Genomic DNA, 53,297 nt, shown 5'->3' on the forward strand with positions numbered 1-53,297 from the left:
GCTCCACGTCGAGCTTGGCCTGCTGCTGCTGCAGTTCGTCCAGCCGGAAGGCGTTCTCGTTGATCTTCGTGTTGACCGCCAGGATGCCCAGCACTCCGCCGACCACCAGCACCACCACGAGCGCGGCGAAGGGTGCCCGGGGCACCCGAATCGGCGCCGGCGGGGCGACCCGCAGCCGCGGCGACGCCACCTGCTCGGCAGGGACCACCGCGGCCCGCTCCACCGGACGCAGCGCGGCGCTGCCCTGGGTGGGGAACTCGCGCGCCCCCGGGCGCGAGTTTCCGACGGCCGGTTCGCCCGACCCGTGGGCTGCTGCCCGTCCCCGGCCCCCGGGCCCGCTCCGCCGCGATCCGGCCCCCCGACCGCGGTGCGCGCTGCCCGACGCCGGCGATGTCCCGGCGCTTGTCAACGTTCATGTTCCCTCCCCCTCGTCGTCCGTGGTGTCCCCCGGCATCCGCCGCGGATCCGAGCCGGATCCCGCGGCCGATCCCGTCCCCGGTTGGTGCATCGCCTTGACCTGGCGGCGGTACCGTTCGCGGTCGGTACGCCCCCGCTGCCGTGCCTGCGGATCGATCCGCTCCGCGGCCCGCAGGCGCACCGAAGCGGCCCGCGGGTTCGCGGCGACCTCCACCTCCCCGGGCAGCTCCGCGCCCCGGCTGAGCAGCCGGAACGTCGGCTCCGACCCGGGCAGTTCGACCGGGAGGTCGATCGGGCCCGTGCTGCGGACCCGCTCGGCGAGCGCCTGTTTGGTGAGCCGGTCCTCCAGCGAGTGGTAGGACAGGACCACCAGGCGACCGCCGATGGAAAGCCGGTCGAGAGCGGCTGGCAGCGCTGTCTCCAGCGCTGCCAGCTCCCTGTTTACCTCGATCCGTAAAGCCTGAAACGTTCTCTTTGCCGGGTGTCCGCCGGTTCGCCGGGCCGGTGCCGGTATCGACTCCCGGACCAGCTCGGCCAGCCGTGCCGACGAGGTGATCCGGCCGCGCTCCCGCTCCCGGATGATCGCCGAGGCGATCCGCCCGGCGAACTTCTCCTCGCCGTAGACCCGCAGCACCCGGGCCAGGTCCGGATGCGGGTAGGTGTTGACCACCTCCTCGGCGGTCACCCCCCGGGTCTGGTCCATCCGCATGTCCAGCGGCGCGTCCTGCGCGTACGCGAACCCGCGGTCGGGCGCGTCGAGTTGCAACGAGGAGACGCCGAGGTCGAACAGGACCCCGTCCACGGACGGATGACCCAGCCGGTCGAGCACCTCGGGCAGTTCGTCGTAGACGGCGTGTTCCAGCTGGACGCGGTCGGCGAACCGGGCCAGCCGCACCCGGGCGTGGGCCAGGGCCTCGGTGTCCCGGTCCAGGCCCACCAGGATCGTCTCCGGATGGGCCTGCAGGACCGCCTCGGCGTGCCCGGCCAGACCCAGCGTCGCGTCGACGTGCACGGTGCGTCCATCGCCCCGGCCCAGCGCGGGGGCCAGCAGCTCGAGACACCGCTCGAGCAGCACCGGCACATGTGTGCCGCGTAGCTCCCCCATGTCGACCCCCACTGTTGACCCCGGTTTCGTACCGCGCCCTGCTGTCGGACGACGCCGTGCCGTCGTACCGCCAGATCCCCATCCGCTCTCCGCCCGCCTGCCGGGCCACGGCCCTGAAGGTCGGATCGCGCGCCTGGCACCGGGGAAGGGATGCCAGGAACTCGAAAGCGGCTGGAGATCTCGCAGTACGTCGGGCGTCGCCACGCCCTACAGACCGCCTGGCAGCACCCCTTCCTCGATGTCGGCGAAGTCGTCTTCGCTCTCGGCGAGGTAGGTCTCCCAGGCGACCCTGTCCCAGACCTCCACCCGGGTGCTCGCGCCGATGACCACCAGGTCCCGGTCGAGCCCTCCGTACGTGCGCAGATGGGCAGGGATGGTCACCCGGCCCTGCTTGTCCGGCACCTCGTCGTGCGCGCTGGCGAAGAAGACCCGGCTGTAGGCCCGGGCCGCCTTGTGCGTCATCGGCTGTGCGCGCAACTGCTCCGCGATCCGCTGGAACTCCGGCGTCGGAAATACGTAGAGGCAGCGCTCCTGCCCTTTGGTGATCACGACACCCCCCGCCAACTCGTCCCGGAACTTCGCCGGAAGGATCAGCCGGCCCTTGTCATCCAGGCGCGGAGTGTGGGTGCCGAGAAACATCGGCCCAACCCCCTCGCCCTCTAGCGGCGTTCGCGCGCCGCTGACCCCCCGGGCCGGTGGGCCCTCCCGGCCTCACCAATGCGCTCCACTCTACTCCACTTCCCTCCACCCGCAACCAGATTCGACCGCGTGGCGCACCGTGTCGAGCGGCAAAAGGGCACGTCAGCAAGGGTGGAGCGGAGTGGAGGGGCCGGGCGCCCGCCGGCCGGGGTCCACTATCCGACAAAGATCGACTGCGGCCGGCCGAGCGCCACCGTCCCGGCCGCGGTGGAGGCCGACCCGGACCGAACGTGGTCGGTGGCGATCTCCCACGTCGTCCGGTCCGGTAACCTCGCTCGCGTGACGGACGCGAAGATGCCCCTGCGGGCGAAGGTGGCCAGCTCCGTGTCACGGACCGCCGCGGCGTTGTCCCGAGCGGCAGGCCGTGGCGACGGCTCGGTGATCGGAGGATGGCTCGGCCTGAAGATCGACCCCGAACTCCTCGCCCATCTCTCTTCCGGCCGCGCCATCGCGCTGATCTCCGGCACCAACGGCAAGACCACCACCACCCGGCTGGCCGCCGCGGCCGTCGGGGTGCTCGGCCGGGTCGCCACCAACTCGTTCGGCGCCAACATGCCCACCGGGCACACCTCCGCCCTGGCCAAGGCGGGCAGCACCCCCTACGCGGTGCTGGAGGTCGACGAGCACTACCTCGCTCAGGTGATCGACGCCACCGACCCGCACGTGGTGGCGCTGCTCAACCTCTCCCGCGACCAGCTGGACCGGGCCAAGGAGGTGGCCATGATGGCGCAGCTCTGGCGCGCCGCCCTGGCCCGGCATCCGGACATCCGCGTCGTCGCCAACGCCGACGACCCGATGGTGGTCTGGGCGGCCACCCCACCAGCCGCTCACGACCAGCGGATCACGCCGCCGCACGTCACCTGGTTCTCCGCGGGGCAGCGGTGGCACGACGACTCCTGGGTCTGCCCCGAGTGCGGCTCGGCCATCCAGCGCTCCGGGGAGCAGTGGTGGTGCACGGGCTGCCCGCTGCGCCGCCCCGAGCCGCAGTGGACCGTGGACGACGAGGGCGCCGTCGACCCGACCGGCGCCTGGTACAAGGTGAAGCTCCAGCTGCCGGGCAAGGTCAACGTCGGGAACGCGGCCACCGCCCTCGCCGTCGCCGCCGAGTTCGGCGTACGCCCGTTCGACGCGGTCCCCCGCCTCGCCGACGTGACCTCGGTGGCCGGGCGCTACGCCCAGGTCGTGCGGGAGGGACGGACCGTCCGGCTGTTGCTGGCCAAGAACCCGGCCAGTTGGCTGGAGGCGTTCGACATGGCCGACGAGGCGCCGACCCTGCTCTCCATCAACTCCCGCGACCCCGACGGCCTGGACACCTCCTGGCTCTTCGACGTCGACTTCGCCCCGCTGCGCGGGCGCCAGGTGCTGATCACCGGCGACCGGGCGTACGACCTCGCCGTCCGGCTGGAGGTCAACGACGTGCCGTTCCAGTACGTACGCAGCTTCGACGACGCCGTCCGGGCGGTGCCACCGGGACGGCTGGAGGTCATCGCGAACTACACCGCGTTCCAGGACATCCGAGCGGAGTTGGACCGTGTCAACTGAGACCCTGCGCATCGTCTGGATCTATCCCGACCTGCTGTCCACCTACGGCGACCGGGGCAACGCCCTGATCCTGGCCCGCCGGGCCCAGCAGCGCGGCTACCCGGTCGAGGTGTTGGAGGTCCGCTCCGACCAGCCGCTGCCCACCACCGCCGACATCTACCTCATCGGTGGCGGCGAGGACGGGCCGCAGGCACTCGGCGCGCAGCGGCTGATCGCCGACGGCGGCCTGCACCGGGCGGTGGCCCAGGGCTCGGTGGTGTTCGGCGTCTGCGCCGGCTACCAACTGCTGGGCGGCTCGTTCTTTGCCAAGGGCAGCCAGTACCCGGGCCTGGAACTGCTCGACCTCTCCTCGGACCGGGGCCCCAGCCGGGCCGTCGGCGAGCTGGCCGGCGACATCGACGCCCGGCTCGGCCTGCCACCGCTGACCGGCTTCGAGAACCACGGCGGCCGGACCCGCCTCGGCCCCGAGGTCTCCCCACTTGCCCGGGTCACCGCCGGCGTCGGCAACGACGGCGCCACCGAGGGGCGTGGCGGGGCAAGCTGCTCGGCACCTACTCGCACGGCCCCGCGCTGGCCCGCAACCCGGCCCTGGCCGACCTGCTGCTGCGCTGGGCCACCGGCGCGCAACAGCTGCCGCCGCTCGACGACACCTGGGCCGACCGGCTGCGGGCCGAACGCCGGACCGCGGTGGCCACCACCCGGGCATGATCCCGGCCCGGTGGCGTCTGCCGCGCCGCCAGGGGCCGCCGGGCGGCCCGCCCTGGTGGCCGATCGCGTTCACGTCGCCGGTCGTCCGGTTCGCCCTGCTGCTGCTCCTGCTCGCCGCGTTCGGCGTGACGCTGCTGCTGGTGCCGCGGCCCGACCCGACGGCGCTGCCGCAGTTCGGCGACCGACTGGGTGGTCTCGCCCCGGTCGCCGGCGTCCTCGGCGGGGCACTGCTGCTGGTGGCGCTGGTCCCCCGCACGTTCATCACACTCGCCGCCGGAGCGGTCTTCGGCGCCCTGGAGGGGGCCGCGTACGCGCTCGGCGCAGCGCTGCTGGCCGCCGCGATCGGTTTCGCCGTGGGCCGGGTGCTGGGCCGGGAGTTCGTCGCCGAACGCATCCGGGGCCGGCTGGCCCGCCTCGACCGCTGGTTCACCCGGCAGAGCGTGCTCGGCGTGGTCACCGTACGGCTGCTGCCGATCTCCGGCTTCGGCCTGGTCAGCTACGGCTACGGCACCACCGGCGCGCGGGTGCTGCCGTTCCTCACCGGCAGCGTGATCGCCTCCGCGCCGACCGCGTTCGGCTACGCGGCGGTCGGCGCCGCCGTCACCTCCCCGGCGAGGTCAACTGGTTCGCCGCCGCCCCGGCGGCGCTGGGCTTCGTCGCCGGCGCCGTGCTGCTCGCCCGCTGGTGGCGCGCCGAACGCCGCCGCCCCCGCTGACCACACCCACCTCCGCTGAGCACCCCGCCGGCCGCGTGGAAGTCGGTCAGGGGGTGGGGCTTGCTGAACAGTCGGGCCACGTGGGCCTTCGCGGTGGCCACACTGATCACGAGCGCGCTGCTCCGGCACGCCATGCCGGTGCCGGCCTGGCAGCGGCTGATCGAGCCGGGCGCTCCCCCACCCCTCTCCCCTCCCGCCCTGTTGATCATGAGGTTGGCGGCAGTGGTTGATCTTCAAACCGCCGCCGACCTCATGATCACCGAGGATGGTTGGGCGGCTACAGGACCACGGAGACCATGCGGCCGGGGATGACGATGACCTTGCGGGGTTCCTTGCCGGCCAGTGGGGCGGCCACCGCCACCAGGGCCGCTGCCCGCACGTCGTCCTCGCCTGCGTCGGCGGGAACCTCGATGCGGCCGCGGACCTTGCCGTTGACCTGCACCGGGTAGGTCACCGTCTCGGCGACCAGCAGGGCCGGGTCGGCCACCGGAAAGTCCGCGTACGTCAGCGAGGTCGAGTGGCCCAGCCGCCGCCACAGTTCCTCCGCGATGTGCGGGGCGAACGGCGCCACCATCAGCACCAGCGGTTCGGCCACCTCGCGCGGGGTGCCGGCCAGCCGGGTCACCGCGTTGGTCAGCTCGATCAGCTTGGCGATCGCCGTGTTGAACCGGATCTGCTCCATGTCGCCCCGGACGCCGTCGATGACCCGGTGCAGCAGCCGCCGGGTCTGCTCGTCGGCCGGGTCGTCGGTGACCCGCGACTGCCCGGTCTGCTCGTCGACGACGGCCCGCCAGACCCGTTGCAGGAAGCGGTACGAGCCGACGACCGCCCGGGTCTCCCACGGGCGGGACACCTCCAGCGGGCCCATCGACATCTCGTACACCCGGAACGTGTCGGCGCCGTAGGCGGCACACATGTCGTCCGGGGTGACGACGTTCTTCAGGGACTTGCCCATCTTGCCGTACTCCCGGTTCACCTGGACGTCGCCCAGGAACCAGCCGCCGTCGCGCTCGGCGACCTCCTCGGCCGGCACGTACGCGCCCCGCGCGTCGGTGTACGCGTACGCCTGGATGTAGCCCTGGTTGAACAGCTTGCGGAACGGCTCGAACGACGACACGTGGCCCAGGTCGTACAGCACCTTGTGCCAGAACCGGGCGTACAGCAGGTGCAGCACGGCGTGCTCGGCACCACCGACGTACAGGTCCACGCCACCGCAGTCACCCTCGCCGCGCGGTCCCATCCAGTACCGCTCGGTGTCCGGGTCGACGAACCGCTCGCTGTTGGTCGGGTCCAGGTAGCGCAGCTCGTACCAGCAGGAGCCGGCCCACTGCGGCATCACGTTGGTCTCCCGGGTGTAGCGCTTGGGCCCGTCACCCAGGTCCAGCTCCACCTCGACCCAGTCCCGGCGGCGCGACAGCGGCGTCTCCGGGTCGCTGGCCGCGTCCTGCGGGTCGAAGGTGCGCGGGGAGAAGTCGTCCACCTCGGGCAGCTCGACCGGCAGCATCTCCTCCGGCAGCGCGATCGCCGTGCCGTCGGCGTCGTAGACGATCGGGAACGGCTCACCCCAGTAGCGCTGCCGGCTGAACAGCCAGTCGCGCAGCCGGTAGGTCACCGCGCCCTGGCCGTTGCCGGTCGCCTCCAGCCACTCGATGATCCGCGCCTTGGCGTCGGCGACCCCCAGGCCGTCCAGGTCCAGGCCGCGCCCGGGCGCGGCGCTGTTGACCGCCGGGCCGTCACCGGTGTACGCCCTGCCGTCGAAGCCGTCCGGCGGCTGCACGGTACGCACGATCGGCAGCTCGAAGACCTCGGCGAACTCCCAGTCCCGCTCGTCCTGGGCGGGCACCGCCATGATCGCGCCGGTGCCGTAGCCGGCCAGCACGTAGTCGGCGACGAAGATCGGAATCTGCCCGCCGGTGGCCGGGTTGGTGGCGTACGCACCGGTGAAGACGCCGGTCTTCTCCTTCGTCTCGGCCTGCCGCTCGACGTCGGTCTTGGCCGCCGCCGCCTTGCGGTACGCCTCCACGGCCTCCCGCGGGCTGGCGTGCCCGCCGGTCCACGCGTCCCGGCTGCCCTCCGGCCAGGCGGCCGGCACCAGCGCGTCCACCAGTTCGTGCTCCGGGGCCAGCACCATGTAGGTGGCACCGAAGATGGTGTCCGGTCGGGTCGTGAACACCCGGACCGGTTCGCTGGTGGTGGGGAAGTCGATGTGCGCGCCGGTGGACCGGCCGATCCAGTTGCGCTGCATCAGCTTGATCGGCTCCGGCCAGTCCAGCTTGTCCAGGTCGTCCAGCAGCCGGTCGCCGTACGCGGTGATCCGCATCATCCACTGCTTCAGGTTGCGCTTGAAGACCGGGAAGTTGCCCCGCTCGGAACGGCCGTCGGCGGTGACCTCCTCGTTGGCCAGCACCGTGCCCAGCCCGGGGCACCAGTTCACCGGCGCCTGCGAGACGTACGCCAGGCGGTGGTCGTCGACGATCCGGCGGCGCTCGTCGGCCGACAGCTGCGCCCACGGCCGGCCGTCCGGGGTGCGCCGGCCACCCCCGGCGAACTCGGCGATCAGCTCGCTGATCGGACGGGCCCGCCCCGCCTGCCGGTCGTACCAGGAGTTGAAGATCTGCAGGAAGATCCACTGGGTCCAGCGGTAGAAGTCGGTGTCGATGGTGGCCACCGAACGCCGCTGGTCGTGGGCCAGCCCCAGCCGGCGCAGCTGCTCCCGGTAGCGGCCGATGTTGGCCTCGGTGGTGGTCCGCGGGTGGGTACCGGTCTGCACCGCGTACTGCTCGGCGGGCAGGCCGAACGCGTCGAAGCCCATCGCGTGCAGCACGTTGCGCCCCGCCATCCGCTGGTAGCGGGCGAAGCAGTCGGTGCCGATGTAACCCAGCGGGTGCCCGACGTGCAGACCCGCGCCGGACGGGTACGGGAACATGTCCAGCACGTACAGCTTCTCGGCACCGGCGCGCGGATGGGCCGGGTCGGCCAGCGGACCGGCCGGATTCGGCGCGTGGAAGCTTCCCGCACGTTCCCAGAAGTCCTGCCAGCGGCGTTCGATCTCGTCGGCCATCGCCGCCGTGTACCGGAACGGTGGCGTATCGCTCGTCGGGGTGGCTGCCTCGGTCATGGCCTCTCCTCGCGTCGCTCGGCGGAGTCTGTGGGTGCTGGCTGGTCTCGTGTCCGGTCCTCGCCGGCCCGCCGCGGGCCGACGGCGGGCACGAAAAAGCCCCTCACGCAGGAGGGGCCGCCGTGCTGTCGCGCGTTCAGCGCATCAGCACGGCCCGGTAAGAAGCAGGAAGACTCCGGCCATGACCGGCAGTGTACCGCCACTCCCGCCGGTGCCGCCGCCCACCATCGGTCAGCCGGCGTCCGGACCCGGCTGGTCGTGGCCGTGGCCGGTCCGGCCGCCGAGTTCGGTCGTGGCCGTCGGGCCCCCTTACCCCGCAGAACCGGCGACATGCGCTGCGTGGATGACAAATAGCTGCGTAAGCACTCAAACACCTGCGGCGGTCGGCGTTGACGACAAACATGGTTAGCCTGAGAGGCCAGTGAGAGTGCTGCGGCAGACGAGGCTCGCGCGTCGCGAACCCAACGGCGGGTCCAGGTGCTCTATTCAGAGCTGCCGTGACGGCGACGAGGAGGAGGCCCGTGACACAACAGACCTGGGACGAAGTTGGCGGTCTGCTGCCGCACGACGAGTTCCGCGCCGCCAGTGACGCGATCGTGTCCAACATCGAACAGGTCATCGAGGGCAAGACCGCCACCGTGCGGCTGGCCCTGGCCGTCCTGCTCGCCGAAGGTCACCTACTCATCGAGGACGTGCCCGGCGTCGGCAAGACCAAGCTGGCCAAGGCCCTGGCACGGTCGATCGACTGTTCGGTCCGCCGCATCCAGTTCACCCCCGACCTGCTGCCCAGCGACGTCACCGGGGTCAGCGTCTACAACCAGGAGACGCACGACTTCGAGTTCCGCCCCGGCGCCGTGTTCGCCAACCTGGTCGTCGGCGACGAGATCAACCGTGCCTCGCCGAAGACCCAGTCCGCGCTGCTGGAGTGCATGGAGGAGCGGCAGGTCACCGTCGACGGGGTGACGTACCAGCTACAGACCCCGTTCATGGTGATAGCCACCCAGAACCCGATCGAGATGGAGGGCACGTACCCGCTGCCGGAGGCGCAGCGCGACCGGTTCACCGCCCGCATCGCGATGGGATACCCGGACCCGACCGCCGAGCTGGCCATGCTCGACGGTCACGGCGCGCACGACCCGCTGTCCGCGCTGCGGCCGGTCTCCGACGCCGAAACGGTGCGCCGGCTGATCGGCCACGTCCGGCAGGTGCACGTCGCCGACGCGGTCAAGCAGTACGCGGTCGACCTGGTCACCGCCACCCGCGAGTCGCCCGACCTCCGCCTGGGCGCGTCCCCCCGGTGCACCCTGCAGCTGCTGCGCACCGCCCGTGCGGTGGCCGCCCTCGACGGGCGCGACTACGTCCTCCCCGACGATTTGCAGGTGCTCGCCGTGCCGGTGCTGGCGCACCGGATCATCCCGACCGCCGACGCCCAGCTCGCCCGGCGTACCACCGACGCGATCGTCGCGGACGTGGTGCACCGGCTGCCGCTGCCGCACGACCGCAAGCGCTCGCCGTACGACACCCGGCCACCGGGCGGCAACGGCCGGGCCCCGTTCGAGCCTCGGAGGCCGTGACGTGCGTGACGGGCTGCGCGGGCTGACCACCCGGGGCCGTTCCTTCCTGGCCGCCGCGGTCGCGGCGGCCGTCTCCGCCGGCATCCTCGGCGAGAAGGACCTGCTGCGGGTGGCCGTCCTGCTGGCCGTCCTGCCGCTGCTCGCCGCGCTCTACGTCGGTCGCAGCCGTTACAAGCTCGCCTGCCACCGGTCGCTGGAGCCGCACCGGGTGCCGGTCGGGGCCAGCGCCCGGGTGGTGCTGCGGTTGCAGAACATGTCCCGCCTGCCCACCGGCACCCTGCTGCTGGAGGACCGCCTCCCGTACGCGCTGGGCAGCCGGCCCCGGGTGGTGCTGGAACGGCTCGGCGCGCACCAGGCCAGCTCGGTGGCGTACACGGTGCGCGCCGACGTGCGCGGCCGGTACGAGGTCGGGCCGCTTGTGGTCCGGATGACCGACCCGTTCGGCCTCTGCGAACTCAGCCGCGCCTTCCCCGGCACCGACCGCCTCACCGTCGTCCCGCAGGTGGTCCCGCTGCCGTCGGTGCGGCTGCCCGGTGCGTACGCCGGCAGCGGCGACAGCCGGGCCCGTTCGGTGGCGGTGCACGGCGAGGACGACGCGGCCACCCGCGAGTACCGGCGCGGCGACGACCTGCGCCGGGTGCACTGGAAGTCGACCGCCCGCACCGGGGAGCTGATGGTGCGGCGGGAGGAACAGCCCTGGGAGAGCCGGGCCACCGTGCTGCTGGACACCCGCGCGTACGGCCACCAGGGCGACGGTCCGACGGCCAGCTTCGAGTGGGCGGTCTCGGCCGCCGCGAGCATCGCGGTGCACCTGCGGCAGGCCGGCTACAAGCTGCGGCTGGTCACCGGCGCGGGCGCGGACGTCGACGCGGGCGAGACCGCCGGCGACGGGCTGCTGCTCGACCAGCTCGCGGAGGTCCGGCTGGACCAGCGGGTCGAGATCACGACACTGGTGCAGCACGTCCGGCAGCGGGCCGACGGCGGCCTGATCATCGGCCTGTTCGGGTCGTTGAGCACCGCCGAGGCGGAGCTGCTGGCCGGGCTGCGGGCCAACGGCGCCACCTGCGTGTCCTTCCTGCTGGACAGCTCCGCCTGGCTCAACCTGCCGGCGCCCGCCCGGGCCGAGGCCGACCAGGCACACGACACCGCCGCGCTGGCCCTGCTGCAGTCCGGCTGGCGGGTGGTCGGTGTCGACCACGGCGGCCGGCTGCCGGCGCTCTGGCCGCAGGCCGGCCGGGGTTCTCAGGGTTTCGCCCTGCGGGCGGCGATGGCCGAGACGGTGGCCGGCGGCGGCCGATGAACGGAAGGTCCCCCTCATGATCGCCCACCGCAACCTGGGCCTGGTCGCCGCCGCCGCGACGCTGCTCGCGGCGGCGCCGCTGTCGGCCATCTTCGATCGCTGGACCTGGTTGGTCCAGGCAGTCATCGCGGTCGCCGCGGTGGCCGCGGCGGCGGCGCTGGCCCGGCTCGGCCGGACCCCGCTGTCGCTCCAGATCCTGGCCATGGTGGGCGGCCTCACGCTCGCCCTGACCTGGCTGTTTCCCAGCGGTGAGGAACTGCTGGCGGTGCTGCCCACCCCCGCCACCTTCGGGCATTTCGCCGAGTTGTTGAGCAACTCGGTCGGCGACATGCGCTCGCACGGCGTGAAGGTCCCCGACACCGATCCGCTGCTGTTCATCACGGTGCTCGGGGTCGGCGGGGTGGCGGTGCTGGTGGACGTGCTCTGCGTCGGCCTGCGTCGGCCCGCCCTGGCCGGCCTGCCGATGCTGGCCATCTACTCGGTGCCGGTGGCGGTCTACGTGGACAGCGTCCCGCCGGTGCCGTTCGCGATCGGTGCCGCCGGCTTCCTCTGGCTGCTGGTCACCGACAACGTGGACCGGGTCCGCCGCTTCGGTCGGCGGTTCACCGGCGATGGCCGGGACGTCGACGTCTGGGAAGCCTCCCGCTGGCCGCCGCCGGCCGGCGGCTGGCCGTGCTGGGTCTCGCGCTGGCCGTGCTGGTGCCGCTGGCCGTGCCGGGGATGACCGCGGGGCTGCTGACCGGCCTGAACTCCGGCGTCGGCTCCGGCATCGGTCCGGGGCTGGGGGGCTCCCCGGGCCGGGTCGACCTGTTCGCCGCGCTCAGCGGGCAGCTCAACCAGTCCCAGGTGACCGACCTGGTGAAGGTCAGCACCACCGAGGAGGATCCGTTCTACCTGCGCTTCGGCGTCGCCGACGAACTGCGCAACGACGGCTTCCGGGTCCGCGGTCCCAACGGCCGGCGGGTCGGCGGCGACCTGCCCGATCCTTCCGGGCGGTCGCAACCGGGCGTCGAGCGGACCCGGCACCGGGCCACCGTGGAGGTCAGCCGGGATCTGGTCATGCCGCTGCTGCCGGTCTACGCCGAGCCGGTCAGTTTTGCCGAACTGGGCAACAACTGGTATTACGACCCGAACCTGCAGGTCGTCTTCTCCAACCGGGAGAACTCCCGGGGCAAGCAGTACGCGTTCGACTACGTACGCACCACGTACACTCCGCAGGCCCTGCGCCGGGCGCAGCCGCTGCCGGCGGATCTGCCCCTGCGCCGGCAGCAGACCGTGACCCCGGACGTGCCCGAGGTACGGGCCCTGGTGGCGGAGCTGATCCAGGGCGAACGCACCGAGTACGACAAGGTGCGCGCCATCTACGACTACTTCTCCGAGGACAACGGTTTCAGCTACCGGCTCAGCACCGAGCAGGGCACCAGCGGCCAGGAGATCCTCGACTTCCTGGAGAACAAGGTCGGCTACTGCCAGCAGTACGCGGCGGCGCTGGCCTGGATGGTCCGCGATGCCGGCATCCCGGCCCGGGTCGCCTTCGGGTTCACCAACGGCAGCGGGCGCAGCGATGACAGCTACACGCTTACCAACCGGAACCTGCACGCCTGGACGGAGGTCTACTTCGACCAGATCGGCTGGGTGCCCTTCGACGCCACTCCGGCCTACGGCGTGCCGGGTTCGACGCGGTCGGCGTGGGCGCCGGACACCGACGCCCCCGAGGAGAACTCACCGCAGACCGGCGCGGCGGGCACGCCCGACCAGGCCGACCCGTCGGCGGGGCCGGACGGGGGACCGGACCAGTTCGAGGAGGGCACCGATCCGGGCGCGGCCGCCGGTTCCGACAATCCGAACCAGCCGGTGTCACGCTGGCCGTGGCTGATCGTGGCCGGCGTACTGCTGCTGGTCCTGCTCGCCGTGCCCGCGTTGCGCCGGCTCGCCCTGCGTCGCCGCCGGGAACGGCCGGCACCGGCGATCCGGACGGTGGACGTTCCGGACGCGAGCCGGCCCACGACGGGCGGTCCGCTCGTGGTGGTCGGCGCCGATCCGGACCGGGCGCGGGCCGACGCGCACGCCGCCTGGGACGAGCTGATCGACACGCTGGTCGACTACCGGGTCCGGGTCGACCGGACGGAAACTCCCCGGGCGACCGCCGACCGGCTGGCCCGGGAGGCGATCACCGCCGACACCGAGGCCACCTCGGCGGTCCGCCTGCTCGGCCGGGCGGAGGAGCGGGCCCGCTACGCCCGCGATCCGTTGACCGGTGAGCCCCTGCCGGCGGCCCTGCGGACCGTGCGCAACGCGCTCGCCGGGCGGTCGGACCGGCGCACCCGGCTGATGGCGGCCGTGTTGCCGCCGTCGGTGCTGCACCGGTGGCGCACCGCCGCCGCGGACGCCTCTTCCGGGCTGGTCGCCTCGGGTGGGCAGCTGCGTCACCGGCTGCTGCGGTTCAGTCCGCGCCGGCTGATCGCCAGTCGCGCGGGCCGCTGAGCGGACCGGCGACCCGGGTCGGACCGGTGCCGGTGTTCAGCGTGCGTCCGGTCCGTGACTCGGGCTGTCCGACACGTTCCGGGTCAGCTGGGTCACGGATCGCAGCCGGCCGTCCGCGGCCAGGCGGCCGAACATGAAGATCTCCGTCGAGATGGGCTGGCCCCTGCGCATGACCGCGGTCAGGACGTAGCGCGCCGCCACCTGCTCGCCGTCGTTGACGACCTCCCGGACCACGGTCCGGATCTCGACCGCTCGCCGGCGTCCCGAGTGCACATGGGCGAGCAGCCGTCCCCGGTCGAGCGGCAGGCCGTCGTTGGTGAGGATGAAGTCCGGGGTGTGGTAGCGGTCGAAGACCGCCGCCGGCTCCTCGTCGCCGAAGGCGATCTCCTGTGGATAGCCGTGCAGGTAACCGGCCAGGTCGTGGCCGGGGAGGCGGGTGCTGGACGCGGTCATGAGAGCCCTTCTCGGCGGTTATCCCTTACACACACGTCCAAGATATCGCCATCCGCTAACCTGGACAACCGTGTCTGAGATGAGCGGGCCGAGGCGGCGGCGACGCGCCGACGCCGAACGCAGCAGCGCCGTCGTGCTCCGGGCCGCCATCGACCTGTTGGCCCGCCGGCCGCAGGCCAGCATGGAGGACATCGCGGCCGCCGCCGGGGTCGCCCGGCAGACCGTGTACGCGCACTACTCGTCGCGGGACCGCCTGCTGACAGCCGTGGTCGAGCACGTCATGGCCGACGTGATGGCAGTCTTCGACAGCCTGGACCTCGACCGCGGGTCCCCCGTCGACTCACTGCGACGCTGGCTGGACGCCGCGTGGCGGGTGCTGGCCCGGTACCCGATCCTGCTGACCGACGCCGTCGTCGCACCACCCGCGGACGAGTACCGGCGACACCTGCGGATCACCGGACACCTGGTCGAACTCCTCGAACGGGGTCGACGCTCGGGCGAGTTCGACAAGCGACCACCGGTCACGTGGCAGGTGTCGGCGATCGTCGGGCTGGGCCACGCGGCCGGGCAGGAGGTGGCCGCCGGCAGGATGCCGATGCAGGACGCCGGCGCGGCGTTCCGGCGCGGGGCGCTGCGGGTGTGCGTCCGCTCCGACGACTAGGCGTCGGCCCACGGCGGCGAGGAGAGCATCCCGCCCGGCGGTCGGCCACCGCCGGCACGCGGAACCCGGCGCGTGGGCGGCAGGGTCGACCGGCGCCGACGGCAACGCCGAACAGCTCGACCGGCACCGGGCCGATCGAGCGCAAATCGCCCCAGCTGTCGGGCCGGGGTGAACTGCCCCGCCTCAGGTGCGGCGGGGCATGGTCAGCGGTGCCCCTCCGGGCGCTGCCGCCACCGGTCCTCCAACCGGTCGAGTAAGCCGGGCCGTCGGCCGGCGCGACCTCGGGACCGGCGACGACTGGCCGTGCCTCCGACGACGTGCAGGTCGGGTGACTGCGCCCGACGGTGCGACTGCACCGCGAACGCGGCCGAGGCCAGCATGACAACGAATCCCGCCACTGCCAGCGGCGGCGTCTTGATCACCGCGCCGTAGACCAACAACGCCAGGCCAACGATGATCATGCCGGCAGCGACGAGCAGGCGACGCCGCGCGTGGAAGCGCGGATCGCTGGCGCGCACAGCCGAGGCGAACTTGGTGTCCTCGGCAAGCGACCGCTCGATCTGATCGAACAGCCGCTGCTCGTGCTCCGAGAGCGGCACGGCACTCCTCCCCGGTCACGTTGGTCGGCCCGGTCGGGCCGACAGACCGTGGCAGCCAACCGGCTGCTTACCCGCAAGTCTACGAGGGCCCCCGCGCGTCGGAAAGCGGGACGACCTACGGCCGGGTCGGATTTTCGCTTCGTCGCGGCCCCCGCCCGGTGAGAAGACTAGCCGGTCCTATGACGGACCGCCCGAAACGGGCAGCCGCCGCGTCGGCGGCGACCTCCGCCTCCCGCCAGCCCCGCTCCGGCTCGCCCAGGGCGAGTTGCCGCGGCGTCTCGTCGGCCACCGTCAACCCCTCCGCCCGGACACCGACCAGTCGGATCCGCTCACCCGGGTCCAGAGCCGTGTAAAGCGCCCACGCCGTGTCGAACAACTCCCGGGCCACGTCCGTCGGCACGTCGTGGGTGCGGGCGCGGGTCACCGTGCGGAAGTCGGCGGTGCGTACCTTGAGCGACACGGTCCGCCCCACCTGCCCGGCGCCGCGCAACCGGGCACCGACCTTCTCGGCCAGGGCGAGCAGCGTTCGCCGGATCTCGGTCGGGTCGTCGACGTCCACGTCGAAGGTGACCTCGGCGCCGATGGACTTCTCCACCTGGCCCGGGCTGACCCGGCGCGGGTCGCGCCCCCACGCCAACTCGTGCAGGTGCGCCGCGGCCGCCTCGCCGAGCGCGCCGCGCAGCATGCCGACCGGCGCCCGCGCGAGGTCACCGACGGTACGCAGGCCGAGCCGGATCAACGCCTGCTCGGCACGCTCCCCCACCCCCCACAGCGCGGCGACCGGCAGCGGATGGAGAAAGTCGAGCACCTGGTCGGCCGGGACGACGAGCAGGCCGTCGGGCTTCGCCCGGGTCGACCCGAGCTTGGCCACGAACTTGCTCGGCGCCACCCCCACCGAACAGGTCAGCCCCTGCTCCGCGACGACCCGCTCCCGGATGCCGCGGGCGATCGCCGCGGGTGGGCCGAACAGCCGTCGGGCACCGGCGACGTCGAGGAACGCCTCGTCCAGGGAGAGCGGCTCGACCAGGGGTGTGACGTCCCGGAAGATCTGCATGACCGCCCGCGAGGCGGCCGTGTAACGGGCGAAGTCGGGGGCGAGGAAGACCGCGTGCGGGCAGAGGGCGCGGGCCCGCATCGTGGGCATGGCGCTGCGTACGCCGTACCGTCGGGCCTCGTAGCTGGCCGAGCTGACCACGCCGCGCGGACCGACGCCGCCGACCACCACGGCCCGGCCCCGCAACTCGGGCCGGTGCCGCACCTCGACCGAGGCGTAGAAGGCGTCCATGTCGACGTGCAGGATGGGGCAGTCGGCGTCGTCGGCGCCGGGCCCGAACCGGGGATCGCCGCCCCGGGGTAATGACTGGCTGCGGCCCACCCGCGCAGGTTAACCCCCGGCTGTGACACTCCGGCCGATCAGCCCCGCACCACCAGCAGAGGGACCGTCATCTCCGTCGCCGTGTCCGCGCCGTGGAAGCCCACCAGCCGGGACACCGTCGGAGGCTCGGACCGGCTGGCCAGCACGGCGTACGTGTCGTTGCAGACCACCACGACGTCGCCGATCCGCTCCCGGTGTTCCTCCGGCACCGGCCCGAACCAGCCGGTGGCCACCGCCTCCTCGCGCGACAGCACCCGGGCGGCGGCGCCGAGCACACCCGACCAGGCGGCCGTCACGTCGGCGGCGGCGCCCGGCGCGACGTGCAGATAGCGCACCCGGGGCTCACCCGCGACCACCCGCACCCCGTCGGTGAGCCGGGGGTCGGTGTCCAGGTCGAACCGGTGCCCGGCGGGCACGTTCAACTGCCCGTGGTCGGCGGTGACCAGCAACGCCGCGTCCGGTGGCAGCCCGTCCACCAGCCGGGCCAGCAGCGCGTCCACCTCGGTCACGGCCACCCGCCAGGGCAGCGAGTCGACGCCGCTGAGGTGACCGTGGCGATCGACGTCCGGGTGGTATCCGGAGACCAGGGTCGGGCCGGACCCGGCGGTCAGCGCGGCCAGCATGGTGGCGGCCACCGCGTCGACACCGGCGGCGCCCCGGTAGTCGCCGCCCCGGTTGGCGGCCAGGGTCAGGCCGGTGCCGCCGAACTCCGGCCGGCTCACCGCCGTCACCGCGACACCCGCGGCGCGGGCCCGCTCCAACTGGGTCGGGACCGGCTGCCAGCGCAGCGGATGCGGATCGTCGGCCGCCCACTCGATGTGGTTGAGCACCCGGTCGGTGCCCGGGATCCGCAGGGTGAACCCGAGCACCCCGTGCGTGCCCGGTGCCGTGCCGGTGCCCAGCGTGACCAGGCTGGTCGGGGTCGTGGAGGGAAATCCGCAGGTGAGCGGTCGGCCCGCCGCGGCGGTCAGGCCGGTCAGGGTCGGCGCGTACGGCGCGGCGGTCGGGATCTGGTACCAGCCGAGGCCGTCGACCAGCAGCACCGCGATCCGGCGCACCCCCGGCAGCTCGGCGAAGAGCCCGAGCCGGTCCACGGCGCCGGGCACGCCGAGCACGGCGAGGCTGCTGGGCAGCACGCCGGCGAGGTTGCCGCCGCCGTAGCCCGGCGTGACGACCTCCAGCGGTCGGGCCCGGCCGGTCGGACCGGGCCGCCCCGGTGGCGCCGGTGCCGGGCCGGTCATGCCGGGCGGCGGGCGAAGAGGTGCAATTGGGCGGCGACGTCCCGCCACGGTGGTCGCGCGGCCAGCGTCCGCTCCAGGTCGACCAGGGCCCGCGGCTGGCCGTCCGCCACGGCCGCGGGCAGCAGATCGGCCAGCACCCGTACGCCGTGGATCTCCTCGACCGTCAGCCCGGCGGCGGCCAGCAGCGCGGCGGCGCCGTCGGCGTCGAAGCGGCGGCGCAACGTGTCCCGGGAGCCGGTGCTGCCCTCGGGGTCGGCGGCCAGCGCCGTGGCCGCGTCGAGATGGCCGTTGATCGCCCGGCCGAGCACCGCCGCGGCCCGCCCGGCGACCAGTACGCTCGCCGCGCCGCCCGGGCGCAGTGCACCGGCCAGCGCGGACACCACCGGCACCGGGTCGTCGACGACCTCCAGCACGGCGTGGCAGAGCACCAGGTCGACACTGGCCGGCTCGACCAGCCCGGCGAGCGCGTCCCCGTCGCCCTGCACGGCACGTACCCGCTCGGCCACCCCGGCCTCGGCGGCCCGGCGGCTGAGCGCGGCGAGCGCGTCGGGGCTGGCGTCGACCACGGTGACCCGGTGCCCGACCAGAGCCAGCGGCACGGCGAAGCCGCCGGTGCCGCCACCCACGTCCAGCACGGTCAGCTCGGCGTCGGGCCGGCGGTCCAGCTCGGCGCGCAGCACCGACCAGACCACGGCGGTACGGGGGGTGAGCGGCGGCCCGACCGGGCCGGGGGTCTGTTCCACCCGGTCGAGCCTAGTCAGGCTGGGACAGACCGCCAGGGGGGCGGCCCGGCCGTGACGGCCCGCCGGTCAGCGGAAGTCGCGGGAGGCGGGGCTGACCGGCGGCTCGATCGCCTCCAGCCGGTCGGCGACCAGGTTGACCACCCCCTCGTGCCGCTGCAACCGCCCCCGCACCACCAGGGCCGCGCTGGTGCGGGCCACCCGCCGGTGCCGCTGCCAGAGCCCCGGCGAGCAGGTGACGTTGAGCATGCCGGTCTCGTCCTCCAGGTTGAGGAAGGTGACCCCGCCCGCGGTCGCCGGCCGCTGCCGATGGGTGACGATCCCGCCGACCCGGATCCGCCGGCCCGGCTGCACCCGCCCCAACCGGTCGATCGGCACCGCGCCCAGCGCGTCCAGCTGGGCACGGATGAACCGGGCCGGATGGCTCTCCGGCGACAGTCCGGTGGCCCACACGTCGGCGACCAGCCGGTCCACCGCCTCCATCCCGGGCAGGGTCGGCGCCGTCGTGCCGATCACCGTGCCGGGCAGCCGGCCCGGCCGGTCCTGCGCCGCCGCGCCGGCCACCCAGAGCGCCTGCCGCCGGGTCAGCCCGAAACAGGCGAAGGCGTCGGCGGTGGCCAGCGCCTCCAGCTGCGCGGCGGTCAGACCCACCCGCCGGGCCAGATCCGGCAGATCGCGGTACGGACCGCCCGCCGCCCGCTCGGCCTCGATCCGCTCGGCCACCGGATCGCCGAGGGTACGCACGCTGGACAGCCCGAGCCGCACGGCCGGCCCGCCCAGCCCCAGGCGTGCGGCGGCTCCCCCGGCTGGCTGCCCCAGCGGCTCTGCGGGGTGGATTCCAGCACCGGCTTCGCGCCGCTGGCGTTGACGTCCGGACGGCGTACCTCCACACCGTGCCGGCGGGCGTCGTCGACCAGGGTCTGCGGCGAGTAGAAGCCCATCGGTTGGGCGCTCAGCAGCGCGGCCAGGAACGGGCCCGGGTGGTAGCGCTTGAGCCAGGAACTGGCGTAGACCAGGTAGGCGAAGCTCATCGCGTGGCTCTCCGGAAAGCCGTAGCTGGCGAACGCGGTGAGCTTGCGGTAGACGTCGTCGGCCAGCTCGCCGGTGATGCCCCGTTCCGCCATGCCCTGGTAGAGCCGGTCGGCGATCCGCTCCATCCGCCGCACCGACCGCTTGGCGCCCATCGCCCGGCGCAGCTGGTCGGCCTCGGCCGCGTCGAAGCCGGCCAGGTCGATGGCGAGCTGCATCAGCTGCTCCTGGAACAGCGGCACACCGAGGGTCTTCTCCAGTGCGTTGCGCATCAGCGGATGCGGGTAGGTCACCGGCTCCTGCCCGTTCTTGCGCCGGATGTACGGGTGCACCGAGCCGCCCTGGATCGGGCCGGGCCGGATCAGCGCCACCTCGACCACCAGGTCGTAGAACTCGCGGGGCCGCAGCCGGGGCAGGGTGGCCATCTGGGCCCGGCTCTCCACCTGGAACACCCCGACCGAGTCGGCCCGGCAGAGCATGTCGTAGACCTCGGGATCGTCCAGCGTCATGCCGCCCAGGTCCAGGCTCATCCCGATCATGTCGTAGCCGTAGTGCAGCGCCGACAGCATGCCCAGGCCGAGCAGGTCGAACTTGACCAGGCCGACGGCGGCGCAGTCGTCCTTGTCCCACTGGAGCACGCTGCGCCCGGGCATCCGCCCCCACTCCACCGGGCAGACCTCGATCACCGGCCGGTCGCAGATCACCATGCCGCCGGAGTGGATGCCCAGGTGCCGGGGGAAGGTCTGGAGTTCGTTGGCGTACGCGACCACCTGCTCGGGGATCTCCGGCACGTCCACCGTGGCCACCTCGCCCCACCGGTCGATCTGCTTGCTCCACGCGTCCTGCTGGCCCGGCGGGAAACCGAACGCCTTGGCCACGTCCCGCACCGCCGACCGGGGCCGGTAGGAGATCACGTTGGCCACCTGGGCGGTGTGCTCCCGGCCGTACCGGGCGTAGACGTGCTGGATCACCTCCTCCCGGCGGTCGGACTCGATGTCCACGTCGATGTCGGGCGGGCCGTCGCGTTCGGGGGCCAGGAACCGCTCGAACAGCAGCCGGTGCCGGACCGCGTCCACGTTGGTGATCCGCAGCGCGTAGCAGACCGCCGAGTTCGCCGCCGAGCCCCGGCCCTGGCAGTAGATGCCCTCCCGCCGGCAGAAGTCGACGATGTCGTAGACCACCAGGAAGTAGCCGGGGAAGCCCAACTCCTCGATCATGTTCAGCTCGTGGTCAAGCTGCGCGTACGCCCGCGGGTGCGCCTCGGGTGGGCCGTAGCGTTCCCGCGCGCCCCGCTCGGTGAGGTGGCGCAGCCAGCTCATCTCGGAGTGCCCCGGCGGCACCGGGTACGCCGGCAGCTGCGGCGCGACGAGCTGAAGGTCGAAGGCGAGTTCCGCGCCGAACTCGGCGGCCCGGGCCACCGCACCGGGGTAGGCGGCGAACCGGGCCGCCATCTCGGCGCCGTCGCGCAGGTGGGCGGTGCCCGCGGCGGGCAGCCAGCCGTCGATCTCGTCCAGGCTGCGCCGGGCGCGTACCGCGGCCAGCGTGGTGGCCAGCCGGCGCCGCCCCGGGGTGGCGTAGTGCACGTTGTTGGTGGCCACCGTCGGCAGCCCGGCGGCGTCGGCCAGCTCGGCCAGCGCGTCGTTGCGGTCGCCGTCGACCGGGTGCCCGTGGTCGGTCAGCTCCACCGCCACCGTCTCCGCGCCGAACAGCGCGGTGAGCCGGTCCAACTCGCGGGCTGCCGCGTCGACCCCCTCGGTGAGCAGCGCGGCCGGCACGTGTCCCTTGCGACAGCCGGTGAGCACCAGCACGTGGTCACGCAGGTCGGCGGCGATCTCCTCCAACTCGCCGTAGGCCGGACGGCCCTTCTCCCCGCCCCGCAGCTGGGCGCGGGCGATGGTCGCGGCCAGCCGGGCGTACCCCTCGTGGCCGTGGGCCAGCACCAGCAGGTGGCTGCCGTGCGGGTCGGGTATCCCGTTCTGCGGGCCGGACAGGCCGAGGGACAGCTCCGCCCCGAAGATCGTCGGCAGCCCCAGCGCGCGGGCCGCCTCGGCGAAGCGCACCACGCCGTAGAGGCCGTCGTGGTCGGTGACGGCGAGCGCGGTGAGCCCCAACCGGACGGCCTCCTCGGCCAGTTCCTCCGGATGGCTGGCACCGTCGAGGAAACTGAAGTTGGTGTGCGCGTGCAGTTCGGCGTACGGCACCGCGCCGTCGGGGCGGGTCAGCTCCGGTGGGCGGTAGTGCTCCCGACGCCGGCTCCAGGCGGGCGAGTCGCCGCCGTCGGCGTCGACCGCGAGGGATCCACCACGTGCAGGTGCCGCCCGGCGGCTCCCCGCCCGCCGCGGCGTCCCCCCTTCCCACCGGGCTTCCCGGAGAGCACCCGCTCCAACTCCGACCAGGGCAACTGCGGATTGTGGAAACTCACCGGCCCACCGCCGGGATCCTGGTGACCGGCCCTCCTCCGGGCTGTCCTCCCCCGGGCCGCAACGTACCAAGATCTAGATCTGCCTCAGTCATAGCTCGCCTCCACCAGCCATCGGCCTCCCTCGACGGCGAGCAGCAGCGCGCCGCCGCCGGCCAGGCGGACCTGGAACCGGGCTCGCCGACGCGCCACCGCCGGGTCCCACCACCGCTCGTCGACCGGCCACGGGCCGGCCCAGCCGACGATCTCAGCCGACATCCCCCTGCCGATGGCAGCGATGGCCTCCGCCGCCGTACCGATGATCAGCCGAGCCGGCGGGGCGCTCACCGCCAACCGCGCGCTCACCACGACCGGCGCCCCGGTGGCGTCGAGCACGCTCGCCGCGAGCGGGACGGGCAGCACCACCGCCGGCGAGGGTGGCGGCAACCGACCCGGCCAGGGCGGTGCGGCGTGCCCCGAACCTGCCCGCCGACCGCCGGCCCGGCCCGACCGGGGCTCGGCGGCCGGACCGGCGCCGGTCGGCCACGGCCCCCACCGGGACGCTCGACGGGCTCGCCCGGCAGCGACGCGATGCCGGGACGGGACGGCAGCCGTTCGTCGCCCCAGGGCACCAGCCGCGTCTGGTCGGCCGGCGACCGCCCACCGCCGAGCACCGCGGTGACCACCGCCTCGGGGCCGAGCAGGCCCTGCACCCGGCTCAGTGCCCGGTGTGCCCGCTCGCGTTCCGCGCCGGTCTCGCCCCACAGCCCGGGTTGCAGACCGGCCTGGGCGAGCACCCCGTCGGGCACCAGCCGCAGTCGGATGATCCCGGCGGTGGGGCGGTCCGGCCGGTCGCCGCGACGGCCACCGGAGAGCCACCCGTCCAGCTGCCAGCGGACCCGGTCGGCGATCGCCGCGGCGGTGAGCAGGCCGTCGTGCCGCCAGACCCGGTGCAGCTCCTGGCCGTGCGCGGTGACCGCCTCGATGCCCAGCCGGGTGCAGGCCAACCCGTACCCGGCGAGTCGTTCGTGCAGCCGCTCGGCCAGCGTCCGGGCCGCGAACGCCGCGACGTCGACGCGGTCGATCGGCTCGTCGAGGTCGACGGTGACCGTCAGGTCGTCGGGCGGGCGCCGCACCGCGAGTGGCCGATCATCCCGCCCGGCGGCCAGCCGGTGGGCCAGCGCCCCGTCGAACCCGAACCGGGCCAGCACGTCGCCGGCGGGCAGCGCCGCGAAGTCGCCGAGCGTACGCATCCCGAGCCGACGCAGCAGGTCGGTCAGGGCGGGGCGGCCGAGGGCCTCGACGGGCTGGCCGGCCAGGAACTCCGGCGTCCCGCCGGGGGCACGATCCGCCCCTGGCGGGCGGCCAGCCCGGCGGCGAAGACCCCGGCGGCGACGCCGACCTGGCTCTCCACCGCGCAACTCTGTGCGACGTGCTCGACGATCCGCTCGGCGGCGGCCTCCTCGCCACCCAGATAGCGGCTCGGCCCCCGGGCGGCCAGTGCGCAGGCCCCCGGGCGGATCACCTCGACCCCGACCGCCACCTCCTCGACCGCGGCCACCACCGGCTCGAACGCACGGGCGTCCCGGCCGAGGTCGTGGTCGACGACGGTGAGCTGGGGGCAGCGTCCCTGCGCCTCCCGCCGCCGCAGCCCTCGGCGCACGCCCTCGGCGCGGGCCTGCTCGGAGCAGGCGATCACCCGGTTGGCGTGCAGCACCGCGACCGGGCCGGTGGCGGGCACCCCGTCGACGATCTCGGCGGCGAGAACCGGCCAGTCCGGGCACCACAGCAGCAGCGTCCGCGCCGGCTCGCCGCCCCGCCCGCTCATCACGGAACCACCACCCGCAACCGGCCGGCACCCGGCCGGCCGCCGGCGGGTCGACCGGGGACGACCCGGGTCAACTCGTCACCGGGCAACCAGACCTTGGCCTCCTTGGGGCGGGCCGCCGCGCCCCGCCCGCGGGCCGAGACGGTCACCTCGCGTCGGCGCAGCCGCCCCGCCCCACCCCGAGCCCGTCCCAGACCCCACGGACCACCTGGAGCGTCACGTCCGCGCCGTCCCACCGGCCGTACGGCACAAGCACGCAGCCGCGTTGCCGGGCCCGCGCGGCCAGCCGGTCGGCGACGGAGGCGGCGACGGTGGACGGCACCGCGGTGACCACCACGTCGAGCCCGTCGATCAGCGCGGCGACGACGGTGGGCCATTCCGGCCCGGGCCGGGGCACCAGGGCGAGCCGGTCCAGGGCGATCCCGGCCTCGGCCGCCGCCCCGGCCCCGAACGTCGGCACCCCGACCACGGCACACCAGGAGCCGGCGCGGGATGCCTCGGCGAGCAGCGCGAGGAGCAACGACGTGGTGCCGCCGCCGTGCCGGGTCTGCCCGACGCCGACCGCGATCGTGCTGCCGCGCCGCAACCCCCGGCCGGGCAGCAACCCGGTCAGCTCGGGCCGCACCGGCAGCACCCGATGCCCACCCGCCGGGTCGGGTGCGCTGGCCGGGCGTACCAGCCCGGCCAGCGCGGCGGAACCGACCACCATCCGGCCCGCCATCGGAACTACCCCCGGTCGTCTCGCCACGGCCACCGGCCCATGGATGGTGCTGTCGTGGATCAGAAGGTGATCAGAGAAGGACGTGCGTGGCGGGGCGGCGTCCGGCCACCCTGGGGTCCCGCCGGTGGTGGCCGGACGCCGCGACTCAGGCGACGAGACCGTCGATCGCCGGCTGGTGCGACAGGCCGAGCGTCAACTCCACCACCGTCACGAACTCCTCGGCGGCGCGGAGCAGGTCGTCGGCCTCCCGGGCGGTGACCACCCGGGGGATGCCGGCCTCGGCGGCGGCCCGCTTACCGGCGCCGATGGCGAAGTAGTTGGCCCACTCGTCGAGCTCGGGGGCGACGCTGGCGAGCAGGACCCAGACGCTGGTGATCCGGTGGCGCCGGGTGGGTGCGGGGCGGGCGCGGGCGGCGAGCACCGCGGCGGCGGCGCGCAGGGCCGCCAGGTGGGCGGCGGCGTACCGCAGGCCGTCGGGGTTGGTCCGGGCGGCCTCGGCAAGCCCGTGCCGGGCCACCGCGAGCAACTGGACGGGAGTGCGGTGCGGCAGCACGTGCGCGGGCACCGTCGGCGCCTGGGCCGGACTGGTCGGCATGGTCTCTCCTCCAGGTGGACCGGGCGGGCGGGCCACGCGGCGGAGTCGGATCCGTCGGCGCGGACACCCGCGGCGGGCGGTGCGGAGGAAGACGCACCAGGTGGTGGCCGGCCGGGTGCGGAGCTTCCCCACACCACACCCGGCCGGCGTACCGGCGGGTCCGTCGTCCGCCGCCCGGGGGTCGGTGGGCGGCGGACGACGGTCCTGCCTGACGGGTCCGGACTCGCGACTGCCCGGAGCCCCGGTGCGGTCCGCGGCACCGCACCTCCTGAGGGCCGGTGCCGCGAAACACCCGCCCCCGAGGGGGTTGGAACGAACGTCCGAGGCAATCGAACACTCGTTCTAACTGCTGCTGACAGTACACCCTCCCGCCGACAAAAATGCAACGCGCGCGACGCACCAACCACGGCGTCCCACCCGCTCTCGGCGATCATGCGGTTCTGGTGCCAAGAAGCTCCGTGAACGCCCCGCTTGTCAGGCACCAGAACTCCAAGATCGGCGCGCCGACCCTGGCCCGAACCGCGTGGCCGGCCGCACCGGCTGCCCGGGTACCGGGAAGAATGTGCGGTATGCAGTCACACCCCAACGTCCGGGCGGCGCGGGACGCGCTCGACGGCGCGCACGCCCGGGACGGCTCCGGCGTGCCCGCCGTCGTCCGTCTCCTGCCCGACGTGGCGTGAACGAGCCGGAAAGCGTCCCGGAGTTGGTCACCCTGCACGTGTGGCGAGTCCCCGGGAGCGCCCTGGGCCGGGCGCTGACCCGGATGGCGGTCGACCCGCGCCGGCTGCGCGCAATGCCCGGCGTACGGTTCGGCAAGCTGCTCGGCACCGGGACCGGGACCGGCTTCGGGCCGGGCGACGCCGACCTGACCCGTTGGGCGGCGCTGACGGTGTGGGACTCCCCCGCCGCGGCCACCCGGTTCGCCGACTCGACGGTGGGGCGGGCCTGGTCCGGCCTCGCCCGAGCCGGCGCCCGGCTCGACCTACGGCCGCTGACCAGCCGGGGTGCCTGGTCCGGCCGGCGGCCGTTCGGCGATCCCACCGGCGGCCGGGTCACCGGCCCGGTGCTGGCACTGACCCGGGCCCGGTTGCGCCCGGCCCGGGCGCTCACCTTCTGGCGGGCGGTCCCGCCGGTCGCCGCCGCGCTGCCCGACGCACCCGGGCTGCTGGCCCGCTTCGGCGTCGGCGAGGCACCCCTGGGCTGGCAGGGCACGGTGAGCGTGTGGCGTGATCCAACGGATCTCGTGGCGTTCGCGTACCGTCACCCGCAGCATCGGGCGGCGATCATCCGGACGGAGACCGAGCGGTGGTACGCGGAGGAACTCTTCGCGCGGTTCGAGGTGCGTGACGTGGTCGGCGACCGGACGGTGCTGGGGTGGGTCACCGACGACGGTGGCCCGGCGAAGGGTGGACGGGCATGAGGTTGGTTCGGTGGACACCGGACGATCTCCTCCGGCGGCTGGACGACGTGGTGGCCGTCTACGGCGAGGCGATGGGCTACCGCGCCGACCTGCTGGAGGCCCGTCGCGGCTACATCGCCACCCACGTACGCCGGCCCGGCTTCCGCGCCGTCGCCAGCCTGACCAGCGAGGGCCGCCTGGCCGGCTTCGGCTACGGCTATGTCGGCGGCCCCGGCCAGTGGTGGCACGACCAGGTCTGGCGGGCGCTGGACCCGGTCACCCGGCAGCGCTGGCTCACCGACTGCTTCGAGGTGGTCGAGCTGCACGTCCGGCCGCCGGCCCAGGGGCACGGCCTGGGCGCCGGGCAGCTGCGCGCCCTGCTGACCATGGCCGACGGGACGACCACGCTGCTGTCCACCCCGGAGGCCGACGAGGGCACCTCGCGGGCCTGGCGGCTGTACCGCCGGTTCGGCTTCGTCGACGTGCTGCGCGACTTCCGCTTCCCCGGCGACGAGCGCCTGTTCGGAGTGCTCGGCCGGGACCTGCCCCTGCCGGCGCCGACGCACCCGCCCGCCCGGCCGTGAACGGAAGGTCACCGGCCAGGGTCTGCTCCTGGGCGCTGCTGGCCCTGTTGGTGCTGGCGCAGATCTGCTACCCGCTGACCGGCGGGACGGCCCGGGCCCGGCTGACGGTGGCCACCGTCGTGCTCGGTTACCTGCTCTCGGTCGGTCACGCGCTGACCAGCCGCGGGCCACGGGCGGCGGCGGCGCTGGTCGCGGTGGCCACCGGCGGCGGGTTCGCCATCGAGGCGCTCGGGGTGGCCACCGGCTTCCCGTTCGGCAGCTACGACTACTCCGGCCAGCTCGGCCCGAAGCTGGCCGGGGTGCCGTTGATCATCCCCCTGGCCTGGACCTGGATGGCCTGGCCGGCCTGGCTGGTGGCGGTCCGGCTCACCGGCGGGCGACGGATCAGCGGGTTCCGCGCCGGGCCGGCGGCGCGATGGCGGTGGCCGGGGCGGATCGCGCTGGCCACGGTCGGACTGGCCGCCTGGGACCTCTTCCTCGACCCGCAGATGGTGGCCGAGGGCCACTGGGTGTGGCGGGACCCCACCCCGGCGCTGCCCGGCCTGCCCGGCATCCCGGTCAGCAACTACCTGGGCTGGTTGCTGTTCGCGGTGCTGATGACGACCGCGCTGCGCCCGCTCGCCGGGTCCGCCGTGGCCACCACCGACGCCCGCGACCATCCGATGTACGCGCTCTACCTGTGGACGTACGGCTCCAGCGTGCTGGCCCACGCGGTCTTCCTCGACCTGCCCGCCTCGGCGCTGTGGGGTGCGGCCGGCATGGCGGTGGTCGCGGTGCCGCTGGCGGTCACCCTGCTGCGGACCCGCCGGGCCGACCACCGCGACGCCGGCTCGCCGCGATCCCCGGTCGACGTCGCGGCATGACCGCCGCACTCGTCCTGCTGTGCGGTGTCGCCGCGCTGACCGCGCACACCGTGGTCAACGCCGGCCGGTGGCTGCGCCGCCCGACCGACCGGCCGGTGGCGGTCACCGAGGCGGTGACGGTGCTGCTGCCGCTGCGCGACGAGGCCACCCGGGTCACCCCGTGCCTGCGCGCCCTGCTCGCCCAGCGCGGCGTGCCCGGGCTGCGGGTCGTGGTGCTCGACGACGGCTCGGGCGACGGCACCGCCGACGTGGTCCGCGCGGTGGCCGCCGACGACCCCCGGGTCACCCTGCTCACCGGTGCCGCCCCGCCACCGGGCTGGCTGGGCAAGCCGCACGCCTGCTGGCAGCTGGCCAACCGTGCCGAGGAGTCGGCCACCGTGTTGGTCTTCGTGGACGCCGACGTGGTGCTCGGCCCGTACGCCGTGGCGGCGGCGGTCACCGAACTGCGCGCCGCCGGGGCGACGCTGCTGTCGCCGTACCCTCGGATCGTGGTGCGGACGGCGGCCGACCGGCTGGTGCAGCCGCTGTTGCAGTGGCTGTGGCTGACCTTCCTGCCGCTGCGGGCGATGGAGCGCTCGCCACGGCCGTCGCTGGCCGCGGCCGGTGGGCAGTTCCTGGCCGTGGACCGGGCCGGCTACCTGCGGGCCGGCGGGCACGCGGCGGTCGCCGACCGGGTGCTGGAGGACATCGAACTGGCCCGCGCGGTGAAGCGGTCGGGCGGCCGGATCGCCCTCGCCGACGGCTCCCGGCTGGCCAACTGCCGGATGTACGCGGACTGGCCGCAGCTGCGCGACGGCTACACCAAGTCGCTCTGGGCCTCGTTCGGGCACCCGGTCGCCGCCGCCGTGGTGCTGGCCCTGCTGCTCCTGCTCTACACCGCGCCACCACTGGTCGCCGTCGCCGCGCTGCTCGCCGGCGCACCGGCGGTGGCCGGCGTCGCCCTCCTGGCGTACCTGGTGGGGGTGGCCGGGCGGATGGTCAGCGCCCGGGCCACCGGCGGGCGGTCGTGGCCCGACGCGCTGGGCCACCCCGTTTCGGTGGCGGTCCTCGGTTGGTTGACCCTGCGGTCGTACCATCTGCGCAAGCGGCGGCGCCTGTCCTGGCGCGGCCGGCCGGTGGGCTAGGGCCCTGGAGGGCGCGGGTATGGCGCGGATCGTGGTCGTCGGCGCCGGCGTGGGTGGGCTGGCCGCCGCCGCCCGGCTGGCCGTCACCGGGCACCAGGTGACCATCCTGGAACGCGCCGAGGTGGTCGGCGGCAAGCTGGGGCGGCACACCCGGGACACCCCCGAGGGTTCGTTCCACTTCGACACCGGCCCCAGCCTGCTCACTCTGCCCGAGGTCTGCCACGAGCTGTTCGAGGCGACCGGCGCCAAGCTCGACGAGTATCTCGACCTGGTACCGCTGGACCCGATCGTGCGGCATGTCTTTCCCGGCGGCGGCCCGGTGCTCGACTCGTGCGCCGATCCGGCCGACTTCACCGCCCGGATCGGCGCGGCCCTCGGTGACCGGGCCGCCGCCGACTGGCAGCGGCTGTGGCGGCGCGCCGCCCGGGTGTGGCGGGCCTCCGAACGCGACATCCTGCGCCGCCGGATCGACTCCCCCGCGACCTGGCCCGGCTGGCCTGGCGGCTGGGCGACCTGGCCGCGATCCGGCCGGGGCAGAGCCTCCGCGGGCTGGGTCGCGCCCTGCTGTCCGACCCACGGCTGCGGATGCTGCTGGACCGCTACGCCACCTACGCCGGCGCCGACCCGCGCCACGCGCCGGCCGCACTGGTCGCGGTCCCCTACGCCGAGCTGACCTCCGGCGGCTGGTACCTGCGCGGCGGGCTCGGCACCCTCGCCGACGCGCTGCTGTCGCGCTGCCTGGACCTCGGCGTGGTCGTGCGGACCGGTGCCGCGGTCACCCGGATCGACGCCGTGGGCGGCCGGGTGCATGGGGTACGCGTCGCCGACCAGACCGCCCCGGTCCCCGCCGACGTGGTGGTGGCCAACGTCGACGCGCTCACCGTATACCGGGACCTGCTGCCCGACCCGCGCCGGCTGGCCGGGCTCACCGACCGCAGCCTGGCCGGCTTCGTGCTGCTGCTCGGCGTACGCGGCGACTCGGGGCTGGCCCACCACAACGTCTTCTTCCCGGGCGACTACGACGCCGAGTTCGACGCGGTCTTCGGCGATCCGGGGCGGGGGGTACGGGCCCGACCGGCCGCCGACCCGACGGTCTTCGTCACCGTCGCGGCCGACCCGGCCGTCCGCCCGTCCGGGCACGAGGCGTGGTTCGTGCTGGTCAACGCCGCCCGTCAGGGCACCGCGCCGGGGCGGTCGACTGGCGCCGGCCGGGGTTGGCGCAGGCGTACGCCGACCGGATCCTCGACGTGCTGGCCGACCGTGGGGCGGACGTGCGCGACCGGCTGCTGTTCCGCGACGTCCGCACCCCGGCCGACCTGGCCACGGCCACCGGCGCGCCGGGCGGCACCATCTACGGCACCGCCGGCGGCCTGCTCCGCCCGGCCAATCGGGGGCCGGCCCGCGGCCTGTGGCTGGTCGGCGGCTCCAGCCACCCGGGCGGCGGCCTGCCGATGGTGACCCTGTCCGCGCAGATCGTCGCCGACGCGATCGGCCCAGCCTGGTAGGTCAACCGGCGTCGAGCAGCGCCCGGCGGACTGCGGAGAGCAACTGCCCCAGCCCGAAGGCGGCCAGCAGCACCCAGACCGCGGTCGCCATGGTGATGGTGCCGGCCGCCAGGTCGGCTTGGACCAGCCCGGTCAGGCCGGCCAGCAGCAGCCCGGCCACGGCCACGCAGACCCGGGTGGGCCGCTCCCCCACGGTGACCGCGCCGATCTCCCGCATGCCGGCGGCGACCGCGCGGGCCCGGGCGTACTCGTGCAGCCAGGACAGCGCGCCGCCGGCCGCCACCAGCGCACCCGGCGCGCCGACCAGCCAGAACGCCACCAGCCAGGCGGCCTCGCCGAGCCGGTCGGCCAGCGAGTCGTAGACGTAGCCGAGCCGGGTGGTGCGGCCGGTGGTCACCGCCACCGCCCCGTCGACGCTGTCGGCGACCGAGGCGAGCAGCACGAACAGCGCGCCCAGGAACGGCCCGTCACCGGGCCGGACCGCGAGCAGCGGTACGCAGAGGCAGAGCAGCACCCCGACCACCGTCACCGCGGTCGGGCCGACCCGCAGCCGGCCCAGCAGGAACCCGAGGTGGTAGGAGAAGCGCAGCCAGCCGCGTACCACCGGGGTGGCGGCCCGGGGATCGAATCCGCCGTGCAGCCGGGCCCACGCCGTGGCGTACTCGTTCCAGTTCAGCTGTCTGCCCACCACGGTTCAACCGTCACGGCGGCGCTGAGGTGTCGCGCGCCGGGTGTCACGTCGCGGCGCTCACCCGCAGGTTCTGCCAGATCTCCCGGGTCGCGGTGGACCGGTTGAAGGTGATGAAGTGGATCCCGGGGACCCCCTCGTCGAGCAGCCGCCGGCACATCTCGCTGGTCTGCTCGATGCCGAGCCGGCGGACCGCCTCCGGATCGTCGGCGACCCGCTCGAACCGGGCGGCCAGCACCGGCGGGAAGGGCGCCCCGGACAGCTGCTCCGAGCGTTCGATGGTGCCGATCCGGGTCACCGGCATCACCCCGGCCAGGATCGGGGTGTCGCAGCCGGCCGCGGCCACCCGGTCGCGCAGGCGGAGGTACTCGTCGGCGTCGAAGAACATCTGGGTGATCGCGAACTCGGCCCCGGCCCGGCACTTGCGGATGAAGTGCCCGGTGTCGGTGGCGACGTCCGGCGAACGCGGGTGACGGTACGGGAAGGCGGCGACGCCGACGCTGAAGTCGCCGGAGCGGCGGACCAGGCGGACCAGATCCTCGGCGTAGTGCACGCCCTCGGGGTGCGGTATCCACTCGCCGGTGGGGTCACCGGGCGGGTCACCGCGTACCACCAGCACGTTGCGCACGCCGGCACCGGCCAGCCGGCCGATCACGTGCCGCAGCTCGGCGACGGAGTGGTTGACCGCGGTCAGGTGCGCCATCGGCAGCAGGGTGGTCTCGGTGGCGATCCGTTCGGTGACCGCGACGGTGGTGTCCCGGGTGGAGCCGCCGGCGCCGTAGGTGATCGAGACGAACGAGGGTCGCAACGGCTCCAGCTCGCGGATGGCCTGCCAGAGCTGCCGCTCGCCCTGCTCCGTCTTCGGCGGCATGAACTCGAAGGAGAAGGTCGGCTGGCAGTCGCGGACCAGCTCCCCGATCGCCGGTTGCGGATTCGGGAGGACCGAGGGAAGACCGAGCGCCACGCACCGACTCTAGCGGGCCGGGCCGGGCATCCCCACCGGCTTCCCAGCGGCAGGGACGGCGCGGCGGCCGGCGCGCGGCCGGGAAACCGTCGTACCCGCGGGGTACTCCTGTGCCAGCGCCGGTGCGGTCGAGACCGCACCGGGGGCCGCGCGGGGGTCAGCGTCCGACCGGTGGCGTACCGGCACCGTCCCTGGCGGGGCGGCCGGGGCCACCGCCGCGCCGAGCCGTCCGGAGGACCCATGTCCCCGTCCCCGCCCGACCCGCCGATGACCGGCCCGGTGGTGGCCCGGCTACGGCGTGCCCGGGGCTGGAGCCAGTCCCGGCTCGCCGCCGAACTCTGCGCCGCCGCCGGCGTGTCCACGCTGAGCCGGCACGAGATCTCGCGCTGGGAGCGCCAGGTGCGCGCGCCCGGACGCTTCTGGCGCGGCTGGCTCACCCAGGTCCTTCCGGCACCGGGCGACCCGCGGACGCACGCCGCGACCGGTGGCCGCGACCGCCCGGCCGCCCGGCGCACCCGACCGGGCACCGCCGCACCGACCGCCCGGCCCCTGAGCAGCCGGACCACGACGCGCCGGGGGCCGGGTGGGTCGGCGCGTCGCGGCCCGACCCATTAGCGTCGGGACGTGACCCACGCTGCTCCCGTTTCCCCCGTCGACCGTGCCAGCCTGCGCCAGCGGGTCGACCGGGCACTGTCGGACTTCCTCGCCGGCCGTCGCGCCTGGATGACCGGCGTCGACGACGCACTGGTGCCGGTCGCCGAGGCGATCGAGGCGTTCGTGCTGGGCGGGGGCAAGCGGCTGCGGCCGGCCTTCGCCTACTGGGGATACCGGGGCGCCGGCGGGGTGGACACCGACCCGGTGGTGACCGCCCTCGCCGCGCTGGAGTTCGTCCAGGCCAGCGCCCTGATCCACGACGACCTGATGGACCGCTCGGACACCCGCCGGGGCGAACCGGCGGTGCACCGGCGGTTCGCCGCCCGGCACCGGTCGGCCGGCTGGGGCGGCGATCCGGACGGTTTCGGTGACGCCGCGGCGATCCTGCTGGGCGATCTCTGCCTGGTCTGGTCCGACGAGCTGCTGCACTCCGCCGGGCTCGACGCCCGGGCGGTGGCCCGCGCCCGGCCGGACTTCGACGAGATGCGCACCGAGGTCACCGTCGGGCAGTACCTCGACGTGTTGACCCAGGCCACCGGCGACACCTCGGTGGAACGGGCCGGCAAGGTCGCGCGGTACAAGTCGGCGAAGTACACCGTGGAGCGACCGCTGCTGATCGGCGCGGCGCTGGCCGACGCGCCCGCCGACGTACGCATCGCCTACTCGGCGTACGGCCTGCCGCTGGGCGAGGCGTTCCAGCTGCGCGACGACGTGCTGGGGGTCTTCGGCGACCCGGCGCAGACCGGCAAGCCGGCCGGCGACGACCTGCGCGAGGGCAAGCGGACCTACCTGGTGGCGGCGGCACTGGAGGCGACCGACGAGACCGGCCGTGCGCTGCTGCTCGGCGGGCTCGGCGACGCGGAGCTGGACGCCGCCGGGGTGGCCCGGCTGCGGGAGCTGATCGTCGCCACGGGCGCGCTGGCCCGTACGGAGCAGCGCATCGTCACGCTTACCGACTCCGCGCTCGCCGCGCTGACCGCCGTCGACCTGGACACCGAGGCCCGCCAGGCCCTGGTCGACCTGGCCATCGCCGCCACCCGCCGCGCCGACTGAGCCACCCGCAGGGCGCCCGTCCGGCGTCGCGGTCCGTAGACGGCCGGCGGGTCCGCAGACGGCCGGCGGGTCAGAAGCCCAGGGCCTGGGCTCGGCGCTTGACCTCTCGGGCGTGGTCGCCGGCGAGGGCCGCGGCGGGGGTACCGCCGGACAGCGTGTCGTCGGGCTCGTAGAGCCAGCGCAGTGCGGCCTCGTCGTCGTAGCCCGCGTCGGTCAGCAGGGTGAGCACGCCGGGCAGGTGTTTGAGCACGATGCTGTTGGCCACCAGGTCGGCCGGGATCCGGCGGACGCCGTCGCGGCGTACCGCGAGCAACTCCCGGTCGCGGATCATCTGGTGGATCTTGCTGATCGGCAGGTCGAGCCGCTCGGCGACGTCCGGCAGGGTCAACCAGCCCGCCGCGGCGGCGGGGTCGGCCCCGGGCACGGCGGCCTCGGTGGGTACGGAGTCGGTCACGCGCAACACCCTGCCACGCCACCCCGGCCTCCGGCCAACGACCTCCCGACAGTGGTGCCGAGCAGGGCGAACAGTGATCATCTGCGGGCGGGCGAACCCGCCGGAGCCCACCCGGCGGTAGCATCCTGTTCAACCTTCATCCCCCGACACATAGACTGCCTGCCGATGGACACACAGGTCGCCGACACGTTGCTGGGCTCGCTGATCGACGGGCGCTACCGCATTCGCGGTCGCGTGGCCCGTGGCGGCATGGCGACCGTGTACACCGCCACGGACGAGCGGCTCGAACGCACCGTGGCCGTAAAGATCATCCACTCCACACAGAGTCCACCGGGCCAGACCGGTCCGCCCGGCTTCGTCGACCGGTTCACCGACGAGGCCAAGACCATCGCCCGGCTCACCCATCCCAACGTGGTGGCGGTCTACGACCAGGGCACCCACGCCGGGCGGCCCTACCTGGTCATGGAGTACGTCCGCGGGCGCACCCTGCGCGAGGTGCTGGCCGAGCGGCGCCGACTGAACCCGGACGAGGCGCTGGCCATCACCGAGCAGATGCTCGCCGCGATCGCCGCCGCCCACCGGGCCGGGCTGGTGCACCGGGACGTCAAGCCGGAGAACGTGCTGGTCGCCGAGGCGCCCAGCGGTGGTCCCGCCAACCTCGTCGACAGTGTGGTCAAGGTGACCGACTTCGGGCTGGCCCGGGCGGTCGAGGCGAGCACCGACCACGACAGCGGCAACCAGTTGATGGCCACCGTGGCGTACGTCGCCCCCGAACTGGTCACCGACGGCCGCGCCGACGCCCGCACCGACGTCTACTCGACCGGCATCGTGCTGTTCGAGATGCTCACCGGCCGGGTGCCGTACGACGGTGACCGGCCGATCGACATCGCCTGGCAGCACGTCGACCGCGATGTCCCGGCACCGTCGACGCTGGTGCCCGGCCTGCCGAGGGTGCTCGACGACCTGGTCGCCCGGGCCACCCGGCGCGACCCGGCGGCCCGCCCGTCCGACGCCGGCACCCTGCTGTCCACGGTGCAGGTGGCCCGGGACGGCCTCGGCGACCGGAACACCCAGACCACGACGCTCACCCCGGTCCCCGACGGCCCGGCGGTCTCCCAGCCCACGATGGTGGTGGCGACGGTCCGACCGACCGACCGGCCGACCTGGGCCCGGTTGCCGGAGGGCGCCCCGCCCACCCGTGGTCGGCGCCGGGCCGCCCCGAGCGGCGGCGACGGCCTGCGCTCCCGACTGGCGACGCTGGGTGCCCGGCTGTCCGGCGAGTGGAACGGACGCCTCGCCGTCGCCGTCGTGGTCGTGGTGCTCGGTCTGCTGGCCGCGCTCGGCGGCTGGTGGTTCGGGGTGGGCCGCTACACCACCGCCCCGCAACTGGTGAGCATGAGCAAGGCCGAGGCCCAGGCGCAGGCCGCGCAGGGTGGCTTCACCCTGCGATACGGCGAGCCGCGCCACGACGACCAGGTCCCACGCGACGGTGTGGTGGATCAGAACCCCGCCTCGGCCGGCCGGATCCTCAAGGGTGGCGTCATCACTGTGACCCTGTCCCTGGGGCCGGAGCGCTTCCCGGTGCCGGACGTGGTCGGCAAGGAGTTCGACCTGGCCGAGGCGGATCTGGCCAGCGCCCAACTGGAGGTCGTCAAGGGCGCCGCCCGCTACGACGACGGCCTGCCGGAGGGTGTGGTGGTGGCCACCAAGCCGGAGGCGGGCAAGGAGGTCAAGCCGGGCGACGAGATCACCGTCTTCCTCAGCAAGGGTCGGGCCCCGATCACGGTGCCGAACCTGGTCGGCAAGAGCCTCAACGACGCCCGGGCGCAGATCGCGCAGCTCGACCTGGTGCTGGTGGAACCGACGTACAAGCAGTCCGACAAGCCGCGCGACGAGGTGATCGGGCAGAGCCCGGCCGACGGCGGCGGTGTGGAGCGGGGTGCCCAGATCCGGCTTGAGGTCAGTGAGGGGCCACCGCTGGTGACCGTGCCCCGCGTCGTCGACCTGCCCTGCCAGCAGGCAAAGCAGGTGCTGGAGAGCCAGGGATTCCCGGTGACCGTGCAGTTCAACCCGAACGCCGTCACCCGGTTCCAGAATCCGAACGAGAACGCCCAGGTGCCCCCGGGCACCCAGATCACCATCGGGTGCTTCTGATGATGACGGACCCGGGCGCCGGGCGCCGGCCGATCGGCTCGCACACGCCCGCCTCGGGTGGGCTGGCGAAGGCGGCGCTGCCTTACCTCGACGCCACCGGCTCCGAGGTGGCGCAGGTCTACGTCGGCAACTCCCGTGGCTGGGCGACGCCGGCCGGTGATCCGACGCAGGACGCGCTGTTCCGCGACGGCTGCGCCGAGCGGGGCGTCGCGGCCTACATCCACGCGTCGTTGCTGGTGAACCTCGGTTCCCCGACCGCGTTGACGGTCGAGCGGTCGGTGGGTGCCCTCGCCCACGCGTTGCGCCGGGGCACCGCGATCGGTGCCCGCGCGGTGGTCTTCCACGCCGGCAGCGCGGTGGACGCCGGGCATGCCGAGACCGCGATGCGGCAGGTACGCGAGTCGCTGCTGCCGCTGCTGGACTCGGCCGCCGAGGCTGGCGGGCCGATGCTGCTGGTCGAGCCCAGCGCCGGCGGTGGCCGGTCGCTGGCCTGCCGGGTGGAGCAACTCGGGCCGTACCTCGACGCGGTGGACCGACATCCCTGGCTCGGCGTCTGCTTCGACACCTGCCACGCCTGGGCCGCCGGGCACGACCTGGCCGCCGAGGGCGGCATGACCGCCACGCTGGACACCCTGATCGCCACCGTCGGGGCGGACCGGCTGCGACTGGTGCACGCCAACGACTCGAAGGACCTGTGCGGCTCCACCCGCGACCGGCACGAGAACATCGGCAAGGGCACGATCGGTGAGCCCGCCTTCGCCGAGTTGATGCGCCACCCGGCCACGGCCGGCGTCCCGGTCCTGGTCGAGACCCCCACCGAACGTCACGAGGGGCACGCCGCCGACATCGCCACCCTCCGCCGCCTCGTCCCGGGCGGCTGATCAGGAGGCTCGGGTTTCCCCGGGTGACGCGAACCTCCTGATCGACGGGAGCGGGTCAGCGGCGGAGGATCCCGCTGAGGGTGACGGCGGCGTGGTCCACCGCGGCGCCGTCGACGTCCAGGTGGGTGACCAGGCGGGCGGTGCGGGGACCGAGCACGGAGATCAGTACGCCCTCGGCGCGGGCGGCGGCGGCGAGGGCGGGAGCGTCCAGCGGCGCCTTGGTCAGGTCCAGCGGCACCAGGTTGGTGCGTACGGTGCCGGCCAGCACCCCGAACCGAGCGATCGCCTCCGCCAGCCGGGCCGCCTTGGCGTGATCGGCGGCGAGCCGGTCGACATGGTGGGCCAGGGCGTAGCGCCCGGCGGCGGCCAGGATGCCGGCCTGCCGCAGCCCGCCGCCCATCCGCTTGCGGATCACGCGGGCCCGCGTGATCCGGTCGGCGGCGCCGACGACCAGTGAGCCGACCGGTGCGCCGAGTCCCTTGGACAGGCAGACCGACAGGGTGTCGAACAACGCGCCGTAGTCGGCCAGCGGCACCCCGTCGGCGACGTGGGCGTGCCAGATCCGGGCGCCGTCGCAGTGCAGCGCCACCTGCGCGGCGTCGGCGACCCGGCGCAGCTCGCGCAGCGTGTCGAAGGGGATCACCCCACCGCCACCACGGTTGTGGGTCTGTTCCACGGCGATCGCCCGGGTGGGCACCGCCCAGTAGCCGTCGGGGCGGATCATGCCGGCGACCACGTCGGGGTCGAGCTGGCCGCCCGCCGCGGACCAGGTCCGCGAGGTGACGCCGCCGTATGCGGCGGCGGCACCCATCTCGTACGTGACCACGTGCGCGTCGGCGTCACAGAGCAGCTCCGCGCCCGGCGGCACCAGCAGTTGCAGGGCGATCTGGTTGGCCATCGACCCGCTCGGGCAGAACAGCGCCGCCTCGTGCCCGAACAGCGCGGCGACCTCTGCCTCCAGGGCGTTGACCGTCGGGTCCTCGCCGTAGACGTCGTCACCGACCTCGGCGGTGGCCATCGCCTCGCGCATCCCCGCGGTGGGCCGGGTCACCGTGTCCGACCGCAGGTCGACCAGATCAGCCACGGTCATCCTTTCGACCGCCGACTGTGGGGCTCGCAAGCTCAGCCACGGAGCATCTCCGCCACCAGGAAGGCCAGCTCCAGCGACTGCTGGGTGTTCAGCCGCGGATCGCAGGCGGTCTCGTACCGGTCGGGCAGGTCGAGGTCGGCGATGTTCTGGGCGCCACCGAGGCACTCGGTGACGTCCTCGCCGGTCAGCTCGACGTGCAGGCCGCCCGGGTGGGTGTCCAGGCCGCGGTGCACCTCGAAGTAGCCCAGCACCTCGTCGACGATCCGGTCGAAGTGTCGCGTCTTGTAGCCGTTGGACGACTCGTGGGTGTTGCCGTGCATCGGGTCGCACTGCCACACCACCTTGGCACCCGCGGCGCTCACCTTGGCCACGATCGGCGGCAGCGCGTCGCGGACCTTGTGGTTGCCCATCCGGCTGATCAGCGTGAGCCGACCCGGGATGTTCTCCGGGTTCAGCTTCTCGCACAGCTCGATCGCCTCGTCCGGCGTGGTGGTCGGGCCGAGCTTGACCCCGATCGGGTTGGCGATGCGGGAGATGAAGTCGATGTGCGCGCCGTCGATCTGCCGGGTGCGCTCGCCGATCCACAGGAAGTGCCCGGACAGCCCGTACGCACGGCGCCCGGAGACCCGGGTCAGCGCCCGGTCGTACTCCAGGGCCAGGGCCTCGTGCGAGCAGTAGAGGGTGACCGTCCGCAACGCGTCGTCGTCGGTCATCCCGCAGGCGCGGATGAAGGCCAGAGCCCGGTCGATCTCCCGGGCGATCGCCTCGTACCGCTCGCCGGCCGGGGAGTTGCGCACGAAGCCCTTGTTCCAGTCGTGCACGGCGTGCAGGTCGGCCAGCCCGCCGGCGAGGTAGGCGCGGAGCATGTTCATCGCGGCGGCCGAGTTCGCGTACGCCCGGATCATCCGCTGCGGGTCGGCGACCCTCGCCTCCGGCGTGGTCTCCAGCGAGTTGATCATGTCACCCCGGTAGGCCAGCAGGCCACGGGCGTCGGTCGGCAGCGACCGGGGCTTGGTGTACTGCCCGGCGACCCGGGCGACCTTGACCACCGGCAGCGAGGCACCGTAGGTGAGCACGATCGCCATCTGCAGCAGCGTGCGGGCGTTGGCCAGCAGGTGACTCTCGGTGTTGTCGGCGAAGGTCTCGGCGCAGTCGCCGCCCTGCAACAGGAACGCCCTGCCCTCGCAGACCAGCGCGAGGCGCTGGCGCAACTGGTCGACCTCGTAGGGCGCGACGACCGACGGCACCGTGTCGAGCACCTTGCAGACCTCGGCGACCTGGGCCTGGTCCGGCCAGGGCGGGGTCTGGGCGCGCGGCAGTTCCCGCCAGCGGTCCAGGCCGAGGGCCTCGTCCTCGGCGGAGTCGACGGTCGGACGGCTGGTCTGCAGCACCGGGCTACCCACCGCCGGATGACTCAGCTGATGCCACTCATGGCGCATGACGTTCAGCGTACGGCGATCGGCCGGGTGGGCGACCGGCGAGGGGCCCGGTTCCGGCAGATGGACGACCTTGGGCGGCGGCGCAGGTCAGGGCGTCGGCGCCGGGGCCGGGCTGTTCGCGCCGGGACGTTCGTCGGAGATGCACCAGTCGAGCCCGTCGCGGGTGACCGTGAACAGCAGCCGACGGGTGGCCTTTCGGCCGCCCACGGTCACCGTGACCGAGGTGCTGACCTCCTGCCCGGCCGGGCCGGGCCGGATGTCGGTGATCTCGGTCCGGGACACCTTGAAGTGGTCGGCGAAGTCACCGTTGGGCTCGGTGGCGGCGGCGTCGAACGCCTCGTGCAGCACCGCGCAGAGCTGGCTGCGGCCGGCCGCCACGTCCTTGGCCGTCATCGCGTCGAGGTACGCCTGGACCCGCTCGCGGGAGACCAGCAGGGCCTCCTCGGCGGGCGCCCGGCCGGGCTTCTCCGCCTCGTCCTCGCCACCGACGAGCCCGCAGCCGAACAGCGCGAACGGCAGGGTCGCGAACAGCACGAAGGCGGCGGCCGGTCGCCGGTACGTGACCCGCATCGCTACCTCCCGACGGCGGACATCGACGAGACACGGTCGAGCGGCGAGTCTGTCACACCCGCCGCCCGGGTGCGGGAAGGGCCCCTGGAACAGGCCGGACGGGGAGGGGCCGGTACGGACCCCTCCCCGTCGTGTGGGTGATGCGTCGGCCGTCGGCTCAGCCGAGACCGCCCTTGATGGCGCCGATCAGCTCACCGTTGCTGGTGTCACCGGAGAGCTCCCAGAAGAACGCGCCACCGAGGCCCTGGTTCTTCGCGTAGGTCATCTTGCCGCCGATGGTCGACGGCGTGTCGTAGCTCCACCAGTTGCTGCCGCACCTGGCGTAGGCCGTACCGCCCACGGTGCCGGTGGCCGGGCAGGTGTTCTTGAGCACCTTGTAGTCCTCGATGCCCTGCTCGTAGGTGCCCGGTGCCGGCCCGGTCGCGGTGCCGCCCGGCGCGCTCTGGCTGACCCCGCTCCAACCGCGGCCGTAGAAGCCGACGCCGAGCAGCAGCTTGTTGGCCGGGATGCCCTTGCTCTTGAGTTTCTGGATGGCCGCGTCGGACCAGAAGCCCTGCTGCGGGATGCCCGGGTACGAGTAGAGCGGCGAGTGCGGGGCGGTGGGGCCCTGCGGGGCGAAGGCGCCGAAGTAGTCGTACGTCATCGGCATGATCCAGTTCAGCTGGGTGGCGGCACCGGCGTAGTCGGTGGCGTCGATCTTGCCGCCGTTGCTGCCGTCGGCGGTGATCGCGGCGGTGACCAGAGCCGACGAGCCGAACCGGGTACGCAGCGCGCCGGCCACGTTCTTGAACGCGTTCGGGCCGCTGGCGTCGCAGGTCAGGCCGCAGGCGTTCGGGTACTCCCAGTCGATGTCGATGCCGTCGAAGACGTCCGCCCAGCGCGGGTCCTCGACCAGGTTGTAGCAGCTCTGGGCGAAGGCGGTCGGGTTCTGCGCGGCCTGAGTGAAGCCGCCGGACCAGGTCCAGCCACCGAACGACCAGATCACCTTGATGTGCGGGTACATCTGCTTGAGCTTGCGCAGCTGGTTGAAGCTGCCACGCAGCGGCTGGTCCCAGGTGTCGGCGACGCCGTCGACGCTCTCCGCCGCGGTGTACGCCTTCTCGTAGTCGGCGTAGCTGTCACCGATGGTGCACCGGCCGCCGGTGGTGTTGCCGAAGGCGTACAGGATGTGGGTCAGCTTCGACGCCGAGCCGCTGGTGTGGATGTTCTTCACGTGGTAGTTACGGGCGTAGACACCCCACTGGGCGAAGTAGCCGACCACCTTCTGGGCACCCGGGTTCGGCGGGGTGGTGGTGGGCGGCGTCGTGGTCGGCGGCGTGGTGGTGGGCGGCGTCGTGGTCGGCGGCGTGGTGGTCGGCGGGGTGGTGGTCGGCGGTGGGGTGCCGCCACCGCAGGGCGCCCCGTTGATGGTGCAGTTCAACGGCGCCCGGTACCCGCCGGTGCCGATGTAGCCCCAGCTGAAGGAGGCGCCCGGAGCCAGCGGGCCGGCCCAGCTCTTCTTGACCGCCACGTAGTGGTTGCCGGTGCGGGTGACGTCGGCATCCCACGAGGTGCCGATGCTGGTGCCGGACGGCAGGTCGAACTCGATCCGCCAGGTGCTCACGCTGGCGTCCGAACCGTTGGTGATGGTGACCCGCGTCTCGTGACCGGTCCCCCAGTCCGACACCCGGGTGAACGAGGTGGTCACGCTTCCGGCGCCGAACGCCGAGGCCATCGGGACCGTGGCGACGGTCACCGCGACCACGGCGCCGACCCAGAGGGTCCGGCGAAGTGATCTCTTCATGTGGCGTCTCCAAACAGTTAGGAAACTTTCCAAAAGGATGAGCAGACGCTACTCACGCGTCACCACTTCGTCAAGATGTACATGTTTCGATCTCGTCCTGGCCAGGACCCGCGCCGGATCCGGAGCACACCCGCTCCGAGCAGCGCGACAGTGCCCGCCATCCGGGCACGCCCGGCCGAGTCGCGCGCCGGTGGGGCACAATCGGGCACATCACCCGACGCAGGCAGTGGCGCCGGGCGTCCCCGACCGCAGCCATCAGGTCGACGGCGGCATCGCCCCCCCCCACTGCCGGAGCCTCATCCAATCCCGGTCGGGATTCGTCGATTTCCGGTTCCGCCCGTTCGCCAGTGATCAGGCGTCGCCGGATCGTGTAGATATCGCGGCGATTCCGTCTCGGTCCCATGAAGGTTCCATGTAGATTCTATGAATATCCACGCCAACGAGATTCGACGGGCGCGAGACGGGCCGCCACACCGTTGCGCGGATCACACCGATAAATGATGTGCCGGCAGCGAAGAAACGGCGCTGCCGGCCTCGGCAGGCGCATGGAGTCACCGGGGCAAGAAGAACTCATCCGGACGGTCATGGCGGCAAATCATGATCATTTTAGTGCCAGTATGAGCGGTTTTGCCCGCAAATAATCCACTTCGGAGGTCTCGCCGGTGACCCGATCCCCGATACCAGAATTGGGCGTCGGCTGCCAATGCCTGGCGGTCACCGCAACGACTTACCGTCGCTGCCCCTCGCCCGACGAGGTGGCAACGAGGTTGCCGTTCACAGAAAACTCTCGGGTAGGGTCGAGGCTCGCTCACCTGGGCTGTCCTGAGTCCGGCAGGCCCACGGCAGGACAGATTGTCGACAGATACGCGCCTGCGTACGTCGCCTGAGAAAGGGCGTCGTACCGTATGTCCCTTGGAATGGAGACCGTGTCCGCACTCAGAGTGAAATCCCTATACAAGGTCTACGGGAACCGCGCCGACAAGGCGATGGAAATTCTCCAGAACAGCCCGGGCCGGGACGAGAAGCTGGCAGGGCTATCGGTCACGACCGCGGTCGTCGACGCGAACTTCGAGGTCAAGCGCGGCGAGATCTTCGTGGTCATGGGCCTGTCCGGCTCGGGGAAGTCCACCCTGATCCGGATGCTCAACGGGCTGCTGCCCCCCACGCACGGCACGGTGGAGGTCGACGGGGTCGACATCACCAAGCTCAAGCCGGCCGCGCTGCGCAAGCTGCGCCGCGAGAAGATCAGCATGGTCTTCCAGCACTTCGCGCTCCAGCCACACCGGTCGGTGTTGGACAACGCCGGCTACGCGCTGGAGGTGGCGGGCCTGCCTCGCGCCGAGCGCCGGGACAAGGCGCTGCAGGCGCTCCGGATGGTCGGCCTCGACGGCTGGGCGGACAAGCTGCCGCAGGAACTCTCCGGCGGCATGCGCCAGCGCGTCGGCCTGGCCCGCGCGCTCGCCGCCGGCACCGACATCATGCTCATGGACGAGGCGTTCTCCGCGCTCGATCCGCTGATCCGCCGCGAGGTGCAGGACCAACTGATCGAGCTACAGGCCGAACTCGGCAAGACGATCGTGTTCATCACGCACGACCTCAACGAGGCGATGCGCCTCGGCGACCGCATCGCGGTCATGCGGGCCGGCCGGATCGTCCAGATCGGCACTGCCGAGGAGATCCTCACCGACCCGTCCAACGACTACGTCGCCCAGTTCGTCGCTGATGTCGACCGGACCAGGATCCTCACCGCGTCCGCGGTCATGGAGCGACCGCTCGGCGTCGTGGACGTCGACTCCGGTCCGCGGGTGGCCGCCCGGGTGCTGCGCGAGACCCAGACGTCGGCCGTCTACGTGACCGGCCGCGACAAGCGGTACCTGGGCACCGTGACCGCCGACGCCGCCGCCCAGGCCGTCCGGGACGGACGGAAGAACCTCCAGGAGATCGTCTCGACCGACTACGTCCGCACGGTCGAGGACACGACGCCGGTGGCCGACATCTTCGCCGCCGCCGCCCAGAGCCCGGCGCCGGTCGCCGTGGTCGACACCGCCGGGCGGCTCGCCGGCGTGATTCCGCGGGTCACCCTGCTGAGCGCCCTGGGCAGCCTCAACACCGACACCGGCGAGACCACCGCCACACCCGAGCCTGCCGACGAGGCCGGCACGGCACCGGCCGACGACCCGACCCGGGCCGTCGGAGCGGCCGGCACGGCACCGACCGGAAGCGGCAACGCGACAGCGGAGGTGCCGGCCCAGGTGGTTGCCGAACCATCGGTCCGCCTGACGGGAGGGCCCGCATGAACAACGCCGACAGTATCGACGACCTGCTGCCGTACGTCCGGTTCGGCGACGGGTTCCAGGCTGGCGTCGACTGGTCGCGGGACCACCTCTCCGCCCTCTTCGACGGCATCGCCGCCACCGTCGAGTCGCTGGTCGAGCCGCTGGTGGACCTGCTGACCGCGCCCCCGGCGATCGTCATGGTGCTGATCTTCGCCGGCCTCGGCTGGTGGCTGCGGGGCTGGAAGTTCGGCCTGGGTACCGCACTCGGGCTCGGTCTGGTCGCCGGGATGCCGATCTGGGACCAGACCATGAGCACACTGGCGCTGGTCCTGGTGGCCAGCGGACTCGCCCTGCTGCTCGCCGTACCCGTGGGCATCTTCATCTCGGAGAGCCGCCGTGCCTCGGCAGTCGTCCGGCCGGTGCTCGACCTGATGCAGACGATGCCCGCGTTCGTCTACCTGATCCCGGCCATCTTCTTCTTCGGCGTCGGCGTCGTGCCCGGCGCGCTGGCCACCGTGGTGTTCAGCATGCCGCCCGGGGTACGCCTGACCGAGTTGGGCCTGCGCCAGGTCGACCGCGAGGTCGTCGAGGCCGGCGAGGCGTTCGGCGCCTCGCCGTGGAAGATCCTGCTGCGGACCAAGCTGCCCCTGGCCCTGCCCACCATCATGACCGGCGTCAACCAGGTCATCATGCTGGCGCTGTCGATGGTGGTCATCGCCGGGATGGTCGGTGCCGGCGGACTCGGTGAGGTGATCACGACGGCACTCTTCCGGGCCCAGGTCGGCGCGGGCTTCGAGGGCGGCATCGCCGTGGTGATCCTGGCGGTGGTGCTCGACCGCCTCACCGACTCGATCGGCGCGCGTACCGCCTCGGCGAAGGCGCAACGCGCCATGCAACAGGCCTGACCCTCCGTCCTGACCCACGCGGGGAAGTCACCGTTACCGGCGCCCTGCCTCGCTACCGCGAGTTCCGCCGGTATACCGCAACAAGGGAAGGAAACTCCACATGTGGAGCAGTAAATTGGTGCGCCGGGTCGCGCTGGCGGCCACCGCCGCCCTGGCGCTGACCGGCGTCGCCGCCTGCGGCGACGACGGCGACTCCGGCAACTCCGCCGGCGACAACAAGCAGATCACCATCGGCTACATGGCCTGGGACGAGGCCATCGCCGCCTCCTACCTCTGGAAGAACCTGCTGGAGGAGAAGGGCTACGACGTCGAAGTCCAGAACGTCGAGGCGGGGGTCGTCTACCAGGGCCTGTCGACCGGAGACATCGACCTCTTCCTCGACAGCTGGCTGCCGCAGACCCACGCCGACTACATGGAGCGGTACGGCGACAAGATCGAGAAGATCGGCGTCTGGTACGACAACGCCAGCCTGAGCATCGCCGTCCCGGAGTACGTCAGCGACGTCAACTCACTGGAGGACCTGGCCGCCAACGCCGACATGTTCAACGGCGAGATCATCGGCATCGAGGCCGGCGCCGGCCTGACCGCCGCCACCCAGGACAAGGTCATCCCGGAGTACGACCTGACCGACAAGCTCACCCTGAGGACGTCGTCGACGCCGGCGATGCTGGCCGCGCTGGACGGCGCGATCAAGGACCAGAAGCCGATCGTGGTGACTCTCTGGCACCCGCACTGGGCCTACGCGAACTACCCGCTGAAGGACCTGGCGGACCCGAAGAACACGCTCGGCGGGGCCGAGGAGATCACCACGCTGGCCCGTCAGGGCTTCGGCGCGGACTTCCCCGAGGTCACCGAGATGCTGAAGAAGTTCCAGATGGACGACCAGCAGCTCGGCTCGCTGGAGGACCTGATGTTCAACGTGCACAAGGACGACGAGGAGAAGGCCGTCGAGGAGTGGCTGAAGGCCAACCCGGACTACGCCGGGACGGTGGAGGTAGCCACCTCCTGATCCGGCCCTGAGCGATCAGCCGCCGGTGGCGGGGCCGACGTGCCCCGCCACCGGCGGCTGAACTATCTCTCCGGAGCCACGCCGCCGGAATCCCGAACCGACGGGACGCCGCCGCGCCGGGCCCGCCACTCGGGGGCCAGCACCGACCAGACCTCCAGGTCGATCCGGCCGTCCGGGCCGGGCAACACCTCACGGAGTACGCCGTCGCGCCGCATGCCGAGCCGGCGGGCCACCGCGATGCTGCGCGCGTTCCCGGCGTTGGTGCGCCACTCGACCCGGTGCAGGCCACGCTCGTCCACCACCCAGTCCACGAGCCGGCCGACCGCGCGGGTCACCAGGCCCCGCCCTCGGCGGCCGGCTCCAGCCAGCAGCCCGCCTCGCACACCCCGGTCGCCGCGTTCAGCGACACCAGCAGCACCCCGCCGACCAGCGTGCCGCCGGACCAGATGCCCCAGATGCCGCCGTCGTCGCGGGCCCACCGGTCGGCGTACCGCTGGAGCACCTGCCGCGCCCCGGCGAGGTCGGCGGCCACGAAGGACGGCGACACCCAGGGCGAGATGTGTTCCCGCGCCCTGTCCAGGTTGGCCAGGAACTCCTCGGCGTGCCACGGGTCGAGTGGTCGCAGCTGCGCGTCCCCGGTCAGGGGCACGGCGAACATCAGCGCCCACCGCCCGGCACGACCCACGACGGTCGGCCGGCCCGCCGAGCCGCAGGTCGACCACGCCGGCCGCGACCCCGGTCGGCCCGGCGCGTCCACCACGAAGGCGGCAAGGTCGGCGTCGGGGTCCGGCAACATGACCGCCCGCAACCGAACCAGTTCCCGCGCATCGTCCACAGTTGCCCGCCGCACCCCGCTCACCCGGCCAAGACTAGCCGGGCTCGCATCACCGCTTCCCGTGATATTCAACGACTGTCCGCGCCACCTGTCCCGGCCAGTTGCTGAGCATGCAACATCCGGGGAACGCCTACTGAGCGCGAGGCAACCTAGCGAAGCGCAACCGCCGGCACGGGCCCTGAACTACCTGCTGTTGGCCAGCTCCGCAGAAACCAGGTGGGCGAATCGAGCAACCCGGCATCCGGCGAGACCGCTCAGGATGTCCTCGACCCCGAGCCTGGAGCGTCCGCCTTTTCCTGTCGCCTCGGCCTGCTGCACGATGATGCTCACGAGTAGATCCGGCTCCGCGTCCAGCAGTCCACAGAGGAAATCGTCCGGATGCAGCACCTCGATGGCATATGGCGCGACGGCGCGATCCGGAAAGTCACGAAGATTGGCCGTGACGATCGCCTCCGCGTCGGCTGCGACGGCGGCAGCGAGCACATGGCGATCCTTCGGATCGTTGGTCATCTCGGTGATCAGCTGCTCGTACCCAGAGACCATCGCCTCTGGAAAGTGCTCCCGCATGACCTCGATCCGGCGGTCTGCCTTGGCAGCGCGAACCGAGGGCGGGAGGTTCCGCCGCACCTCGTCAAGGATGGTGCGCGACCAGACGGGGCGATACAGGTCCTGCTCAGCGCAGCGCAGCAGGGTGTCGGCGAGCACACTGGGCACGAGAACGCAGGCGTCCAGCACCGCTACGATCATCAGAGTCCGTCACGCGCCGAGCTGATCGTCTGACGACTGGCGCCCACGCCTGATCGCCTCGTCGTAGACGCCCATGTCGATCGCGTCTGCGGTCAACTCGTCCAACGCCTCGCGACGCGCCCTCGACCGCCGATCCTTGTATGTGAGCACGTCGTGCAGTGCGACGCGGCGACTGGAGTTTGGGCGGGTGTAGGGCAGCACCCCGTCGTTCATCAGCTTGACCACTGTCGGTCTGGTCACGCCGAGGATCGCGGCAGCCTCTCCGGTTGATAATTCGACGTTCTCTGCCATGACCCGGACCGGTCGCCCCCGGCCGAGGATCGACACGACTTCGGCGAGAGCCTCGCCCACCACCGGCGGCACGTCGACCGGCTCTGCCCCGTCGACGATGAGTTGCAGTCGCCGCCCTCGGAGCGGTCGCCGAGCGAAACGCCGCAGCTCATCACCGTCGGGCTCCAGCCCGCCCGCAGGCACCACCGTCACAAGATCCTCCGAACGCCTCGCTTCCCCCCACCATACCCAGAGAAACGAAAAAAACGATAGAAGTAGCTGCGACAGGCCGGTCAGGGGTTGCAACTGCCGTGGATGCCCGCTTCTACCGTTCGAGGCGCCTGGTGGTGCACTCGGATTGCCAGGTGCGGAGGGCGTGTTTGAGGCGGCGGTTCTCCTCCCGCACCTGGTCGCGCTGCCGGGTACGCTCCCCCATCTCGTACGCGAGCCGGTGCAGCAGGGCGTCGACCTCCTCGGGCCGGTAGCCGCGCCGGCCCAGCGGCGTGCGGGGCAGCTCGACGGCGGCGAGCCGGTCGGGGGTGAACGGGCCGGTCAGCGCGTTGCGGCTGTGGTAGACGCCCATCAGCAGCCGAACTCGCGGGCAACGTGGAGCCGGCCGACGGGCAGGCCGGCGGCGGGCAGCCGCCGACGGGCCGCAGTGAGCATGGCCGGCGGACCGCACACGTAGACCTCCTGAACGGCCCGGTAGTGGTGGAGGGCGAGCGTGAGGGCGTCCCCCCGCCCGGCCGGTGTCGCGGCGACCTGTTCGACCAGGGCGCGCAGCGGCGCGAGCCCGGTGCCCCGGCGACCAGCAGCAGATCCGCGCGGGATTCCGGGTCGAGCCGCAGCCCGGTGTCGCCCGGCGGGCCGAGCCAGAGCGGGTCGCCGGGGCGTACCGCGTGGACGAGCGCGCGGGAGACGGCGGCGACGGCTCGGACGTGGAACTCCAGGGTTCCGTCGGGGCGGGGCGCGTTGGCCGGCGAGTACCAGCGCCACCGGCCGGGCCAGCGTTCGGTGCTGACCGGCACCGCCTGGCCGGGCCGGAACGGCAGCCGCCGCCACGGGCGCACGGTCAGGATGGCGATGTCTTCGGCTGCCCGGTGATGCTCGATGACCTCGGCGGGCCACCAGGCCGGGCCGTCGCCGGCCCGCTCGGCGGCGCCGGTCACCGCTGCCGACGCCTGCCGCGCGGCTCGGTCCCACATCGCCCGCCAGCTCCGGCGTCCACGGCAGGTTCCGGGCAACAGTGCCGGTCAGCGCCGCCTCGATGATGCGCTGGTGCGGCAGCAGCCGATAACGGCGGTACGCCCGGCCGAGCACCGCCAGCAGCGCCGCCCGCCCCGCCGGGTCGTCGCCGCCGCTGGCCAGCCGCCCCAGCGCGGCGAGGAGCAGCCCCGCCGCCCGCTCCGGCAGCAGCCCTGGACGACGGTCCTCGACCGCGTACCAGAACTGGTCGGCGGCCTGGCGGGCGTACCGCATGGTGAGCGTCCACGACGCGGCCAGCGCGGCGGTCACGAGCCGGCCTCGTCGGCGAAGGCCCGCCGCGCCGCCGCCACCGCGCCGACCGGCACGCCGAGCGCCCCCAACACCCCGCCCAGGTAGTCGACCACCCGCCGATGCTGCGCCTCGGTCAAACCCAGGCCGCGCCACGCCCCGACCGCCGGCCGGACCAGATCGCCGGCCGGTCCGCCGAGCGCCACCGTGAGGGTCAGCGCCAGGTGCCCGGCGAGCCGGGCCCGATCAACCCCGACGAGGTACGGCGCCAGCTCCGCGTCCGCCGCCACCACCCCCAGCCACCGCGCCACCGCGTCCCGCACCAGCTCCGGCCCGGCCACACCCTCCATCGGGTACGCCCCGAGCCCGGTCACAACCACACCCTCGCGTCCGGGTCACCGGCCGCGACCAGCTCCCGCACGGGTACCGCCGCCGCCTTATCACTGACCGCCACCACCACCGGAGCGTCATGCAGCACCGCCGCCATGGAGAGCCCTTCCGCCGAGATCGAGAGTTGGAGCGGGCGGGGACGGCGGCGACGCGTACGGGGAAACGCCCCACCGGAGCCCAGCACCCGCCCCGGGCCATACGTCAAGGCTGACGGCAACCACAGTCAGCAACATGACCGCCAGCAAGTGGCCGATATTCGTTCAGGACAGAAAGGGGTTATCGATATGCACGGCACGTATACCGGCCAGTCGCGCAACGAGTTGAATAGGTAGGCTCAACAGACCACGACGGAGGAGCCGCCCAGCAATGGCGAGGACCCCGCGCACGGAAACGACCTGCCCTCGCTGCGGCGGACGGCTTGCCCGCGACAACACCACCGGCCGATGTGGACCATGTACGGCCGCCGAACGCGATCGGCTCGTCGTCCCACCGGCCCTGCCGACCAGCTTCTGGGACCATGAGCCGATTCAGCAGGCGCTGAGAGCCCGCCACTTGGGTTTGGTCATCCGGGCTTACCGATGCCATCCCTACCACGGCCGTCAGCCTCTGCCACAAGAGCCCGTGGCCCGCTGGTTCGGTATCTCGCAAGCGCAGCTCAGCAGAGTCGAGAGCGGGCCACCAATCGTCCACCTCGATCGTCTCGGTCGCTGGGCACAGCTTCTACAAATCCCTGCCCACCTGCTGTGGTTCAAGCTGCCCCTCGGAGGCGACTCCGGAGATGCCGCCGATCGCGTCGAGGCTGAGCGACCCAACGCCAAGGCGACAGGACGCCGGCCGTTCGCCACTGCCCAGCGGGCTCCCACTTGGAGGAGGGTGCACGGCCAACAGCCGCCGTCGCGGGACGCCCACCTACACTTCGTGCACTCGATCCGGATGACCGATCGCCGCGTCGGCGGTGGACACCTGTACGCCACCGTGACTGCCTATCTCTCCCAGGGGGTCGCCCTGCCGCAACTGGGTCGAGACACGACCGGCAACAAGCAGATGATCGCCGTTGTCGCCTCGCTCAACGAGATGGCCGGGTGGATGGCGCATGATGCTGGTGCCGCTGAACCGGCCCGCCGGCACCTCGGCGATGCCCTTTCTATGGCCGTCCAGAGCGGGGATCATCAGCTTGCCGCACAGGTGTGCGCGGGCCTCAGCCACCTCGCGGGACATCACGGCGACGCCGACCAGGCGGTCTCCTACGCCCGAACCGGCCTGGCGCGACTCAGGCAGGCTCCGCCGCACGGTCGACTCCGAGCGCGGCTCCTGGCGATGCAGGCACGAGGCTTCGCTATCGCCGGTCGACCACTCGAAGCAACAAGATCACTCGCCGACGCGGAGGCAACTCTGCACCGACCGACCACGACGGCATCCGAGTGGCTGAGTCCTTTCGACTCCACCTCATTTGCTATCGAGGCTGCCCGCTGTTTCCTACGAATCGGTGACCTGTCCGAGGCCAGGGCTCAGGCAAGGTAGCGGAATGCCCGGTGTGAGTGTCTTGGGCGGACACTCCTGATCATGGTGAGATGAGGCCGGGCGCGGTCTCTCGGTGATCATTCAGGTGTCGAGGCTGAGATGGATCAATCGAGGACCGCGCCCGTTGGGATCATCATCGCTGATCGGTGTGCTGGCTGTGCACGCGGATCAGGTCGCAGTGTCGTTGCCTGCTTCGTGCCGGGCGAGTCTGGTCGAGGCGTTGGCCGTGGTGCCGGACCGGCGTGATCGGCGGGGTGTGGTGCATCCGCTCGCCGGGGTCCTGGCCACCGCGGTCGCAGTGGTGCTGGCCGGAGCCCGTTCAGCTGCTGCGGTCGCGGAGTGGGCGGCCGACGCTCCGCAGCCGGTGCTGGCCGGGCTCGGCGTGTGGCGTGATCCGCTCACGGGACGGCATCGGGCGCCGGACGAGTCGACCTTCCGCAGGATTCTGGCCGGTGTCGACGCTGACGCCCTGGACGACACGGTCGGCCGGTGGATCATCGCGTCCCAGGCGGCGGCGGACAACCACCGGCGGGTGTACAGCGTGGACGGCAAGACGTTGCGCGGCAGCGGCCCGGCCGGCGGCCAGGTGCATCTGCTCGCCGTGCTGGACCAGCACACCGGCGCCGTCCTCGGCCAGGTCGATGTGGACGGCAAAACGAACGAGCTGACCCGGTTCCGGCCGCTGCTGGAGCCACTCGACCTTGCCGGGGTGATCGTCACCGCCGACGCGCTGCACACCCACCGCGAGCACGCCCACTGGCTGGCCGACGACAAGAAAGCCGCCTACGTCTTCACGGTAAAGAAGAATCAGCCGCGTCTGTATCGGCAGCTCAAGGCCATACCCTGGGCGAAAATCCCGGTTCAGGACGAGACCGGCAACCGCGGACACGGACGATACGACATCCGCCGCCTGCAAGTGGTCACCTGCACCGGCACGCTCGCCTTGGACTTCCCGCACGCCGTGCAAGCCTTACGGATCCGGCGCCGCCGGTTGAACCTCAGTACCGGCCGATGGTCCACCGTCACCGTCTACGCGATCACCAACCTGACCGTAGCCCAGGTCGGCCCCGCCGACCTGGCCGACGCGTTGCGCGGACACTGGGCGATCGAGATTCTGCACCACATCCGTGACACCACCTACGCCGAAGACGCCAGCCGCATCCGCACCGGTAACGCGCCGCGTGTCATGGCCACCCTGCGAAACACCGCGATCAGCCTGCTCCGCTTGGCCGGCATCACCACGATCGCGAAAGCCCTCCGGCGTAATAGCCGAAACCCCTACCGACCACTACAACTACTCGGAATAACGTGAAACAGACAAAGGGCTACCTTGCCTGAGCCCT

40 protein-coding genes and 9 pseudogenes (1 of these 49 cut by a window edge) are annotated in these 53,297 nt (G+C 73.1%); 20 read left to right on the top strand and 29 right to left on the bottom strand.

The window, feature by feature from the left end:
* From KIF24_RS00510 to mraZ, 3 genes and pseudogenes are all read right to left on the bottom strand, one after another.
* Window positions 1-416, bottom strand: a pseudogene (locus tag KIF24_RS00510) (septum formation initiator family protein) (it extends 191 nt beyond the left edge of the window).
* Window positions 413-1,522 carry a 16S rRNA (cytosine(1402)-N(4))-methyltransferase RsmH gene (gene rsmH / locus KIF24_RS00515; protein WP_221082266.1) on the bottom strand — a complete coding sequence of 370 codons (1,110 nt, stop codon included), beginning with the start codon at window positions 1,520-1,522 and terminating at the stop codon, window positions 413-415. Before rsmH ends, KIF24_RS00510 begins: the two are co-directional and overlap by 4 nt.
* 207 nt (window positions 1,523-1,729) lie before the next feature.
* On the bottom strand, window positions 1,730-2,161 hold the full coding sequence (mraZ, locus tag KIF24_RS00520) for a division/cell wall cluster transcriptional repressor MraZ (RefSeq protein ID WP_221082267.1): 432 nt from the start codon (window positions 2,159-2,161) through the stop codon (window positions 1,730-1,732).
* A gap of 354 nt (window positions 2,162-2,515) precedes the next feature.
* Between mraZ and KIF24_RS00525 the strand changes: the two genes are divergently transcribed.
* The 3 genes and pseudogenes from KIF24_RS00525 to KIF24_RS00535 all read left to right on the top strand — a co-directional run bounded on the left by KIF24_RS00525 (window position 2,516) and on the right by KIF24_RS00535 (window position 5,186).
* Window positions 2,516-3,763, top strand: a complete 1,248-nt coding sequence (locus tag KIF24_RS00525) for a Mur ligase family protein (RefSeq protein WP_221082307.1) — start codon at window positions 2,516-2,518, stop codon at window positions 3,761-3,763.
* Window positions 3,753-4,471, top strand: a pseudogene (locus KIF24_RS00530) (type 1 glutamine amidotransferase). Before KIF24_RS00525 ends, KIF24_RS00530 begins: the two are co-directional and overlap by 11 nt.
* Window positions 4,468-5,186: pseudogene (locus tag KIF24_RS00535) on the top strand (TVP38/TMEM64 family protein). Before KIF24_RS00530 ends, KIF24_RS00535 begins: the two co-directional pseudogenes overlap by 4 nt.
* A 277-nt stretch (window positions 5,187-5,463) precedes the next feature.
* Here KIF24_RS00535 and leuS read toward each other — a convergent pair.
* Window positions 5,464-8,304, bottom strand: coding sequence for a leucine--tRNA ligase (gene leuS, locus KIF24_RS00540; protein ID WP_221082268.1), 2,841 nt, complete (start codon window positions 8,302-8,304; stop codon window positions 5,464-5,466).
* A gap of 521 nt (window positions 8,305-8,825) precedes the next feature.
* Between leuS and KIF24_RS00545 the strand changes: the two genes are divergently transcribed.
* From KIF24_RS00545 to KIF24_RS33760, 3 genes and pseudogenes are all read left to right on the top strand, one after another.
* Window positions 8,826-9,878, top strand: coding sequence for an AAA family ATPase (locus KIF24_RS00545; RefSeq protein WP_221082269.1), 1,053 nt, complete (start codon window positions 8,826-8,828; stop codon window positions 9,876-9,878).
* A 1-nt stretch (window position 9,879) separates the two neighbouring features.
* The gene (locus KIF24_RS00550; protein WP_221082270.1) at window positions 9,880-11,178 is read left to right on the top strand and encodes a DUF58 domain-containing protein; all 1,299 of its coding nucleotides are present in this window, start codon (window positions 9,880-9,882) and stop codon (window positions 11,176-11,178) included.
* A 16-nt stretch (window positions 11,179-11,194) separates the two neighbouring features.
* Window positions 11,195-13,662: pseudogene (locus KIF24_RS33760) on the top strand (transglutaminase TgpA family protein).
* Between the two features lie 36 nt (window positions 13,663-13,698).
* Here KIF24_RS33760 and KIF24_RS00560 read toward each other — a convergent pair.
* Window positions 13,699-14,115 (bottom strand): nuclear transport factor 2-like protein, encoded by a 417-nt coding sequence (locus KIF24_RS00560; protein WP_221082271.1) that lies wholly within the window; start codon window positions 14,113-14,115, stop codon window positions 13,699-13,701.
* Window positions 14,116-14,194: 79 nt separating this feature from the next.
* Here KIF24_RS00560 and KIF24_RS00565 point away from each other — a divergent pair, with 79 nt between their 5' ends.
* A complete protein-coding gene (locus KIF24_RS00565; RefSeq protein WP_230414742.1) occupies window positions 14,195-14,776 on the top strand; it encodes a TetR/AcrR family transcriptional regulator in 582 nt (193 codons plus the stop codon).
* Window positions 14,777-14,979: 203 nt separating this feature from the next.
* On the opposite strand, the gene KIF24_RS00570 is transcribed toward KIF24_RS00565, so the two are convergent.
* From KIF24_RS00570 to KIF24_RS00605, 8 genes and pseudogenes are all read right to left on the bottom strand, one after another.
* Window positions 14,980-15,375 carry a DUF3040 domain-containing protein gene (locus tag KIF24_RS00570; RefSeq protein ID WP_221082273.1) on the bottom strand — a complete coding sequence of 132 codons (396 nt, stop codon included), beginning with the start codon at window positions 15,373-15,375 and terminating at the stop codon, window positions 14,980-14,982.
* A gap of 115 nt (window positions 15,376-15,490) precedes the next feature.
* Window positions 15,491-16,750 (bottom strand): DNA polymerase IV, encoded by a 1,260-nt coding sequence (locus KIF24_RS00575; protein WP_221082274.1) that lies wholly within the window; start codon window positions 16,748-16,750, stop codon window positions 15,491-15,493.
* A 38-nt stretch (window positions 16,751-16,788) separates the two neighbouring features.
* Window positions 16,789-17,991, bottom strand: a complete 1,203-nt coding sequence (locus tag KIF24_RS00580) for an alkaline phosphatase family protein (protein ID WP_221082275.1) — start codon at window positions 17,989-17,991, stop codon at window positions 16,789-16,791.
* Window positions 17,988-18,752, bottom strand: a complete 765-nt coding sequence (locus KIF24_RS00585; protein ID WP_221082308.1) for a methyltransferase domain-containing protein — start codon at window positions 18,750-18,752, stop codon at window positions 17,988-17,990. Before KIF24_RS00585 ends, KIF24_RS00580 begins: the two co-directional genes overlap by 4 nt.
* A gap of 48 nt (window positions 18,753-18,800) precedes the next feature.
* A pseudogene (locus tag KIF24_RS00590) lies at window positions 18,801-22,182 on the bottom strand (error-prone DNA polymerase).
* An 84-nt stretch (window positions 22,183-22,266) separates the two neighbouring features.
* Window positions 22,267-23,986, bottom strand: a pseudogene (locus KIF24_RS00595) (DNA polymerase Y family protein).
* Window positions 23,986-24,707, bottom strand: a pseudogene (locus KIF24_RS00600) (hypothetical protein). Before KIF24_RS00600 ends, KIF24_RS00595 begins: the two co-directional pseudogenes overlap by 1 nt.
* A gap of 145 nt (window positions 24,708-24,852) precedes the next feature.
* Window positions 24,853-25,302, bottom strand: a complete 450-nt coding sequence (locus KIF24_RS00605; protein ID WP_221082276.1) for an SAV_6107 family HEPN domain-containing protein — start codon at window positions 25,300-25,302, stop codon at window positions 24,853-24,855.
* Between the two features lie 676 nt (window positions 25,303-25,978).
* On the opposite strand from KIF24_RS00605, the gene KIF24_RS00615 reads away from it, so the two are divergent.
* The 5 genes and pseudogenes from KIF24_RS00615 (at window position 25,979) to KIF24_RS00635 (ending at window position 30,777) form a co-directional block, all read left to right on the top strand.
* Window positions 25,979-26,722 (top strand): monooxygenase, encoded by a 744-nt coding sequence (locus KIF24_RS00615; RefSeq protein ID WP_221082277.1) that lies wholly within the window; start codon window positions 25,979-25,981, stop codon window positions 26,720-26,722.
* On the top strand, window positions 26,719-27,285 hold the full coding sequence (locus KIF24_RS00620; protein ID WP_221082278.1) for a GNAT family N-acetyltransferase: 567 nt from the start codon (window positions 26,719-26,721) through the stop codon (window positions 27,283-27,285). The genes KIF24_RS00615 and KIF24_RS00620 overlap by 4 nt, the downstream gene beginning before the upstream one ends.
* Complete coding sequence (locus KIF24_RS00625) at window positions 27,282-28,148, top strand: carotenoid biosynthesis protein (protein ID WP_221082279.1); 867 nt, start codon at window positions 27,282-27,284, stop codon at window positions 28,146-28,148. The genes KIF24_RS00620 and KIF24_RS00625 overlap by 4 nt, the downstream gene beginning before the upstream one ends.
* Complete coding sequence (locus KIF24_RS00630) at window positions 28,145-29,272, top strand: glycosyltransferase (protein ID WP_221082280.1); 1,128 nt, start codon at window positions 28,145-28,147, stop codon at window positions 29,270-29,272. The genes KIF24_RS00625 and KIF24_RS00630 overlap by 4 nt, the downstream gene beginning before the upstream one ends.
* Before the next feature lie 19 nt (window positions 29,273-29,291).
* Window positions 29,292-30,777: pseudogene (locus tag KIF24_RS00635) on the top strand (phytoene desaturase family protein).
* A 1-nt stretch (window position 30,778) separates the two neighbouring features.
* On the opposite strand, the gene KIF24_RS00640 reads toward KIF24_RS00635, so the two are convergent.
* On the bottom strand, window positions 30,779-31,468 hold the full coding sequence (locus KIF24_RS00640; RefSeq protein WP_221082281.1) for a CDP-alcohol phosphatidyltransferase family protein: 690 nt from the start codon (window positions 31,466-31,468) through the stop codon (window positions 30,779-30,781).
* Between the two features lie 43 nt (window positions 31,469-31,511).
* Window positions 31,512-32,429 (bottom strand): methylenetetrahydrofolate reductase [NAD(P)H], encoded by a 918-nt coding sequence (gene metF / locus KIF24_RS00645; protein WP_221082282.1) that lies wholly within the window; start codon window positions 32,427-32,429, stop codon window positions 31,512-31,514.
* Between the two features lie 240 nt (window positions 32,430-32,669).
* On the opposite strand from metF, the gene KIF24_RS00650 reads away from it, so the two are divergent.
* Both KIF24_RS00650 and KIF24_RS00655 read left to right on the top strand, forming a co-directional pair.
* On the top strand, window positions 32,670-33,044 hold the full coding sequence (locus tag KIF24_RS00650; protein WP_221082283.1) for a helix-turn-helix domain-containing protein: 375 nt from the start codon (window positions 32,670-32,672) through the stop codon (window positions 33,042-33,044).
* 9 nt (window positions 33,045-33,053) lie between these two features.
* The gene (locus KIF24_RS00655) at window positions 33,054-34,136 is read left to right on the top strand and encodes a polyprenyl synthetase family protein (RefSeq protein ID WP_221082284.1); all 1,083 of its coding nucleotides are present in this window, start codon (window positions 33,054-33,056) and stop codon (window positions 34,134-34,136) included.
* A 70-nt stretch (window positions 34,137-34,206) separates the two neighbouring features.
* Here KIF24_RS00655 and KIF24_RS00660 read toward each other — a convergent pair whose 3' ends face one another.
* On the bottom strand, window positions 34,207-34,590 hold the full coding sequence (locus KIF24_RS00660; RefSeq protein WP_221082285.1) for an Rv2175c family DNA-binding protein: 384 nt from the start codon (window positions 34,588-34,590) through the stop codon (window positions 34,207-34,209).
* Between the two features lie 165 nt (window positions 34,591-34,755).
* Here KIF24_RS00660 and pknB point away from each other — a divergent pair, with 165 nt between their 5' ends.
* Both pknB and KIF24_RS00670 read left to right on the top strand, forming a co-directional pair.
* On the top strand, window positions 34,756-36,744 hold the full coding sequence (pknB, locus tag KIF24_RS00665) for a Stk1 family PASTA domain-containing Ser/Thr kinase (RefSeq protein ID WP_221082286.1): 1,989 nt from the start codon (window positions 34,756-34,758) through the stop codon (window positions 36,742-36,744).
* 2 nt (window positions 36,745-36,746) lie between these two features.
* Complete coding sequence (locus KIF24_RS00670; protein ID WP_221082309.1) at window positions 36,747-37,625, top strand: deoxyribonuclease IV; 879 nt, start codon at window positions 36,747-36,749, stop codon at window positions 37,623-37,625.
* Window positions 37,626-37,680: 55 nt separating this feature from the next.
* On the opposite strand, the gene KIF24_RS00675 is transcribed toward KIF24_RS00670, so the two are convergent.
* From KIF24_RS00675 to KIF24_RS00690, 4 genes are all read right to left on the bottom strand, one after another.
* Window positions 37,681-38,709 carry a threonine aldolase family protein gene (locus KIF24_RS00675; protein WP_221082287.1) on the bottom strand — a complete coding sequence of 343 codons (1,029 nt, stop codon included), beginning with the start codon at window positions 38,707-38,709 and terminating at the stop codon, window positions 37,681-37,683.
* 38 nt (window positions 38,710-38,747) lie between these two features.
* Window positions 38,748-40,154 (bottom strand): class II 3-deoxy-7-phosphoheptulonate synthase, encoded by a 1,407-nt coding sequence (locus tag KIF24_RS00680; RefSeq protein ID WP_221082288.1) that lies wholly within the window; start codon window positions 40,152-40,154, stop codon window positions 38,748-38,750.
* A gap of 87 nt (window positions 40,155-40,241) precedes the next feature.
* Entirely contained in the window at window positions 40,242-40,724 is a 483-nt protein-coding gene (locus KIF24_RS00685; RefSeq protein ID WP_221082289.1) for a hypothetical protein, read from the bottom strand.
* A gap of 157 nt (window positions 40,725-40,881) precedes the next feature.
* Complete coding sequence (locus KIF24_RS00690; protein WP_221082290.1) at window positions 40,882-42,507, bottom strand: glycosyl hydrolase family 18 protein; 1,626 nt, start codon at window positions 42,505-42,507, stop codon at window positions 40,882-40,884.
* Window positions 42,508-43,424: 917 nt separating this feature from the next.
* Here KIF24_RS00690 and KIF24_RS00695 point away from each other — a divergent pair.
* The 3 genes from KIF24_RS00695 to KIF24_RS00705 all read left to right on the top strand — a co-directional run bounded on the left by KIF24_RS00695 (window position 43,425) and on the right by KIF24_RS00705 (window position 46,697).
* A complete protein-coding gene (locus tag KIF24_RS00695; protein WP_221082291.1) occupies window positions 43,425-44,804 on the top strand; it encodes a quaternary amine ABC transporter ATP-binding protein in 1,380 nt (459 codons plus the stop codon).
* The gene (locus KIF24_RS00700) at window positions 44,801-45,688 is read left to right on the top strand and encodes an ABC transporter permease (RefSeq protein ID WP_221082292.1); all 888 of its coding nucleotides are present in this window, start codon (window positions 44,801-44,803) and stop codon (window positions 45,686-45,688) included. The genes KIF24_RS00695 and KIF24_RS00700 overlap by 4 nt, the downstream gene beginning before the upstream one ends.
* A 100-nt stretch (window positions 45,689-45,788) precedes the next feature.
* Complete coding sequence (locus tag KIF24_RS00705) at window positions 45,789-46,697, top strand: glycine betaine ABC transporter substrate-binding protein (protein ID WP_221082293.1); 909 nt, start codon at window positions 45,789-45,791, stop codon at window positions 46,695-46,697.
* Window positions 46,698-46,759: 62 nt separating this feature from the next.
* Here KIF24_RS00705 and KIF24_RS32010 read toward each other — a convergent pair whose 3' ends face one another.
* From KIF24_RS32010 to KIF24_RS00745, 9 genes and pseudogenes are all read right to left on the bottom strand, one after another.
* Entirely contained in the window at window positions 46,760-47,143 is a 384-nt protein-coding gene (locus tag KIF24_RS32010) for a GNAT family N-acetyltransferase (protein WP_230414755.1), read from the bottom strand.
* Window positions 47,029-47,556: a GNAT family N-acetyltransferase gene (locus tag KIF24_RS32015; protein ID WP_230414758.1), complete on the bottom strand. Its 528-nt coding sequence runs from the start codon at window positions 47,554-47,556 to the stop codon at window positions 47,029-47,031. Before KIF24_RS32015 ends, KIF24_RS32010 begins: the two co-directional genes overlap by 115 nt.
* Window positions 47,557-47,715: 159 nt before the next feature.
* Entirely contained in the window at window positions 47,716-48,279 is a 564-nt protein-coding gene (locus KIF24_RS00715; RefSeq protein ID WP_221082294.1) for a PIN domain-containing protein, read from the bottom strand.
* A 9-nt stretch (window positions 48,280-48,288) separates the two neighbouring features.
* Window positions 48,289-48,762: a helix-turn-helix domain-containing protein gene (locus tag KIF24_RS34230; RefSeq protein WP_221082295.1), complete on the bottom strand. Its 474-nt coding sequence runs from the start codon at window positions 48,760-48,762 to the stop codon at window positions 48,289-48,291.
* A gap of 112 nt (window positions 48,763-48,874) precedes the next feature.
* The gene (locus KIF24_RS00725; RefSeq protein ID WP_221082296.1) at window positions 48,875-49,132 is read right to left on the bottom strand and encodes a DivIVA domain-containing protein; all 258 of its coding nucleotides are present in this window, start codon (window positions 49,130-49,132) and stop codon (window positions 48,875-48,877) included.
* 358 nt (window positions 49,133-49,490) lie between these two features.
* Window positions 49,491-49,754: pseudogene (locus KIF24_RS32025) on the bottom strand (FAD-binding oxidoreductase); the annotation flags it as partial.
* Between the two features lie 306 nt (window positions 49,755-50,060).
* Window positions 50,061-50,417, bottom strand: a complete 357-nt coding sequence (locus tag KIF24_RS00735) for a globin family protein (protein ID WP_331460973.1) — start codon at window positions 50,415-50,417, stop codon at window positions 50,061-50,063.
* A complete protein-coding gene (locus KIF24_RS00740; protein ID WP_221082297.1) occupies window positions 50,414-50,638 on the bottom strand; it encodes a hypothetical protein in 225 nt (74 codons plus the stop codon). The genes KIF24_RS00735 and KIF24_RS00740 overlap by 4 nt, the downstream gene beginning before the upstream one ends.
* A 704-nt stretch (window positions 50,639-51,342) precedes the next feature.
* Window positions 51,343-51,723 carry a hypothetical protein gene (locus KIF24_RS00745; protein WP_221082298.1) on the bottom strand — a complete coding sequence of 127 codons (381 nt, stop codon included), beginning with the start codon at window positions 51,721-51,723 and terminating at the stop codon, window positions 51,343-51,345.
* A 355-nt stretch (window positions 51,724-52,078) separates the two neighbouring features.
* Between KIF24_RS00745 and KIF24_RS00750 the strand changes: the two genes are divergently transcribed.
* Window positions 52,079-53,266, top strand: a complete 1,188-nt coding sequence (locus KIF24_RS00750) for an ISAs1 family transposase (protein ID WP_230414691.1) — start codon at window positions 52,079-52,081, stop codon at window positions 53,264-53,266.
* Window positions 53,267-53,297: the final 31 nt, after the last annotated feature.

Origin of the sequence: Micromonospora tarapacensis (genome assembly GCF_019697375.1) — a bacterium.
Lineage (GTDB): Bacteria > Actinomycetota > Actinomycetes > Mycobacteriales > Micromonosporaceae > Micromonospora > Micromonospora tarapacensis.

Excerpts from the sequence above, each read along its gene's own strand:
- KIF24_RS00580 (WP_221082275.1), bottom strand. The coding sequence starts at position 17,991 with ATGACCGGCCCGGCACCGGCGCCACCGGGGCGGCCCGGTCCGACCGGC.
- KIF24_RS00525 (WP_221082307.1), top strand. The coding sequence starts at position 2,516 with ATGCCCCTGCGGGCGAAGGTGGCCAGCTCCGTGTCACGGACCGCCGCG.
- KIF24_RS00620 (WP_221082278.1), top strand. The coding sequence starts at position 26,719 with ATGAGGTTGGTTCGGTGGACACCGGACGATCTCCTCCGGCGGCTGGAC.
- KIF24_RS00690 (WP_221082290.1), bottom strand. The coding sequence starts at position 42,507 with ATGAAGAGATCACTTCGCCGGACCCTCTGGGTCGGCGCCGTGGTCGCG.
- KIF24_RS00700 (WP_221082292.1), top strand. The coding sequence starts at position 44,801 with ATGAACAACGCCGACAGTATCGACGACCTGCTGCCGTACGTCCGGTTC.
- KIF24_RS00670 (WP_221082309.1), top strand. The coding sequence starts at position 36,747 with ATGACGGACCCGGGCGCCGGGCGCCGGCCGATCGGCTCGCACACGCCC.
- KIF24_RS00715 (WP_221082294.1), bottom strand. The coding sequence starts at position 48,279 with ATGATCGTAGCGGTGCTGGACGCCTGCGTTCTCGTGCCCAGTGTGCTC.
- KIF24_RS00695 (WP_221082291.1), top strand. The coding sequence starts at position 43,425 with ATGGAGACCGTGTCCGCACTCAGAGTGAAATCCCTATACAAGGTCTAC.
- KIF24_RS00650 (WP_221082283.1), top strand. The coding sequence starts at position 32,670 with ATGTCCCCGTCCCCGCCCGACCCGCCGATGACCGGCCCGGTGGTGGCC.
- rsmH (WP_221082266.1), bottom strand. The coding sequence starts at position 1,522 with ATGGGGGAGCTACGCGGCACACATGTGCCGGTGCTGCTCGAGCGGTGT.
- KIF24_RS00630 (WP_221082280.1), top strand. The coding sequence starts at position 28,145 with ATGACCGCCGCACTCGTCCTGCTGTGCGGTGTCGCCGCGCTGACCGCG.
- KIF24_RS00560 (WP_221082271.1), bottom strand. The coding sequence starts at position 14,115 with ATGACCGCGTCCAGCACCCGCCTCCCCGGCCACGACCTGGCCGGTTAC.
- KIF24_RS00605 (WP_221082276.1), bottom strand. The coding sequence starts at position 25,302 with ATGCCGACCAGTCCGGCCCAGGCGCCGACGGTGCCCGCGCACGTGCTG.
- pknB (WP_221082286.1), top strand. The coding sequence starts at position 34,756 with ATGGACACACAGGTCGCCGACACGTTGCTGGGCTCGCTGATCGACGGG.
- KIF24_RS00685 (WP_221082289.1), bottom strand. The coding sequence starts at position 40,724 with ATGCGGGTCACGTACCGGCGACCGGCCGCCGCCTTCGTGCTGTTCGCG.
- mraZ (WP_221082267.1), bottom strand. The coding sequence starts at position 2,161 with ATGTTTCTCGGCACCCACACTCCGCGCCTGGATGACAAGGGCCGGCTG.
- KIF24_RS00565 (WP_230414742.1), top strand. The coding sequence starts at position 14,195 with ATGAGCGGGCCGAGGCGGCGGCGACGCGCCGACGCCGAACGCAGCAGC.
- KIF24_RS00725 (WP_221082296.1), bottom strand. The coding sequence starts at position 49,132 with ATGGGCGTCTACCACAGCCGCAACGCGCTGACCGGCCCGTTCACCCCC.
- KIF24_RS00705 (WP_221082293.1), top strand. The coding sequence starts at position 45,789 with ATGTGGAGCAGTAAATTGGTGCGCCGGGTCGCGCTGGCGGCCACCGCC.
- leuS (WP_221082268.1), bottom strand. The coding sequence starts at position 8,304 with ATGACCGAGGCAGCCACCCCGACGAGCGATACGCCACCGTTCCGGTAC.
- KIF24_RS00680 (WP_221082288.1), bottom strand. The coding sequence starts at position 40,154 with ATGCGCCATGAGTGGCATCAGCTGAGTCATCCGGCGGTGGGTAGCCCG.